Consider the following 56,268-nt stretch of genomic DNA (forward strand, 5'->3'; position numbering starts at 1 on the left):
CGAGCTCGCGGGCCAGCCGCGAGAGGCCGCTCATCATCGGCTGCGTGCGCAGCGCGACCAGCCCGTCGATGCGTTGCCGCCAGGCGGTTTCGTCACCGGACTCCAGTGCGTCCAGTGCTTCCTGCAGGCGCAGGGCGAGGGCATTCTTGTCGACCGTGGTGTCCATCAGGCGCTGGCCGCCAGGCGTTCGAAGATCTTGCCGAGCTTCTCTTCCAGCGTCTGCGCGGTGAACGGCTTGATGATGTAGCCGTTCACGCCGTTCTGGGCCGCTTCGATGATCTGCTCGCGCTTGGCTTCGGCGGTGACCATCAGCACCGGCAGGGTCTTCAGCTTGGCATCGGCACGGATCGCCTTGAGCAGCTCGATGCCGGTCATGACCGGCATGTTCCAGTCGGTGACCACGAAATCGAACGGCTGGCTCTGCAGCAGCGACAGCGCGGCATGCCCGTCCTCGGCTTCGGCGGTGTTGGTGAAGCCCAGATCGCCCAGCAGGTTCTTGACGATGCGACGCATGGTCGAGAAGTCGTCGACGATCAGGATGCGCATGTTCTTGTTCAAAGCAGAGTTCCTTTGTTGTTCATTCCGGGCGGCCGGGGGCAGCTGCCTCGGGGATGTTCATTCTTCGAGGCCGGCGTCGACGGCCTCGAATACCTTCAGCCGGCCGCGCAGGCGCAGCACGGCCTGGCCGTGGATCTGGCAGACCCGCGACTCGCTCACGCCGAGCACCGCGCCGATCTCCTTCAGGTTGAGTTCCTGCTCGTAGTAGAGCGAGAGCACCAGCTGTTCGCGCTCGGGCAGATGGCCGATGGCCTTGCCCAGCTCGCGGCCGAACTCGCTGCGCTCCAGTACCTGCTGCGGGGTCGGGCTACCCTGGGCGACCGTGTCCAGCTCGCCCTGGTCCTCGATGCGCGACTCCAGGCTCAGCACCTGGCCACGCGCGGCGTCTTCCATCAGGCGCAGGTACTCGGGCAGTGGCATCTCCATCGCGGCGGCCACTTCGGTGGCGCTGGCGGCTCGGCCGCTGCTCTGTTCCAGGCGGCGGATGGTGGCCGCAGCATCGCGTGCACGGCGGTGCACCGAGCGCGGCACCCAGTCGCCACGGCGGATCTCGTCGATCATCGAGCCACGGATACGGATCGAGGCATAGGTCTCGAACGAGGCGCCCTGGTCGGCGTCGTAGCTGCGCGACGCCTCGATCAGGCCCATCATGCCCGCCTGGATCAGGTCGTCGACTTCGACGCTGGCCGGCAGGCGCGCGGCCAGATGGTGGGCGATGCGCCGCACCAGGTCCGAGTGCTGGGCGATGACGTCGTTGGCCGCCGAGCGCTGGACTTCCCTGTACTGGGCCGCGCCTTTCATGCCGCCACCCCGCGCTGCTTGAGGATGCGTTCGAGGAAGAACTCGACGCCGCCGCGTGGTTCGGTCGGCGCCTGCCAGCGGGCCGTGCGGCGCGCGATCTCGGTGATCGCCAGTGCGGACGGGCTGGACGGGTAGGCCTTCACCACCGGCTGCTGGCGCTGCACCGACAGGCGCAGCCAGTCATCCTGCGGCACGCAGCCCAGGTAGTTCAGCGAGACATCGGCGAGGAACTTCTCGCAGACGCGGGTCAGCTTCTCGTACAGTACGCGGCCCTCGTTGGGATCGCGCACCATGTTGGCCACCACCTGGACGCGGTCCACGCCACGTTCGCGCGAGAGCACCTTGATCAGCGCGTAGGCGTCGGTGATCGACGCCGGCTCGTCACAGACCACCACCACGGTGTCCTGCGCGGCCTGGCAGAAGGTCAGCACGCCGTCGGTGATGCCTGCGGCGGTGTCCACCACCATGATGTCCAGCTCGCGTTCCAGCTCGGAGAACACGTTGACCAGGCCGACGTGCTCGGCCGGGGCCAGCTCGGCCATGTGCCGGCGGCCGGACGCGGCCGGGACCACCAGCACGCCGTTCGGGCCTTCGACGATGACGTCGTCCAGCGAGCAGCGGCCGGCAACCAGGTCGGCCAGCGTATAGGTGGGGTTCAAGCCCAGGATCACGTCGATGTTGGCCAGGCCGAGGTCGGCGTCCAGCAGCAGCGTGCGCTTGCCCATGCCGGCCAGCGCCACGGCCAGGTTGGCCGACACGTTGGTCTTGCCCACGCCGCCCTTGCCGCCGGTCACGGCGATGGTGCGCACAGGGCCGAGCGGCTCGCTGCGGGTGGCCGACAGCGGGAAGGTCTTGGTCAGCTTGGCGTACTCACGCGACGGCATGGTTCAACTCCGGGTTGCAGGGCATATCGGCCGCTCGGCGCAAATCTTCAAGGCGAAGTACGAGATTGGCCGCACTGGCCCGGTGCAGGTCGTCCGGAACGTCCTGGCCGTCGGTCACCCAGGTGATCGGCAGGGCGTGGTCCACGGCCACCGACAGGGCGTTGCCGAAGCGGCCGGTTTCGTCCAGCTTGCTCAGCACCAGGCCCTGCAGGTTGGCGGCACCGAAGCGGCGGACCACCTCGTCCATGTCGCCGAAGCTGGTGTTGGCCGGCAGCACCAGCAGGGTGCGCACCTGGCGCGCGGCGCGCAGCCACTGCAGCTGGGCGGCCAGCGCGCGGTCGCGCGGGCCCAGTCCGGCGGTGTCGATCAGTACCAGCTTGTAGTCCTTCAGGCGTTCCAGCAGCTGGTCCAGGTCGGTGCCGCTGTTGGCCTCGTGCACGGCGATGCCGAGCTGCCGGCCGTAGCCATACAGCTGCTCGCGGGCGCCGATGCGGGTGGTGTCGGTGGTGACCAGAGCCACGTCACGCGGCGCGTGCTTCTCGGCGAACCGCGAGGCCAGCTTGGCGATGGTGGTGGTCTTGCCGGCGCCGGTCGGGCCCACCAGCGCGATCACGCCGCCTTCCTCCAGCGGGTCGACCGGGGCAATCGGCAGCTTGCGCGAGATCAGCCCCAGCATCAGGCCGCGGCCTCGGTGCGCCTCGGTCTCCAGCGGAATCTGCATGGCGACGTCGCGGGCCAGGCCAGCATCGAAGCCGTACTCGTCCATCAGGTCCAGCGCGGTGGCGCGCACCGGGCAGCCGCGCAGGCGCTCGTCGGTGAAGCGGTTCATTTCGCGCTCGATCACCTGGCGCATGCCGGCCACTTCCTGGCGCAGCTGGCGGATCTCGGCGTCGTCCTGGGCGACCACGGTCAGGACCGGGGCTGGGGCGAGCGTCGGCGTCGGCGCGGCTTCGACGGTGGCATCGGCCAACGCCGGTTCGCTGACGGCGACCTCCGGCTGCGTTTCAGACAGGGCTGCGGTCGGCAGCGGCGGCGGCTGCACCGCCGGCGCCACGCTTTCGTGATGTGCCTGGTGCGGCGGATCGATCTGGAAACGGGCGCGGTTGGCCGGCGCGACGACGGCCGGTGCCGGCGCCGGAGCAACGATGGCCTCGGCGAACGGGGCGAAGATCTGGTCCGGCAGTGCCGGTTCATTGACGGCGGCGCGTGCCAGCGTGGCGGCAAAGCCGGTGCTGCCGCGGGTCGGCACGATCTCGTCGGCGCTGTCGAGGGTGCGGCCGGTAGCGCCCACTGCTGCACGGGCGAGGGCGGCCACCGCCGAGGTGGTGGCGGCAACCGGTTCCGGTGCCGGGGTGCTGCTGCGGCGGCGGGTGACGGCGGCGATCACCGCGTCGGCGGCGGTGCGCGGCTTGGGTGCCGGCGGCGGTGCAACGTCACGGCGCGAGGCTTCCAGCGCACGCTGCACGGCGCTTTCATCATAGTTGGCGGCGGCAACGATCTCGATGCCTTCCTCGATCCGGCGGTTGGACAGGATCACGGCGTCAGGACCATGCTCCTTGCGCACCAGGTTCATGGCCGAGCGCATGTCGGCGGCGACGAATCGTTTGATTTTCATGCTGTGGTCACGAGGCGAAGACGGCGGGGTGGTGGTCGGGGAACTCGGGTGGTCGGTGGTCTGCACGGTGCGGGTTCCCCTTGGTGTCTGTCTGTTGCGTTGGTTCGAAAGTGGTGTCTGTTTTCTGGCGCATCGGCGGGCGGCGTCAGCTGATCGTTCCGACCAGCTTCAGGCGCTTGTCCTCCGGCACCTCGCTGTAGGCCAGGACCGACAGCGACGGAACGCTGTGGCGGACCAGGCGGGCCAGCGCGGCGCGCACCGGGCCAGGTACCAGCACGACCGCGGGCTCGTTGCGGGCTTCCTGCTTGCTGACACATTCGGCCAGGCTCTGGTGCAGTCGCTCAGCGAGTCCGGGTTCCAGCGCGGCGCCGTTGCCCTGCGTGGACTCCTGCAAGACACGTTCCAATTGCGGGTTGAGGGTGAACACCGGCAGCTCCGCCGACATTCCGGCGATCTCCTGCACGATGAAGCGGCCCAGTGCGGTGCGCACCGCGGCGGTCAGCACGGCCGGGTCCTGGCTGCTGGGCGCATGTTCGACCAGTGCCTCGGCGATCTTGCGCAGCTGGCGGATCGGAATGCGCTCGACCAGCAGGTTCTGCAGCACGCGCACCACCGCCGACAGCGGCAGCGCCTTCGGCGTCAGATCTTCGACGAGCTTGGGCGCGCTCTTGGCCAGGTTGGCCAGCAGGTGCTGCACTTCCTCATGGCCGAGCAGCTCGGGTGCGTGTTCGCGGATCAGGTGCGACAGATGGGTGGCGACCACGGTGGCCGGGTCGACCACCGTGTAGCCCAGCGTTTCGGCCTGGGCGCGCTGGTGCGGCTGGATCCAGGTGGCATCCAGGCCGAACGCGGGATCCTTGCCGGCAATGCCCTCCAGTGCGCCGAGCGCGCTGCCCGGATCCAGGGCCAGCTCGCGGTCGGGGTGGATCTCGGCGGTGGCCACCGGCACGCCATGCACCAGCACGCGGTAGCCGTTGGCCGGCAGTTCCAGGTTGTCGCGGATGTGCACCGAGGGAATCAGGAAGCCGACATCCTGGGTCAGCTTGCGGCGCACGCCCTTGATGCGCGCCATCAGTTCACCGCCCTGGTTGCTGTCCACCAGCGGGATCAGCCGGTAGCCGACCTCCAGGCCCAGTGGATCGACCGGGCGCAGCTCGTCCCAGCTCAGTTCGGCGGTCGGTGCCGCGGCGGCCGGGCGGCCGAGTGCATTGAGCGCGGCGGCATCGGTGCCACTGCCTGTCGCATCGGCAGCCGGTGCCTTGGTCTTGCGATACAGCTTCCAGGCGATGAAGCCAAGGATCGAGGCCAGCGTCAGGAAAGCGACGTTGGGCATGCCCGGCACCAGGCCGACCAGGCCGATGATGCCGGCGGTGATCGCCAGCGCGCGGTACTGGCCGAACACCTGCCCGGTCATGGCCTGGGCCATGTCCTGCGAACGCGAGGCGCGGGTGACCAGCATCGCCACCGCGCTGGACACCAGCAGTGCCGGCAGCTGCGCCACCAGGCCGTCACCGATGGAGAGCAGGGTGTAGGTGGCAGCGGCGTCGCCGAACGGCATGCCATGCTGCAGCACGCCCACGGCCAGGCCGCCAAGCATGTTGATGAACAGGATCAGGATGCCGGCGATGGCGTCGCCGCGGATGAACTTGCTGGCACCGTCCATCGCACCGTAGAAGTCGGCTTCCTCGCGGACTTCCTCGCGGCGCAGCTTGGCTTCCTCGCGCGTCAGCAAACCGGCGTTGAGGTCGGCGTCGATCGCCATCTGCTTGCCGGGCATCGCGTCCAGGATGAAGCGCGCGGTCACTTCCGAGACGCGGCCGGCGCCCTTGGTGATGACCACGAAATTGATGATGGTCAGGATCGCGAACACCACGATGCCGACCGCATAGTTGCCGCCGATCACGAATTCACCGAAGGCCGCGATGACCTTGCCCGCAGCGTCGTGGCCGTTCTGGCCGTTGAGCAGGATGACGCGGGTGGAGGCCACGTTCAGCGCCAGCCGCAGCATGGTGGTGATCAACAGCACGATCGGGAAGATGGTGAAGTCCAGCGGGCGCTTCACGTAGACCACCGCCAGCAGCACCATCAGCGAGATGGCGATGTTGAAGGTGAACAGCGCATCGAGCACCGGTGCGGCCAGCGGGACCACGACCATGGCCAGCAGGGCCAGCACGATCAGTGGCGCGCCAAGGCCCTGGCGGATCATTTCCAGGGCGCGTCGAGTGTTGAATCCGGTGGCGGGCTGGGCGCTCACGGGCGGCCTCCCTTGCCGAATTCATCCACCTCGATGTGCGGGGCGTCCGGCATCGGGCCAGTGCGCCAGGCGCGCAGCTGGTAGACGTAGGACAGGACCTGGGCGACGGCCGAATACAGTCTCACGGGGATTTCCTTTCCGAGTTGGCCTTCCCGATACAAGGCGCGTGCCAAAGGCGGGGCAGAGACGATCGCGACCTTGTTGCCGTCGGCCACTTCACGGATGCGCAGGGCGGTCTCGTCCACGCCCAGCGCGACCACGGTGGGGGCGTTCATGGCGCCGCCCTCGTACTTCAGGGCCACCGCGTAGTGGGTGGGGTTGACCACCACCACGTCCGCCGTGGGCACCGCTTCCATCATCCGGCGATTGGCCATCTGCTGCTGCAGCTGGCGGATACGGCCCTTCACCTCGGGGCTGCCCTCGCTTTCCTTCATTTCCCGGCGCAGCTCTTCACGGGTCATCTTCAGCTTGCGCATCCAGTTCCAGCGCTGGTACGGCGCATCGATGGCGGCCAGCACCAGCATCGCGCCGGCGGCGGCCAGCAGCAGGCGCAGGGTGAAGCCGAGGCCGTCGGTGATGGCGGTCTCCAGCGGGTGGTGGATCAGCCCGCGCAGGGTGTCGAAGCCGGACCACACCACCATCCCGGCAGCGACACCGACGAAGGCCACGCGCAGCAGCGATTTGGTGAACTCGGCGATGGCTTCCGGGCCATACAGGCGCTTGAACCCGCTCATCGGGTTCATGCGGTTGATGTCGGGCAGCAACGCCTTCTGCGACCAGCGCAGGCCGCCCATCACCAGCGGGGCGACGAAGCTGGCCAGCAGGCAGACCAGCACCAGCGGCGCGATCACCAGCATGAACTGCAGCAGCAGATCACCGAAGTGGCCGAACAGTTCCTTCGGGTTCTGCCGCAGGCTCTGCTCGGGGCTGAGCGCCTGCTTCATCCAGGCGCTGGCGCCGCGTCCGATCGAGCCGCTCATGGCCATCACCGCCAGCACGCCGGCGCCGAACACGGCGGCGGTGCCCAGTTCGCGCGAGCGCGGCAGGTTGCCCTGTTCACGGGCGTCGCGCAGGCGTTTTTCGGTGGGTTGTTCGGTCTTTTCGCCGGCGGATTCGTTCTCGGACATCACGGGCACTGCGGCAGGGGTTGCCGGGGTGCGTGCAAGAACTGTTCCACGCATGGCATGGATCTACCGACGACCCTCCTGTAGAGCCGAGCCCATGCTCGGCTGCGCTTCGCGCCTGGACCCAACCGCAGCCGAGCATGGGCTCGGCTCTACAGGAGGGTGCCGCAGGAATCGTTCCGTGATGGCAGGTGGTCGCGCTGCCCGGCGCTATCCGGGCGGGTGTTGTTGCGGCGGGCTCTGCGCCAGCTCCACCCGCGGCCGCGGCAGGTCGTGCAGCTGCATGAAGCGCGCCGCGTCGACCGGGCGGCCGAGCAGGTAGCCCTGCAGGAAGTCGCAGCCCAGGCGCTCCAGGTAGGCGCGCTGCGCGGCGGTTTCCACGCCTTCGGCGACGATGTCCATGTCCAGTGCATGGCCCAGCGCCACGATCGCCGAGACGATCACCACGTCCTCCGCACTGTGTTCCAGGTCACGCACGAACGCGTGGTCGATCTTGATCTCCGTGGCGGGCAGCCGCTTCAGGTACAGCAGGCTGGAATAGCCGGTTCCGAAATCATCGATGGAGATGCCCACGCCCAGCGCCGACAGGGCCTGCAGCAGGCGAAGGCTGGTATCGGTATCGCGCATGACCGTGCTTTCGGTGATCTCCAGCACCAGGTGGCGCGGGGCAATGCCATAGCGTTCGATCACTTCACGCACATCCTGCAGCAGGTGTGGCGAACTGAACTGCACCGGCGACAGGTTCACCGACATCGACCAGCCTTCATGCCCGGCGTCGCGCCAGCGCCGCAGTTGCTGGCAGGCCTGGTCCAGTGCCCAGCGACCGATCTCGTTGATCGCGCCGCTGCGTTCGGCCAGGCGGATGAAGCGGTCCGGTGGGATCAGCCCGTGCTCCGGGTGCTTCCAGCGGATCAGCGCTTCGGCACCGGCCACCTTCTGCGTGGCCACGCGGATCTTCGGCTGATAGTGCAGGAACAGCTGCTCGCTGCCGATCGCACGGCGCAGGTCCGCCAGCAGCCGGAACTGCTGCTCGGCACTGTCGTTCATCCAGTCGGCGAACAGCACGAAGGCGTTGCGTCCGGATTCCTTGGCCTGGTACATCGCCGCGTCGGCGAAGGCCATCAACTGGCGCTCGCTGGCAGCGTGGTCGGGGCAGATCGCCACGCCGATGCTGGCAGTCACCTGCAGTTCGTTGTCCGGCAGCAACGGGCCGCTGCCCACCGCCTGCAGGATGCGCCGGGCGAGGGTGGGCAGATCCTCGTCGTGCTCGATGCGCACCACCAGCACGAATTCGTCGCCGCCCAGACGGGCCAGCATATCGTTGGGCCGGAGCAGCTGGCGGGTACGCTCGGCCACCGCCACCAGCAGTGCGTCGCCGGCCTGATGGCCGTAGGCATCATTGACCTGCTTGAATCCGTCCAGGTCCATGAACATTACCGCGAAACGGCTGCCGCCCTGTTCGGCTTCGGCCAGCGCCTGCACGATGCGCCGCTGCAGCAGCAGGCGGTTCGGCAGGCGGGTCAGCGGGTCGTGCAGCGCGGCCTGGGTCAGTTCCTGCTGGGCATCGGTCAACGAGGTGCTCAGCATCGAGTTGCGCAGCCGCAGCAGCTGCGCCTCCACCCGCTGGTCCAGCCACGACACCACCAGCACCACCGCCAGGATCGCAACCGTCAGCACCACCACCAGCATCGCCAGCCACTCGCTCTGCAGGCCATCGCCGACCGCCGCGCCGCAGATGCTGCCTTCCGGGAAACGCGCGGCGGCCATGCCGGTGTAGTGCATGCCGACGATGGCCAGGCCGAGCAGGCCCGCGGCTGCCAACCGGTCACCGACGCGGGTGCGCTGCGCGCGCAGGCGGAACGCAACGTAGAGCGCGGTCCACGACGCGGCCACCGCCACCACCAGGGAGAGCAGCAGCCAGCCCGGGTCGTAGTCGATCCCGGGCTGCATGCGCATCGCTGCCATGCCGACGTAGTGCATGCCGGCAATGCCGGTGCCCATCAGCAGGGCACCGCCGGCCAATCGCGGATGGGGCAAGGTGCGCAGCGAGACCAGCCACAGTGCGAACACCGACGAGGCGATCGCCAGGGCCAGCGAGAGCAGGGTGATGGGCAGGTCGTAGCCCAGTGCAATGGGCAGATCGAACGCCAGCATGCCGATGAAGTGCATCGACCAGATGCCCAGGCCCATGGCGAATCCGCCCCCCAGGCGCCACCACCAGGCGGCTGCCCGGCCCGGGGCGGTGACCGTGCGCCCGGCCATGGCCAGCGCTGTGTACGACGCCATCACGGCGACCAGCAGTGAGATCGCCACCAGCCACGGGTTGTACGTGCCTACCAGCATTCGTCAGTCTCCCGGACCTGCCTGTCGACGGAAACCACGGTGGGGCATGCATGAGGCAGGCCAACGCGAACGGGCGCCGGCCAGGTGCGGCATCCCCCCGGTTGCCGCGCATTCACTCTAACGCGCAGACCCGGGGGGACTTCAAGCGGCAATCCGTGAAATTGCGCCCCTGTAGAGCCGAGCCCATGCTCGGCTGCCACTCCTGCCGAAGGCAGCCGAGCATGGGCTCGGCTCTACAGAAACAAATGCATGGCAAGCAGTAGAACGTGACGACCGGGTCAGCGTGTGACCGCGTCCGCGGCCTGGAAGGCGGCGTCGAACAGGCGCTGTACCGGCGGCCCCATTTCCCCGGCCAGCAGCGCCAGGAGGAACAGGCCCAGCAGCAGCGAGACCGGCAGGCCCAGCTGGATCGGGTTCAGCGCAGGCGCGGCACGCGCCAGGACACCGAAGGCCAGATTCACCGCCAACATCGCCACGGTCAGCGGGATGGCCAGGCTCAGCGCGCCGCGCAGCACGGTCAGCAGGAAGGTCGGGGCGATGCTGAAGAAGGCATGGGGATCCGGCAGCGGGGCGCCAATCGGCAGCGCGCGATAGCTGTCCACCAGCAGCGAGATCAAAGCCAGGTGGCCGTTGGCGGTGAAGAACAGCAGCCCGAACAGCAGGTAGAACCACTGTCCGATCACGCCGGAGGTACCACCGCGCAGCGGATCGCTCATCTGCGCGAAGGCCAGGCCGGTGCCCTGCGCGATCAGTTCGCCGGCCATCGCGCCGGCTTCGAACACCAACCGCAGCATGAAGCCGATGGACACGCCGATGGCCAGTTCACGGGCAATGGTCAGCACCGTAGCCGCGTCGAAGCCGGTCCAGTCCGGTACCGGGGGGAGCAGCGGGGCCAGTGCGATGGCCAGGGTGCCGGCCAGCACCACGCGCACCCGCGATGGCACCGCACGCGTGCCGACCATGGGCATGGCCATGGCCACTGCGCCGATGCGCAGCATGGTCCACAGCACCGTGCCGATCATGCCGAAGGCCTGCAGGCCGTCGGCCGCCATCTGTGTCGCGGCGTCCATCGAAGCGCGTGCCCTAGCCGATCAGGTGTGGGATGCGCTGGAACAGCAGCGTGGTGAATTCAACCAGGTGGCCGATCAGCAGGCTGCCCAGCGCGAACAGCACTGCGGTCAGCGCTGCCGCCTTGGCGACGAAGGCGATGGTCGGTTCGTTGAGCTGGGTCGCGGCCTGCACGACACCGACCACCACGCCCACCACCAGTACGGTGAGCAGCAGCGGGCCGGCCACCCACAATACGGTGATCAGGCCGCCACGCAGTTCAGTCAGGGCAAGTTCGGGAGACATTCGGGTTCCATCTGCTCATGTAGAGTCGAGCCCTGCTCGACTGCGCGTTACGGGGGATATCAGGCCGGATTGAAGCTCGCCGCCAACGTACCCACGGTCAGCACCCAGCCATCGACCAGCACGAACAGCAGGATCTTGAAGGGCGCCGAGACCAGCATCGGCGACAGCATCATCATGCCCATCGACATCAGCACGCTGGCAACGACCAGGTCGATGATCACGAACGGGATGAAGATCAGGAATCCGATCTCGAAGGCGGTCTTCAGTTCACTGGTGACGAACGAAGCGACCAGCACCGGGAACGGGATCGCGTCGGGGCTGGCGTAGGTGCCATGCCCGGCGATGCCGGCAAAGGTCATCAGGTCGGTCTCGCGGATCTGCGCCAGCATGAAGCCGCGCAGTGGCTGCGTGGTCAGCGTCCATGCGGTCTGGAAGTCGATGTCGCCGTTGAGGTAGGGCGCCATGCCCGCGCTCCACGCCTTGTCCCAGGTCGGCATCATCACCATTGCGGTGAGGAACAGGGCCAGGCCCAGCAGCACCTGGTTGGACGGCGTCTGGCCGGTGCCCAGCGCCTGGCGCAGCAGGCCCAGCACGATGATGATGCGGGTGAACGAGGTCAGCACCAGCAGCATCGACGGGATCAGCGTGATCGCGGTCATCAGCAGCAGGGTCTGCAGCGGCAGGCTGACCGGCTGGCCGCCGATCTTGCCGACGTTGACGTCCGGCAGCGGGGTGGCCGGAGCGCCGGGCGCGGCGAACGCCAGTGCCGGCAACAGGCACAGGGCAAGCAACAGCAGCCACGGCATCAGGGTGGCGGGACGGGTACGGGGGACACGCATGTCAGGGATCCTTGCGCAGCCGCTGCTGCAGCAGCTGGGCGAAATTCGGCAGATTCTTGAAGTCCGGCACGCGCACCGGCGCCGGTGGCGGCAGCGGTTCGGGCAGGGTGTGCAGGGTGTTGATGCCGCCGGCGGTGACGCCCAGCAGCAGCTGCTGGCCGTTGACCTCCACCACCACCACGCGTTCCTTGGCACCGACACTCAGGCTGGCCACCACCTTCATGCCTTCGGCCGGGCGGAAGCCGCTGCCGGGCATGCGCTTGAGCAGCCAGCCCAGGCCGATCACCAGTGCCAGTACCGCCAGCAGCGCCAGCACCGCACCGAACAGGCTGGGTGCGGCGGCCGCATGCTGGCCGACCTGCGGGCCGACCGGCGCGGCGGCCTTGCCGACCGCCAGCAGAGTGGAGGCCAGCAGGCTCAACGCAGTCTCCGGATACGCTCGCTGGGGCTGACCACGTCGGTAAGGCGCACGCCGAAGCGGTCATTGATCACTACTACTTCGCCGTGGGCGATCAGGGTGCCATTGACGAACACGTCCAGCGATTCGCCAGCACCGCGCTCCAGTTCCACCACCGACCCCTGGTTGAGCTGCAGCAGGTTGCGGATCGGCAGGCGGGCACGACCGACTTCCAGTGACAGGGTCACCGGCACATCGAGGATCACGTCCAGGTTCAGGTCCGGACCATTCGCCTCATCGGCCTGCAGGCTGCTGAACTGGGCCGGGGTCGGTTCGAGGGCGTCGATATCGTTCATTGCGGGTCTTCCTGGATGACGGGTACGCGCGGGCGGGTGCCCGGCGGATGGGTAGCGGTGATCTTCACGGCGTTCATGCCGTTGGCGATGCCGAACTCGCCGGTGAACACGGGGATGTTCTCCACGCACAGCGGCACCTGCGGGCTCAGCTCGATCGGCAGGATGTCGCCGACCTTCAACTGGGTCAGGTCGCGCAGGGTCATGCGCTTGCTGGCCAGCACGCTGGACAGGGTGACTTCGGCGACGTTGAGCTGCTCACGCAGGGTCTTGCCCCAGCTCTCGTCGCGGTCGTTGCGGTCGCTCTGGATGCCGGCGTCGAGCAGTTCGCGGATCGGTTCCAGCATCGAGTAGGGCAGGGTGACGTGGATGTCGCCGCCGCCACCGTCGAGCTCGACGTGCAGGCGGCACACCACCACGTACTCGCGCGGGGTCACGATGTTGGCGAAATGCGGGTTGATCTCCGAGTTGATGTACTCGAAGTCGACATCCATCACCGGTGCCCACGCTTCGCGCAGATCGGCGAAGGTCTGCTTCAACAGCAGGTGGATCACCCGCATTTCAGTAGCTGTGAACTCGCGGCCCTCGATGCGGGTGGGGTAGCGCCCGTCGCCGCCGAAGAAGTTGTCGACGATGGCGAACACCAGGGTCGGCTCGAACACGATCAGGCCGGTGCCGCGCAGCGGCTTGAAGCGGATCAGGTTCAGGTTGGTCGGTACATACAGCGAGTGCATGTAGTCGTTGAACTTGATCAGTTCGATGCCGCGCACCGACAGTTCGGCCGAGCGGCGGATCAGGTTGAACAGGCCGATCCGCCACAGGCGCGCGAAGCGCTCATGGACCATTTCCAGGGTCGGCATGCGACCGCGGATGATGCGGTCCTGGCTGGCGAAGTCGTACGAGCGCGCTTCGCCTGACGGGGGTTCCGCATCGGTCTCGACCGCGCCACTGTCCACGCCGTGGAGCAGGGCATCGATCTCGTCCTGGGACAGCAGATCATTCATCGGTGGGCCCTTACTGGGTCACGAAGCTGGTGAACAGCAGATCGTCGGCGCCGTTGCTGCCGGTCTCGGCCTTGAGCACCTTCTGCACCTCGGCCAATGAGGCGGCCTGCAGCTTCTGCTTGCCGGCGACATCGGCGATCTGGTCCGGGCTGACCTGCGAGAACAGCATCAGCAGGCGCGCACGGATGGCCGGGGCGTGGGTCTTGATCGCTTCCAGCGCGGCCGGGTCGCGGGTCATCAGCTGGACCTCCAGCTGCAGGTAACGTGGGCCGTCGACCGGGCCATTGAGGTTGACCACGAAGGCCGGATCCAGTGCGAAGTACTGTGCCGGGGCTGGGGTCGCGCTCTTCTTCGGCGCCTGTGCGGTCTTCTCTTCGTGCTTGGACTGGGTGAAGAACCACACGCCGCCACCGGCAGCAGCGGCGGCCAGTACGGCCACCAGCGCGGTGATCAGGATCGGACTACGCGGCTTGGCGGCCTTGTCCTTCTCGGCGGTCTTCTTGGTTTTGTCAGCGGCTGCGGCCACGGGGTGAAGCTCCTGAGGGTTGCTTCACCGGGATATGCAAGGGGTGTGCCGAAGGCCGGGCAGCGGGATGCGACGGAATTCCGTCGGAAACCTGTGCCGGTAGGTGCCAACCTTGGTCGGCACGCCTGTCAGGCGTAAGCGTCCAGCAGTCCGCGCTGGCGGATCAACTGCGCCGACGACACGCTGGCGTCGCCCGGCGTCGGTTCTCCGTCGCCGATGATGCCGCTGCCACCGGGATGGCCCGGCGCATTGCCGCCACCGCCCGGTGCCTGGTGGCCGACATCGGCGTGGGCCAGCTGGAAGCCCTGTTCGCCCAGCAGCTCGCGCAGGCGCGGCAGGCTGCTTTCCAGCGCTTGCCGAACGTCCACGTGCGGGCTGCTGAAGCTGGCATGCACCTTGTCGCCGTTCAACTGCAGGCGCACGTCGACCGGGCCCATGTCGTCCGGGCTCAGGCGGATGTGGGCGTGGCCGATCTTCTGGTCGGCCAGCCAGCCCAGGCGTGCGCCGATGGCCTGGTCGAAGCCATCGTCACCCAGCACGGGCTTCGGCGTCGGTTCGCCATTGAAGATCGCGTTGCCGGTGGCGAGCGCCGCCTTGAGGTCCTGTACGGCGGCCGCTGGCGGTGAGTGCAGCAGGGGTACGCTGGTGCGGTCGCCAAGTGCAGCCACGTCGCTGCCTTCGCCACGCTCGGCGCGCTTGCCGGGCAGGATCATCTCCGGCAGTGGCAGCGCCGTGGCATCGTCCGCGCTGGTCGCCGCCGGTTTGCCGTCAGCCGCCGCTGGGGTTGTGGTAGCCGTCGCCGGCGCGTCTGCAGGCAGTGTCGGGCTCGTGGCGGGGGCAGCAGCAGGCAGCGCGCTACCGTCGCTGGCCAGCGCCGGTGCAGCGGTGGTCGGCAGCGCAGCGGCCGGATCGGCAGGCATCGGCATCGCCAGCACCAGGCCGGCCAGGCCGGGCGGTGGCCACGGGGCGTCCTCGGTCGCGGCGGGCTTGTCCTTTTCGGTGCCGGGTCCAGCCGGGGTCACGGCAACCGGCGGCAGTGACGGCGTTTCAGCAGTTGCCGCTTCGGCGTCCGCGGTGCGTTCACCCGGTGCCTGGCCATTGCTGTCGGCGGTCGATGGTTGGCTCGGCGTGGATGGCATCGGTGTCGTGGCGCTGCCGGCTGGCGTGGGTGCAGACGGTGCGCCGCCCTGCAGCAGCTGGCTGAAGTCCTTTCCGCCTTCGCTGCGCGAGGCGCGTGCGGCACTGTTGCTGGTGGCGGGCGTGGCCGTGTTGGCGCTGCTGGCGAGCGGGGCGGGCATCACGAGCGGCCTCCCTGCTCGGCGCCGTCCTGGTCTTCGGCCTGCACCAGGCGTGCACGCCGTGCGCCAATGTCGTCCATCTCGCGCTGGTCGCGGCGGTCGGTCACCACCTTTTCCTGCGCCCGGTAGCTGGCGGCCAGCTGCTCCAGCACCGCCTTGTCACGGCTGGCCAGGATCAGGCGTGCGCGCTCGGCCTCCACTTTTTCGCGGTTGCCATTGACCGTGGCCTGCTGCTGCTCGACCGCGCTGTCCAGTCGATCGAGGAAGGCGCGGCGGTTGAGCAACTGTGCCGGGCTGGTCGCCGCCATCTGTGCGTTGGCGTACTCCTCGGCATAGCGGCGCAGTTCGTCCAGTCGCGAGAGATGGGTGTCGAGCACGCGCTGGCGTTCGGCCAGGTCGCGGGCGACCGCGTCCTCATGTTCCTGGGCCCGCTTGAGCAGGGGATCGATGCGCTTGGACTGGTTCATGGCTTAACTCTCTTGTTCCACCAGGCGCTGCAGCGCCGCCTGGCTGTGCGGGAGATCTGCGGCCTTGGCAACGTCCTGGCCGAGGAACTCCATGATTTCCGGCCAGCGTTCCAGGGCTTCGTCGGTGGCCGCGTCGTTGCCGCGCTGGTAGGCACCGATCGCGATCAGGTCCCGGTTGGCCGAGTAGGCCGAGACCAGTCGCTTCAACTTGCGGATGCGCAGGCGCCACGGTTCGTCGGCGATTTCCGTGACCACGCGGCTGACTGACGATTCGACGTCGATGGCCGGGTACAGCCCGCTGTCGGCCACGCGGCGCGAGAGCAGGATGTGGCCATCGAGGATCGCGCGCGCGGCATCGGCGATCGGATCCTGCGGATCATCGCCTTCGGTCAGCACCGTGTAGAACGCGGTGATCGAGCCACGGCCCTTGGCGCCATTGCCGGCGCGTTCGACCAGTGCCGGCAGCTTGGCGAACACCGACGGCGGATAGCCGCGGGTGGTCGGCGGCTCGCCGACCGACAGCCCGATCTCGCGCTGCGCCTGGGCGAAGCGGGTCAGCGAGTCCATCAGCAGCAGTACATTCAGGCCCTGGTCGCGGAACCACTCGGCAATGGCGGTGGCGCGGTAGGCACCATGCAGTCGCGCCAGCGGCGGCCGGTCGGCAGGGCTGGCGACCACCACGGCGCGGCGCAGGCCTTCCTCGCCCAGCGTGGTCTCGACGAAATCGCGCACTTCGCGGCCACGTTCACCGATCAGGCCGACCACGATCACGTCGGCGGCGGTGTAGCGGGTCATCATGCCCAGCAGCGTCGACTTGCCGACGCCGGAGCCGGCGAACAGGCCGACGCGCTGGCCGCGGCCGATCGGCAGCAGCGCGTTGATCGCGCGCACGCCCACGTCCAGCGGCTGGGTGATCGGTTCACGCGCCAGCGGATTGATCGACACGCCGGCCATGCCAACATGGCCTTCGGCGCGGATCGGGCCCTTGCCATCCAGCGGCACGCCGTCGCTGTCGATGACGCGGCCGAGCAGGCCTTCGCCCACTTCCACGCCGCCCCGTCGCGCCGATGGCACCACCCGGGCGTTGGGCAGCAGGCCATGCAGTTCGGCGCTGGGCATCAGGTAGGTGCGTTCGCCGGCGAAGCCGACCACTTCGGCGTCGACCCAGCCACCATCGACCACTTCCACCTTGCAGCTGGCACCCAGCGGCGCTTCGCAGCCGACCGCTTCCAGGGTCAGCCCGACCGCACGGCGCAACACGCCCTCGCGGATCAGGCCACGACCATGCGCGGTGTCCACGCGCAGGCCCTCCAGGCGCCGGGCCAGGCGCAGGTTGCGGGCCACGGCCCAGTCTGCCGGCGGCGGAGTGGTTTGTGGTCCGGCACTCATGCCGTCGCTCCGGTCTGGCGGATCACCGCATCCAGCGCACCGCGCAGGCGGGCTTCCAGGGTGCCGTCGATGCGCACGGCTTCGGCGTGCACGCGCAGGTCGCCACGGCTGAGGCTGGTATCCGGTACCAGGCGCTGCGCCGGTGAAAGGTTCAGCAGCGGGGCGAGGGCAGCGATGTCATCCGGGTGCAGCCGCACTTCCACCTCGCGGGTGCTGCCGCCCACGGCGTCGATCGCTTCGCCGACCAGCTGCGCCAGCAGTGCCGGCTCGGCTTCGTAGGCGCGGCCGACCAGTGCGCCGGCAATGCGCACCGCCAGTTCGCCGAGCGCACCGACCACTTCGTTCTCCAGCCGCACCAGCGGCCGGCTGAAGTTGTCCAGGATCCCTTCGATCTGCGCGGCGAGGCGACGTACTTCGGCCTGGCCCTGGCCGTAGCCGTCGGCATGGCCCTGTTCGAACCCTTCCTTCTCGGCGCTGTCCTGGATCGCCTGGATCTCTTCAAGGGTCGGCAGCTGCAGCGGCGGCTCCGGTTCGTGCTCCGGATCCGGCTCGGTGAGTGCGAACGCATCCTCCTGCTCCAGCACCGGTTCGGGCTGGGCCAGCAGGTCCGGGGCAAGCCAGCGCACGACGTTGCTCACAGCATGGCCTCCGCGCTGCCACCGATGGTGACGGTGCCTTCATCGGCCATGCGCTTGACGATGGCCAGGATCTCGCGCTGCGCGCCTTCCACGTCGGACAGGCGCACCGGACCGCGAGCCTCCATGTCTTCGAGCAGGATTTCGGCCGCGCGCTGCGACATGTTGCGGGTGATCTTGTCGCGCACCTTGATGTCGGCACCGCGCAGGGCCAGGCCCAGGCGCTCGCCGCTCACCTCGCGCAGCACCAGCTGCATCTCGCGGTCGTCCAGGTCGACCAGGTCGTCGAACACGAACATCAGGTCCTGGATGCGGTTGCTCAACGGCGCATCGATGCGCGCGATTTCGCCCAGGATCGCCTGGTCCTGGCCACTGTCCATGAAGTTCAGGATGTTGGCTGCGCACTGCACGCCGCCGATGTTGGACGACTTCAGGTTCTGGTTGCCGGCGAACTGGCGCTCCATGATCTCGTTGAGTTCATTGAGCGCGTTCGGCGGAATACCGTCGAGGGTGGCGATGCGCAGCAGCACATCCACGCGGGTACGGTCGGGCAGCAGCTTCAGCGCGTCGGCAGCCTGGTCGGTTTCCAGGTGCGCCATCACGATGGCGATGATCTGCGGGTGCTCGTTGCGCACCAGGTCGGCCACCGCACGCGGGTCCATCCACTTCAGCGCGTCCAGGCCGGTGGTGTTGCGGCCGAGCAGGATGCGGTCGATCAGGTTGCCGGCCTTCTCGCTGCCCAGCGCCTGCACCAGCATGTTGCGGATATAGTCGTCAGAGCCGACGCCCAGCGAGGTCTTCGAGCCCAGTTCCTGGCCGAACTGGTCCATCACCCGTTCCACCTGCTCGCGGGTGATGTCGGTCATGGTGGCCATGGCGATGCCGATCTTCTGCACCTCCTTGGGTTCCATGTGGCGCAGCACTTCGGCCGCATCCAGCTCACCCAGCGAAAGCAGCAGCACGGCCGCGCGCTGTACACCGGTCAGTTGTGCCTCAGTCATTGGCCACCCAGCCCTTGACCACCTGGGCCACGCGCTTGGAGTCGGTCTTCACGGCTTCACGCGCCATCCGCAGTCGTTCCTCATATGAATCCACCGGCAGTGCGAGCGCATCCGGTCCGCCCAGGCTTGCCCGGTCGGTGCCCAGCGCCGGCAGCGGCATGCCATCGTCATCCACCAGCTGCACGTCCGCGGTGTGCGGCTCCAGTGCCTGCGGGTCGTCCTTCCTGTTCTGGCCGGTGATCGCGCGCAGCGCCGGGCGCAGTACGCCGAACAACAACGCCAGCACCACCACCGCGCCGAGGAGCATGCGGCCGGCATCGTGCACCCATGGCAGTTCCCACCAGGCCGGGCCTTCGACCGGCGTGGTGTCACGCACGAACGGGGCATTCATCACCGACACGGTGTCGCCACGCTCGGCGTTGAAGCCGACGGCCTGCTTCACCAGCGCCTCGACGCGGGTCAGTTCCGCGGCCGACAGCGGTTGCGGGCTGACCTTGCCGTTGGCACCGGCGCGCGGCACGTTGTCCACCAGTACCGCCACCGACACGCGCTTGATGCGGCCGGCCGGCTGGCGGGTGTGCTGCAGGGTGCGGTCCAGCTCGTAGTTGCGGGTGGCGTTCTTGCTGCTTTCGGTCGGGGCCTGCGCGGTGGCCGGCGCGGCCTGCTGGCCCGGCGGGCTGTTGCTGGTGGCACCCGGCACGCCCTGCGGACCCGGCGTGCTGGTGGTGTTCTCGCTCATCTGCTCGCTGCGCAGCTTCTGCGGTTCACCGTTGTAGAGCTCACGGGCTTCCTCGGTCACCGAGAAGTCCATGTCCACGCTCACTTCCGGATTGACCCGGCCAGGGCCGGTCATCGGCTCCAGCAGCTCGCGGATGCGCTGGTTGAACGAGGTTTCCTGGCGTCGCACCTGCTCGAACTGCGCGGCGTTGACCGCCGCCTCGCTGTTCGGGTCGGTGATGCTGAGCATGCGCCCGCTCTGGTCGACCACGGTCACCCGTTCCGGCGCCAGGTCCGGAATGCTGGCCGCGACCATGTGCACGATGGCGTCCACCTGGCTGCGTTCCAGCTGCTGGCCGCCACGCAGTTCCAGGGTGACCGAGGCGCTGGCCACGTCACGCTGGCGGGTGAAGGCGCTGGGCTTGGGAATGGCCAGATGCACGCGTGAATCACGTACCGGGCGCAGCGTGTTGATGGTGCGCGACAGTTCTGTTTCCAGCGCGTGCTGGTAGCGCGCGCTTTCCACGAACTGGCTGACGCCGAAGCCCGGATCGCGTTCCATCAGCTCGAAGCCGAGCTTGCCGCTGTCGGTCAGGCCGGAGCCGGCCAGCTTCAGGCGGGCGTCGTGCAGGTTCTTTTCCGGCACGGTGATGCCACCGGTGGCCGGATCGAGCGCGAACGGAATCTGCGCCGCGCGCAGCAGGTCGGTCGCTTCAGCGGTCGCCTTCTGGTCCAGGCCGGTGTACAGCGGGACCATGCCCGGCTTCTGTGACCAGAAGAACACGGACAGGCCTGCCGCCACCGCCACCGCGATCATCGCCATCAGGCCCAGCCGACGGGTGATCTGCAGACTCTGCAGGCGGTCGAACCATTGCCCGGCCTTCTCGGCGTTCAGGCTGTCCTTGGAGAGCGTCAGTGCCATGCGTCAATGTTCCTTACAGCGGCATGTTCATCACGTCCTGGTAGGCCTGGACGAGACGGTTGCGGACTTCCACGGTGGCGCGGAAGGCGATCTGGGACTGCTGTGAGGCGACCATCACCTTGGCCAGGTCGGCGCTGGGGTCGCCCATTTCGAAGGCCTTGGCGAGGGCGCCGGACTTCTGCTGCGCATCGTTGACGCCGGCAATCGCACCACGCAGGGTTTCGGTGAAGCTGGCCGGCTGGGCCTGCGGCGCGTCCAGCACCGTGCCCGGCAGGGCGTTGCTGCGCGGCGCTTCGCCCAGCGGGTTGAGCGCCGGCTGTCCCATCTGGGTCTGATAGGAGCGGATCTGCGAAAGGATCGAAGTGACGGAGTGGGACATCTGCAACGGTTCCAGAAACAGGGATGGGGTTGTCTGCTGGAACCAGTGCAAGTGCCGTGCCGAAACCGGTTTTCGATTCAGTGAAGTGAGGGTTGTGGGTGTGCTGGCAGGGCTGCACCCTGCACCCGCCGACGCGACGTCAACATCAACGTCAAAATCGGGCTATCCGTGGGGTGGCGGGGGTGGTCCGGTTGCGGGGGACGCCGTGAATACGTCCCTGTAGGCTCGGTCGCGCCATCCATGGCGCTCACGCCCCCGCAACCGGACCCACCCCGCCTTCGACAGTTGGCCGCGATCTGTTGGAACCTGCTGCTGATGGTGGGTGCCGACCGTTGGTCGGCACTAATCGGATGGGGTCAGATCCCGTTGCAACGCAACGGGCTCTGACCCCGGTCGTGGCGCCATTTATCCGGCGTCGGTTTTCTGGCCTATGGGTGCAGGGTCCAGCGGCCGGAATTCTGGCGCTGGCGCGGGGCGACGGGGCCGTCGTGCTGGGTGTAGATGAAGCGACCCTGGCGGTCGCTCTGGCAGGTCAGCAGCAGGGTGTAGTGGGCGGGACCGGCCGGGTGGGCCTCGGTCATCTGGATTTCCGCGATATGCGGGGCCAGCCGCTGGTAGCGGTAGCTGCCGCCGATGCGCAAGTCAGTGCCGAGGATGTCCAGCACGTACTGGCTGCCGGCAAAGCTGAGCTGCACCATGCGTCCGGCGTTGGGGTTGTCCGGGGCGTACAGCGGGTCGCTGAGGTTGGTGAACTGGCGCTGGTCCAGCGTTGCGGGCAGGGTGCAGTTGGCGGCAGTGACCAGGGCCGGGTAGAGCAGGCTGGCGAGCAGGGCAAGGCGATGCATGGTGGAACCTCCTTGGGTGTGTCCTTGCCATGCTCCGCACTGCGGCCGTGTTGTCTCTAGGAAAACATGCAAAAGCAATGGGCTCAGATCGCGTTCCGTAGCAAAGGGATGTGAGCCCAGGCGCCAGAAACACCAACGCCCGGGCAAGCCCAGGCGTTCGTGCCCCCTTCATGCTGGCGATGCGTTTCAGCCGGCCAGTTCGGCCTGCTCGCGCTCGATGCCGTACTTGCGCAGCTTTTCCACCAGGGTGGTGCGGCGCAGGCCGAGCAGCTGGGCGGCGTGGGCGACCACGCCCTGGGTGCGTTCCAGTGCTTCGTTGATCAGGCCCAGTTCGATGTTGGCCATGTGGTTGCGCAGGTCCATGCCTTCGTCGGGCAGCGCCGCCGGCGCCGCCGGGCGATTGACGGCGATGCCGTGCTCCAGCGCCGGCTGGTTGCCGCTGCCCGGGGTATGGAACGAGAAGCTGCGCAGGTCCAGGCGTTCTTCGCTGGCGACCGGCTGTGCCGGTGCCGGCGTGGCGGCGGCCAGTGCCGCATCGCCACGGTAACGGGCCGGCAGGTCCTGCACGCGCACCGAACCACCCGGATGCAGCACCGCCAGGCGCTCGACCAGGTTGGTCAGCTCGCGCACGTTGCCCGGCCATTCGTAGCCGGCAAGGGCCTGCAGCGCTTCCGGGGTGAAGCGCACTTCGCCACGGCCGGTGCGGGCCAGCTGCGCGGCGATGGTTTCCACCAGCGCTGGCAGGTCTTCGCGGCGCTCGCGCAGTGCGGGCACTTCGATCGGGAACACGTTGAGGCGGTAGAACAGATCCTCGCGGAACTTGCCCTCGGCGATGCGGGTCTCCAGGTCGCGGTGGGTCGCGGCCACCACGCGCACGTTGCAGCGGATGGTCTGGTTGCCGCCGACGCGCTCGAAGCTGCGTTCCTGCAACACGCGCAGCAGCTTCACCTGCATCGGCAGGCTCATGTCGCCGATTTCGTCGAGCAGCAGGGTGCCGCCCTCGGCCATTTCGAAACGGCCCTTGCGCGCGGTCAGCGCGCCGGTGAAGGCGCCCTTCTCATGGCCGAACAGTTCGCTTTCCAGCAGGTCGGCCGGAATGGCGCCGCAGTTGATCGCCACGAACGGGCCGTCACGGCGCGGCGAGCGCTGGTGGATGGCGCGCGACACCACTTCCTTGCCGGTACCGGATTCGCCCAGCACGAGCACGGTGGTATCGAATGCGGCAACCTGCTCGATCATCGTGCGCAGGGCGGTCACTGCCGGGCCGTTGCCGGTGGGCCCCTGGTCCTGGGCGGCGCCTGCCTGGTGCTCGGCATCCAGGCGCTTGAGGCTGGCGCGGCGCAGCAGGGCTTCCATCTGTGCGTGGCGCAGCGGCGTTTCCAGCGGCCAGATATTCGCTTCATGCAGCCCGTGCTGCCGGGCAAACACTGCAGCATCACCATCGGCCAGCAGCACCGGAGGCGGCAGGCTGCTGCCGCCCAGCCAGTTGTACAGCGCGGTGCTGGCGGGGCTGTCGTCCAGGCTGCCGACGATTACCGCCATCCAGTCGTTCTGGCGCTGCCGGCCCAGGTCGAAGTCGGCCGCGTCGGACACCCAGCGCGGATTGAAGTCCATGAATTCCAGCAGGGCAACGGTACGCTCTGCGCGCACGGCGTCGTTGTCCAGCACCAGGATGCGCGATTCACTCACGACTGTTCCTCCCTGAGGCCTTCCAGGATCGGCATCACTTCCTGGATGTAGGACAGCTTGCTGACAAAGTTGTCGGCACCGGCACGCAGCGCGTGTTCGCGGTGCTCGGCGTCATCGAAGTGGCTGGCGATCACGATGTACGGTGCATCGTCCTGCGACTTGATCAGGCGGGTGGCCTGCAGGCCACCCATCTCCGGCATGGCCAGGTCCATCAGCACCACCTGCGGGCGGAGCGTTTCCGAGCGCTCGATCGCTTCCAGGCCGTTGCCGGCACTGCCGACGATCTGCAGCCAGTCGATCTTGCGGAAATGGCGCATCGCCGCGTTGATGAAGCCCTCGTGGTCATCGACCAGCAGGACCGTGAGCTTGTTCATGTCCAACATCCTTTTCAGCCCACCCGGGCCAGCTGCGGTTGCCTGGCGCTGAGCCGGCGCCGTTCGCGGGCCGGGGCGATATCCAGTTGTTCTCGGTATTTTGCGACGGTTCGGCGGGCAATGTTCACCCCCTGGCGTGACAGCAGGCCGGCAATGGCCTCGTCGGCCAGCGGACGGCCGGCGGGTTCGGCGTCGATCAGGCGGCGGACCATGGCTTTCACCGCCTGGCCGGAGACGCTGGCGCCTTCCAGGCGCACCGCGAAGAAGTGCTTCAGTTCGAAGGTGCCGCGCGGTGTCTGCAGGAACTTGCCGGTGGTGATGCGTGAGACGGTGGACTCGTGCATGCCGATTTCCTCGGCCACTTCCTTCAGGGTCAGCGGCGCCATGGCCTCTTCGCCACGGACCAAGAAGGCGGCCTGGCGCTCGACGATCACCCGCGCGGTGCGCAGCAGGGTGTCGTAGCGCATCGACAGGCCGCGGCTGAACCAGCGCGCCTCCTGCAGCATCTCGCGCAGTGCCGGCGCGGCTTCGCTGGTTTCGGCCAGCGCCTGTTCGTACTGGCTGTTGATCGAGACGCGGCGGCTGGTGGCCGGGTTCAGTGCCACCTTCCACTGCCCATCGGCATGCCAGGCGAGCACGTCCGGTACCACCACCGCATTGCGTTCGGGCAGCAGGCTGTCGCCGGGGCGCGGCTGCAGCGAGAGGATCAGGCGCACCGCCTCGCGCACGTCGTCGATCTCGGCGTCGTGCTGGCGGGCGAGGGCGGGGTAGTCGTGCGCGGCCAGTGCCTCGAGCGCGCCATCGAGGATGCGGGCGGCCAGGTGACGCGCGGGGACCACGCCGTGCAGGCTGCGCAGTTGTGCCTGCAGGCCTTCGCGCAGGTCCTGCGCAGCCATGCCAGCCGGTTCACCGTGCAGCAGCTGCTGGCGGATGGCCTCGACGCCTTCGGCGGCGATGTCGAACTGGGCGCTGGCCAGCAGCTGCAGCTGCGCCAGTGGCGCCTGCAGGTAGCCGGCCTCGTCGCAGTGGTCGAGCCAGAACGCGGCCACCGCCAGTTCGCGGTCGTCCATGTCCAGCGCCAGGCGCTGCAGCACGCGCAGCTGAGGGTCGGTCGACTCACCGGCGGCAATGCGCGCCATGCGGTCGTCGTCGCCGTCCTGCCAGCTGGCGCCGGCCACGTCCCACATCGAAGACTCCGGCAGCTCGTCGAAAGCGGCGGTTTCCAGCGTGGTGGCGCTGACCTCGGTGGCATCAGCGGCAGGCGCTTCGGCCTCTTCGATCTCCAGCAGCGGGTTGGAGTCCAGCAGGCGCTGGATTTCCTGTTCCAGGTGCAGGCCATCGAGCTGCAGCAGCCGGATCGACTGCAGCAGCTGAGGGGTGAGGTGAAGTTGTTGGCCCAGCTGGGTCGAGAGTGCAGCCTTCATCGTGGTTCCCCGGCGCCGCTCCCCGGCGCCTTGTGGAACGCATCTTGCTTTTGATCCGGCGTGGGCGGAATCGGGGGGTTCCTGAGGGGGTTCGTGGTTGTCCCGACAGGATGTAGGGGTTACCCCTACATTGGCTCGGGATATTGACGAAGCGGGCCGCCAAGTCATTGATTCGTCGTGCCGAAGCGGCGGGGTTCGCGACGGCCGGTGTACGGATTCCTGTCAGGGAATGTCGGGGTGACGGGAGTTCGTCGTCAGTGCAGGGCCTTGCCCGCCACTGGCGCTACTCCAGCTCATGCTGGTGGCGCGCGGCCAGCAGCAACAGGTCATTGGCGCGGCGGCAGCCCAACGACTCCATCATGCGTGCGCGATGGGTTTCCACCGTCTTCACGCTGATGCCCAGGTCCGCGGCGATTTCCTTGTTGCTTTCGCCCTTGCCGATGCGGCGCAGGATCTCGCGCTGGCGCGGCGACAGCGCGGCAATGCCGGTAGGCTTCTCGCGGCCCAGCATGGGGGCCAGCATCTTGGCCGAGATCTGGGGACTCAGGAACACCTGGCCGGCATGCGCGGCGCGCAGCGCCAGTTCCAGCTCCTGCGGTGCTGCATCCTTCACCACGAACCCGACCGCGCCACGATCCAGGGCATCGCGCACATGCGCGGCATCGTCGTGCATGGTCATCATCACCACCCGGGTGCCGGGGGCGCGCAGGCGGATGTCGCTGAGCGCTTCCAGGCCGGTGCGGCCCGGCAACGAGAGATCCATCAGCACCACATCCGGCGCATGCTGCAGGGCCAGCTGCAGTGCCTGTTCGGCGTTGCTGGCCTCGGCGACGAGCTGCACGTCGGCAAACCCCTGCAGCAGCCGCGCCAGGCCGGCGCGGACGAGGGTGTGATCGTCGACGATGAGAACTCGCACAGGCACGCAACAGATCCGTGTAGGGGAGTCCACCTTAACTTAGCTGAACGGGCGCGCCAAGGCTTGCCCGCCAAGCGTGATGGTGGCAGCTTTCAGCGCGCCCGACGTGCCTCGGCCACCTGCCGGCGGTGAAGTCGGAACAGGTGCCGCTCCATGGCCATTTCCAGGCCGTCGCCCAGGCGCTGGAAGCGCAGCCACAGGAAGTGGCCGCCGCCGCCGTCGGCTGCCTCGGCGATCACTTCCACCGGCAGGTCGATGTGGTCGGGCAGCCAGTCGCTGGGCTGCAGGCGCACCACGCCGGCCTGGCCGGGGCTGGCACCGCTGCGCGGGCCCAGCTGCAGGCGGATGCCACGGCGCGACCAGCGCACCGGGCGCAGGGGCAGTTCCAGGCCCTGCTGGCGCACCAGGCGGCCGAGCAGCACCATCGCCAGGTCCAGCTTGGCTTCAAGGCGTTGCAGCTGCAGGGTGGCCTCGTTGCGTTCGTCGTGCTCGTCAACACGGCTGTCCTCGACCAGTGCCAGGCTGCGCAGCAGGCCTTCGGCACCGCTGGTGCGTCCGGCCGCGCTGCCCGCCTGGAACTCGGCCGGCAGGGCCAGCTCGCAGCTGAGCGTTTCGTCGAACAGCTCGCTTTCCGCAGGATGGTGCAGCGACGTGGTCGGCAGCTGGGTCATGCCAGCGATTCTGCCTGCAGGTAGGCATGGGCGGCGCGAAGAGAGCGCTGGCCGTCATTCATCAGTGCGGCCGCTGCATCGCGGCGCTGGCGCAGCAGGCCGAGAAGGCTCTGCTGGCGCTCGAACAGGGCGCTCAGCGGCGCGTGGTCCGCAGCGGTCAGCGGCTGGCTGAGCAGGGCATGCAGGGTGCTGTCGTGCCCGTCGAGCAGGCTGTCGGCCTGGTCCAGGGCATCATCGCCCAGTGCCTTCTCGAAGGCATCCAGCTGCGCGTGCAGTTCGGGCAGGCTCATGGCGCCACCGCGGCCGGCCGGCGCTGTTCGTGCGGGATCGCGTTCCAGGCGCTGTCGATCTCGCCCAGCAGCTGCAGCGATTCATCCAGCGCGGCGCGGTCGTTGTGCAGGTTGGCTTCGGTGAGGCGCTGCAGCACGTAATCGTACAGGGCCGACAGGTTGCCGGCGATCTCGCCGCCGGCCTCATGGTCCAGCGAGCCGTTGAGGTGTCCGACGATCGCGCAGACTTCGCCGATCGCCTTGCCCTTGCCGGCCTGGTCGCCGCGCTCGAGGCTGGCCAGGGCGCGACGCACGCGCTCCAGCGCGCCGGCCAGCAGCATCGCCACCAGCTTGTGCGGATCGGCATCGGCGACCGCACTGGTCACTCCCACCTGGCGGTACTGCTCGGCATATTGACGGCTGGAACCGTACATTCGTGATTCTCCTTGCGCGGGGTGCCGTCGGGTGATCGTGGGGATCGGTGCCGGCGGCGCGGCGATGATTGCTGTTGCGTCCGTTATCGGTGCATTGCGCGGCAAACTTGAGTGCCACGCACGCATCGTCAGCGGTTCAACTGTGCCAGCTGCTGCTGCAGCGCCGTGTTGCTCTGCTGCAACTTGCCCATCAGGCTGTCCAGCGCGATGAACTGCTTCTTGTAGCGCTCTTCCACGCTCTTCATCCGCGTGTCGAGATCCTTGCGGCGCTTGTCGATGTTGTCCAGCGTGGTGTTCAGGCCTTTGGTGCGCGCGACGAACGCGCCTTCCTTGCCGACCGTGGTGCTGACATAGCCGTCGACCAGCGTGTACAGCTTGCCGGCACCGCCGGAATCACCGGTGATCGCCTGGCGCATCTTCTCCGGCTGGCTGGCCAGTGCGGCGGCGAACTTGGTGGTGTCCAGGATCAGCGTGCCGTCGGCATTGGGGTAGCCGCGGGTATCCAGACCGATCGCCTTGGCATCGAGCTTGTCACCGGCCAGGTCCTTGAGCACGCTCGACATCACCGAGCGCAGCTGGCTGGTGGCGCCGCGCATCTGCGCATCGCCGGTCAGCGTGGAGGCTTCCTTGGTCTTGGCGTCGTACTTGGTTTCGGTGTTGATCGCCGCCAGTGCGGCGTTGTAGGCCGTTACGAACTCCTGCATCACCTTGGTGGCCGCCGCAGTGTCGGTGCTGATGGTCACCGTGCTGGTGCCCGGCATCTTCAGGTTCAGGGTCAGCCCCGGAACCGCATCGGCCACGGTATTGCTGGCGCTGACGACCTTCACGCCATCGATGGTCAGCTCGGCGTCGGCGGCGGCGGTGTTCTGCTTCAGGCTGTTGACCAGCCCCCCCAGCTTGGCGTCGCTGCCTGCGTACTCGAGCTTGATCGCGTTGGCGGCACCGGTCTTCTCCTGGGCGATCGACAGGTACTGGTTGTCGCCGGAGCTGATCAGGGTGGCCTGCACGCCTTCCTTGCGGCCGGCCGCATCGATCTTGTTGCGGATGGTGGTCAGCGTGTCGCCGTCCTCCACCTCCACGTTCATGGTCTTGGCCTTGTCGCCCACGCCAACGGTCAGCGTCAAGGTTCCGGCAGCAAACGTGTCGGTCTTGGGTACCGAAGTATCGGCGATCAGTTTGTGCGCGGTGGCCAGCGAGGTGACATTGACCACGTGCGTGCCGTTGGAGGCCGCAGCCTTGGTGGTGCCAACGTCATACAGCGCGACCGACGCCGTCAGGATCTCGTCGGTGCCCTTGTCGCCGCCTTTGCTGGCGGTCACCGTGCGCGTGTCGAACGCGGTGGTGGCCTTCAGTGCGGTCAGCGCCGTCTTCAGCTTGTCGAAGGCCGAAGTGATGGTGCCGATCGACGACAGCTGCATCTTGGCCTTGGACTGCTGCAGGTTCAGCGCATTGTCGGCGGGCTTGCGGTCAGCTGCGACCAGCTGGTTGACGATGCTGGAAATATCCAGTCCCGAGCCAATGCCACCGTATCCAAAGTCTGCCACGTCGTTTCTCCTGGTATCCGGGCCCGGCCGTCGTGCGCTGGCCCGTCGTCAACGAAAATAGCGGCCTGCGCCGCTGGGTCTTGAGGACTCGTTGATGCACGTGCCGTGCCACTCGCCTGGCGCAGGTTCTGGCACGCGGGTTGCAGGAGAGCTGGGGCAGGGTGCGGGTGGGTTCACCGCGGGCTGCCGGGAGTCTGCAAAAAGCCCTCCCCCAATGCAGGGGAGGGATCAGGCTACTGACAATCGGGGGGAGACGAAGCCGCCCGGTACGTACAGTCAAAGGTACAGCGCTGAAAGAGAGGTCCGCAGGAGCGGGCGATGCCAAGCCGGTTCGGGACTGATCCCGGGCCGGGCATGGCCCGCGCCTTCGTGCATCGTGGCTTCCCGGTTGCCGCTACCGTCGGTTCGACCCGACGGTAGCGGCGCCTTCTTGCCGTGGATCAGCGCAGCAGGCTGAGCACGCCCTGCGGCACCTGGTTGGCCTGGGCCAGCATGGCCGTACCGGCCTGCTGCAGGATCTGGGTGCGGGTCAGCTCTGCGGTTTCCTTGGCAAAGTCGGTGTCCTTGATGCGGCTGCGCGATGCCGACAGGTTTTCCGACGAGGTCTGCAGGTTGGCCACGACCGAGGTGAAGCGGTTCTGGATCGCACCGAGGTCGGCGCGGGTGCTGTTGATCGCACCCAGGGCCTTGTCGACCACTTCCATCGCCTGCTGTGCACCCTTCACGGTGGACACGTCGATCTTGTCGGCGAACTTGGCGGTCGGCGCGGCACCTGCGGTGAACCCAGCGATGGTGCTGCTGAAGGCCGTGAAAGCACCGGCATTGTTGACGCTGTCCTTGACCGAGGTCAGGGTGAGCGCGCCGGCCGCGTCGGCTTCGGCATAGACGCCGGTCTCGCCGATCTTGGCATTGATCGCGGTTGCGACGGCCTTGCCGGCTGCCGCGGTGTTGGCGGCCGCATCGCCGACGCTCTTCACGGTCATCGCGTCGAAGTTGACGACGGTGCCCTTGCTGTCGGTGATGGTGAACGCGGCAACAGCGGTATCAACGTTGTCGGCACCGGTGACGGCAGCAGTGGCCGTGGCGAACTGGGCACCACCGAGGGCGTTGGCCTTGGCGTCGATGGTCTTGTCGATGGCGATGGCCTGGCCGGCGTTGGCGCCGACCTGGAACAGCTGGCTGGAGAACGAGCCGTCCAGCAGCTTGGTGCCGTTGAAGTCCGACTGCTTGGCGACGCGGTCGATTTCCGAGACCAGCTGGGTCACTTCGGCCTGCAGCGCCTTGCGGTCGCTGGCCGAATTGGTGGCGTTGGCGGCCTGCACCGACAGCTCACGGACGCGCTGCAGGTTGTTGCCGATTTCGGTCAGCGAACCTTCGGCGACCTGGGCCAGCGAGATGCCGTCGTTGGCGTTGCGGATGGCGACGTCGGTACCGCGGATCTGCGTGCCGAAGCGCTCGGAGATCGCCAGGCCGGCGGCGTCGTCCTTGGCGCTGTTGATGCGCGAGCCGGAAGACAGGCGCTGGATGGTGGTGGCCAGCGAGCTGCCGCTGGTGCTCAGGTTGCGCTGAGCATTCAGGGACATGGTGTTGGTGTTGATGACTTGTGCCATGGTGCTTTTCCTTTGGCGAAGGTGGAACGTGTTTCAGAAGCCGGGCGGCGGTTCAGATGCCACCCGGCGGTCGATCAGGGAGCGGATCAGCGCAGCAGGCTGAGCACGCCCTGCGGCACCTGGTTGGCCTGGGCCAGCATGGCCGTACCGGCCTGCTGCAGGATCTGCGTGCGGGTCAGCTCTGCGGTTTCCTTGGCGAAGTCGGTGTCCTTGATGCGGCTACGCGAAGCCGACAGGTTCTCCGACGAGGTCTGCAGGTTGGCCACCACCGAGGTGAAGCGGTTCTGCACGGCGCCCAGGTCGGCACGAGTGCTGTTGATCGCACTCAGGGCCTTGTCGACCACTTCCATCGCCTGCTGTGCGCCCTTGACCGTGCTGACGTCCAGGTCGCTGGCGAACTTGGACGCCGGTGCGGCGGTCGCCAGCGTGGCGGTGAAGGTCGGTGCGGTAGCGCCGGTCCAGGTGCCCACCGAAGCGGTGATGGCCTTGAACGAGCCATCGGCGTTGACGCTGTCCTTGACCGAGGTCAGGGTGACGCCAGCGGTGCCGTTCACTTCGGCGTAGACACCGGTCTCACCGATCTTGGCGTTGATGGCAGTCACCAGCGCCTCGCGGGAGGCCTTGCCGGTGGCAGCGGCGTCGGCACCCTGCTTGACATCGACGTCGGCGATGGTGACGCCATTGATCTGCAGGCCAGTGACCTTGAAGTCGGCGTTGGTGCCCGGGTCGGCCAGGGCCAGCGAGTTGGTGTCGAACTTGGCGCCGCCCAAGGCGTTGGCCTTGGCATCGATGGTCTTGTCGATGGCGATGGCCTGGCCGGCGTTGGCACCGACCTGGAACAGCTGGCTGGAGAACGAACCGTCCAGCAGCTTGGTGCCGTTGAAGTCCGACTGCTTGGCGACGCGGTCGATTTCCGAGACCAGCTGGGTCACTTCGGCCTGCAGCGCCTTGCGGTCGCTGGCCGAGTTGGTGGCGTTGGCGGCCTGCACCGACAGCTCGCGGACGCGCTGCAGGTTGTTGCCGATTTCGGTCAGCGAACCTTCGGCAACCTGGGCCAGCGAGATGCCGTCGTTGGCATTGCGGATGGCGACGTCGGTACCGCGGATCTGCGTGCCGAAGCGCTCGGAGATCGCCAGGCCGGCGGCGTCGTCCTTGGCGCTGTTGATGCGCGAACCGGAGGACAGGCGCTGGATGGTGGTAGCCAGCGAGCTGCCGCTGGTGCTCAGGTTACGCTGAGCATTCAACGACATCGTATTGGTGTTGATGACTTGTGCCATGAGGAGAGGTCCTTGAGCGGTTGCACGTGAGTTGGGTCAGACGCCCCCGACGTGCCCCGGGGGCGGCTCATGTCAGCGCTGCAACAGGCTGAGCACGTTCTGCGGTACCTGGTTGGCCTGGGCCAGCATGGCCGTACCGGCCTGCTGCAGGATCTGGGTGCGGGTCAGTTCGGCGGTTTCCTTGGCGAAGTCGGTATCGCGGATGCGGCTGCGCGATGCGGACAGGTTCTCCGAGGAGGTCTGCAGGTTGGCGACCACCGAGGTGAAGCGGTTCTGGATCGCGCCGAGGTCGGCGCGGACGCTGTTGACCGATTCCAGGGCCTTGTCGACGATCGACATCGCCTTCTGTGCGCCTTCGGCGGTGGTGACGTTCAGGTCCTTGACGAAGCTGGCCGCTGCACCGGTCAGGGTGCCGCCGTCGGTGCTGGTCTCGGTCAGGCCCAGGCCGGCAATGGTCGCGGCGGTGACGCCGGCCGGCGGGGTTGCTGCGCTGACGCCCAAGGCGAAGGTCTGGCCATCCTTGACCGAAGCCAGGCTGATGACGCCGGCATTGACCGAGGCCACCACGCCGGTTTCACCCAGCTTGTTGTTGATCGCCGCAGCGGTGGCCGAGGTGATCGACTCGCCGGCCTTCACGGTGAAGTCGCTGATGGTGACCGTGGTGGCGGTGCCGCCCGGCGGGGTGACCGAGACCTGCAGGCCGGAGTAGGTGGTGTCGGCCGTGGCCTTGTCCACCGCCAGCGCAGTGCCGGTGTAGCCGTTGGCGAAGGTGGCAGCCCCCAGCGAATCGGCCTTGGCGTTGACCACGCTGTTGATGGCGATGGCCTGGCCGGCGTTGGCGCCCACCTGGAACAGCTGGCTGGTGAAGCTGCCGTCCAGCAGCTTGGTGCCGTTGAAGTCGGCCTGCTTGGCCACACGATCGATTTCCGAGACCAGCTGGGTCACTTCAGCCTGCAGGGCCTTGCGGTCGCTGGCCGAGTTGGTGGCGTTGGAGGCCTGCACGCCCAGTTCGCGGATGCGCTGCAGGTTGTTGCCGACTTCGTTCAGCGAACCTTCGGCGACCTGGGCCAGCGAGATGCCGTCGTTGGCATTGCGGATGGCCACGTCCAGGCCACGGATCTGGGTGGTGAAGCGCTCGCTGATGGCCAGGCCGGCCGCGTCGTCCTTCGCGCTGTTGATGCGCAGGCCGGACGAGAGGCGCTGGATGGTGGTGGCGAGCGAGCTGCCGCTGGTGCTCAGGTTGCGCTGAGCGTTGAGCGACATCGTATTGGTGTTGATTACCTGTGCCATGGGGTCGTCTCCTCTTATATGGAACCCGTTGGTGAATGAAACGAAGCGCCGCCTGTTTTTTTGTGTGGCTGTGTGCTTCGCCGTTGCCAAATGAATAACGGCGCTTTGTCAACAACCTTTAGCCGTGAATTCCGCTGAAGCCGGAATTCGTTGCCTGAAGCTGTTTTCCCGGGGTTTTCAGCCCTGTTGCCAGGATGGAAGCGACCCCGGGAGGGGCGGTCGGGCAGGGCCTGACCAGCGCTGATGAAGGTATCGGCGGGGTGCGACCCGGCTTGATGGGCAATCACGGAAAATCGGCCGGAGATGGCCAGAGGGCCGCGTGGCGGCGGGCAGGCCCGCAAACGAAAAAGGCCGCGATGCAGGGCATCGCGGCCTTTCAGGGGTGACGCAGGAGAGGCGTCAGCGCAGCTTGTTGAACAGCGACATCGACTGCATCTGCGAGAAGATCGTCTGCGCCGCCTGCAGTGCGGTGCTCTGCAGCTGGTACTGGCTCAGTGCATCGGCGTAGTCCAGGTCGCGCATCTGCGACAGCGTGGTCTTCAGGGTCACGCCATTGGCCTCGCGCATCTCCGCCGCGTTGTCCAGCGCCTTCAGCTGCGCGCCTCCCGCAGCGCGCGAATCGATCATCCGCTCCGAGGCGCGCGCCACGTCGCGCAGTGCGCTCTGCAGCTGATTCTGCTGCGCAGTCATCTGCGCGGTGGTACCGGTGTCGGCACCCAGCGCGGCGACCAGGTTGTCCATGGTGGCGAAGATGTCGCGGCTGCTGGCGGCCTGTACGCTGAAGCTGTCGCCCGCTGCGGGTGCGCCGGTGATGCGCAGGCGTACACCGTTCACTTCCAGATCGTCGCCAGCCTTGTAGGTGCCGGTGCCGGTCACGTTGCCCGCACCATCCACCACCTCGTACTGGGTGCCGGTGGTGAAGCGCACGCTGAAGCCCTGGCCGTTCCAGCTGTCGCTGCCGTCGCGGGTGATGTTGGTCAGCACGCCGTTGCCGGTGTTGCCGGCCGCGGCGCTGCCGTCAACGAAGCCGTCGCCGGTAGGGATGCGCATGAAGATCTCGCTGCCGGGCAGGGCGTCGCGCACATAGGTATCGGGGCCGACTTCAACCTGGCGCTGGGTCTGGTCGCCGCGATAGACGACCTTGCCGTTGATCTTGGCAAACGGCGGGTCACCGTCGTTGGTGCCACCGAACACATAGCGGCCGGTACCATCGTCGGCGTTGGCCAGCGACAGCAGGCCATCGCGGATCTGGTTGACTTCGGTGATCAGCGTCTTCTTGTCCGCCGCGCTCAGCGCCGGATTGCTGGCCTGGATGGTCAGATCGTTGACGCGCGCCATCAGGTCGTTGACCTGCGCCAGGGTGTTTTCCTGCACGCCCAGGCGGTTCTGCACATTGCCGGCGTTGAGCTTCATGCGGTCCAGTGCGGCCAGGCTGCGGTCAAGGCCGACTGCAGTGCCGGCGGCAACCGGATCGTCCTTGGCGCTGACGATCTTGCTGCCAGTAGCGATCTGCTGCTCCAGGTGGCTGAGCTTGGCCTGCTTGGCCATCATCAGCGACACCGACTGGTTGAACATCATGCTGGTGGAGATGCGGCTGCTCATCGGCGGACGGCTCCCAGGATGGTCTGGAACATGCTGTCGGCGGTGGAGATCAGCTGCGAGGCGGCCTGGTAGGCCTGCTGCAGGCGCAGCATGTCGGCGGCCTCTTCGTCCAGGTTCACGCCGGAGACCTCGTCGCGGGCTTCCTGTGCCTTGTCATTGATCACCAACTGCGCATCGAGCGAGTACTCGGCCGAGCGGGCGGCGGCGCCGACCTGGGTGGTCAGGCCACCCAGTGCACCGTTCAGTGTCACTGTTCCGGCGTTGAAGGCCTTCGTGCTTTCCACCTTGGCCAACCTGGAGGCGTTGCTGTTGTCCGACGAACCGGCCGGGGTCGGGGTGATGTTGAAGGTATCGCCCACCTTCGGCGCACCGTCCAGTACGAAGCTCCAGCCGTTGGCACTGATGGTCTGGCCAGGCGTATAGGTCTGAGGCGGGCCACCGTCGATGGTGTAGGTGGTCGCCGAGGTGAACACGATCGCCGACGGATTGCGCAGGTTCGCGTTGGCCGAATCGGTGACGGTGACGCCGCTCAGCTTGCCGGTACCGGTGTTGGCGGTGGCGGCTGCGCCCTTGACTGCGGCGGCCGCGGCAATGCGCGACGGATCGGTGATGGCCATCTCCAGGCTGCCGGCCACGCCAGCGGTGGGCTGCAGCAGGAAGCGGTCATTGGCTGCCGGGGTGCCGCCGACGACCAGGTTCACGCCGTTGATCACCAGCGGATCGGCGGCGGTGCCGGTACCGGTCAGGGGAATGCTGGCGCCGGTGTCGGCGCGGCTGGCCTTCCAGGTGGTGCCATCGAACTGCAGCACCACGTTCTGCGCGTCCAGTTTGCCCAGGTCGCCATAGGTGGCGCTGAGGCTGGCGGTTCCGGTATTGCTGTTGTTGCCGGTCACGCGCGGGCTGCCGATGGTGAAGAAGTCCCCGCCCATCTGGCCATACAGATCCACACCCTGGTGGTGGACCTGGTTGAAGCTCTCGGCCAGACCCACCGCCAGCTTGCCCAGTTCGGCCTGCGCAGGCGTCAGCACGGTGTCGCGGAATTCCAGCAGGCCCCCGATCTGGCCACCGACCGCTTTCGGGTCGAGACGGATGGTGTTGCCCTGGGTCTCCAGTGCCAACTGCAGGCGCTCGGGCTGGTACGGATCGGCCACGGTGGTGACCTTGGTCGCCGTGGTGCCCACCACCAGCGCGTTGCCGCCGGCAGTGTAGACATTCATGATGCCGCCGTCCTGGATCACCGCGGTGCCACCGGTGTAGCCGATCAGCTGGGTGATCAGCTGATCGCGGCGGTCGAGCAGGTCCGGTGCAGCCGAGGCGATGTTGGTTCCGATGGCACCGTTGATCTGCGCGATCTCCTGCGCAAGGCGGTTGACCTCGGTCGCACCGGCCAGCAGGCCGTTGTTGACCTCGCTGTTGAGATTGTTCAGGTGCGTGTTGAGCTGCACGAAGCGGTTGGCCAGCGCCTTGCCACCGTCGAGCATGTTCTGGCGGTCGGCGGTGCCGGCCGCGTTGGACGACAGGCCACTGACCGAGTCGAAGAAGTTCGACCAGACGCCGGCCACGTTGGTGGCAGCATCGGAGAACAGCGCGTTGACCCGGTCGGCCATGCCCGAAAGCTGCTTCAGGCGCGCCAGCTCACCGCTGCTGTCGAGCAGGCGCGAGATCGCCAGCTGGTCGGCCGTGCGACGGATGTCAGTGATGCGGGTGCCGTTGCCGACCGTGCCGTAGCCATAGTTCTGTGGATCGGCGGTGGCGAAGTTGACCTTCTGCCGGCTGTAGCCGGGTGTATTGAGGTTGGCCACGTTGTGGCTGGTGGTCGCCAACGCTCGCTGGAAGGCGAGCAGGGCACCGGTACCGGTGGAAAGTACGCTGGACATGGTGTTCCTCAACGACGAGTGATACCCAGCGCCGCGGTCGCGGTGCTGGCGAAGGTCTGGCCAAGGCGCGAGCCGGCGTCGGCCACGGCGGCTACGGCGCGCTCGATGGTCGGGCCGCCGGCGATCGCAGCGATCTTGGCGGCGTAGCGCGGATCGGTGGCGTAACCGGCGCGCTGGAGGCCACGGGCGAAGCCCTGCACGTCGGTGCCGGCCTGCAGGGCCTGCTGGTAGCGCGGGCTTGTCTTCAGCAGGCGCACGTAGTCGGCAAAGCTCTCGGCCGCTGAACCGTAGGCGCGGAAGCTGGCGGTTTCGTTGCGGCGCACGCCATCGACATATTCATGGGTGCCGGCCGTGGCGCGCTGGCCGGTCCAGCCAGTGGCCTTGATGCCGAACAGGTTGTGCGAGGTGCTGCCATCGGCATGCTTGATGTGGCGCTTGCCCCAGCCGGTCTCCAGCGCGGCCTGGGCGACCAGGGCGCGGGCATCCACGCCCAGTTCCCTGGCCGCGCTCTGTGCGTGCTGCCAGATACTGGCGACAAAGCCCTCCGGGGTATGCTCGCCGAGCTGGGCGACGGCGGTGCGCGTGGCCAGGGCATCGGCCGGGCTCACGGCCGTGCCGCGATTGCTGGCCGTCGCCGTCCACTGGTCGCTGTTGGCGGCCCAGTCCTCGCCCTGCAGGCTGCCGATGTACGGATCCTCGGTGCCCAGCGAGCGGTGCAGCCCGCTGCTCTCACGGCCGGCGATCAGGTCCAGTGCCTGTTCCATCGGTGCCAGCGCGGCCTGCGCACCGTGCTGTGCGCCTGCGGCCATCTGCTGCAGCATGCGCACGGCCTGGCTGCCATCTTCCAGGGGCAGCGACAGTGCCGGCCTGGCCGGCGCGTTGAGCTGGTAAGCGCGGCTGGCCTTGGCCGGATCCACGCGGGTATCCAGTGCCGGACCTTCGGCGGCCTGGCCGGACAGCTGGCGGGTGATCATGCCCGAAAGGCCAAGGCCCTTGCCGCGGGTCATCGCCTCGGCAATCTTCTGGTCGTACATGTCGCGGAACATCTTGTTCTCGCCGGGAAACAGCGAGTCGCCGAAGCTGGCATCGCGCATGCTCTTGACCAGCATCTGTGCGAACTGGCCTTCCAGCTGGCGAGCGACCTTGTCGATCTTCGCCGGATCGTTCTGCTGCGCCGGGTGCAGGTCGAATGCGGGATTGATGCGCATGTCAGATCACCTCGAGCTCGGCACTCAGTGCGCCGGCCTGCTTCAGGGCTTCCAGGATCGCGATCAGGTCGCCCGGTGCCGCACCCACGGCGTTCACCGCATGCACGATCTCGTCCAGGGTGGTGCCGCCGCTGAACTTGAACATGCGGCTGCCGTCGTTGGTGGCAGTGATGGTGGATTGCGGGCTGGCCACGGTACGGCCGCCCGACAGCGCATTGGGCTGGCTGACGTTGGTGTTCTCCTGGATCGTCACCGTCAGCGAACCATGCGAAATCGCCGCAGGGCCGACGCGCACCTGCTGGCCGATGACCACGGTGCCGGTGCGTGAATTGACCACCACCTTGGCCGGGGCGCTGCCCGGGGTCAGTTCCAGGTTCTCGATGCGCGCCAGCAGGCCGATGCGTGCGCCCGGATCGGTCGGTGCGGTGACGGCGACGGTCACGCCATCGATCGCGCGTGCCGCACCTTCGCCGAACGCGTTGTTGAGCGCGGCGACCATGCGCGAGACCGTGGTGAAATCGTTGTTGTGCAGGTTCAGGGTGATGTCGCCGCCGTTGGCCAGCGGATCGGGCAGGGCACGCTCCACGGTGGCGCCGTTGGGAATACGGCCGACGCTGGGCACGTTCACCGATACACGGGAACCGTCCTTGCCCTGCGCGCCAAAGCCACCCACGATCAGATTGCCCTGGGCGATGGCATAGATCTGGCCATCGGCGCCGCGCAGCGGGGCCATCAGCAGCGAACCGCCGCGCAGCGACACCGCGTTGCCGATCGAAGACACCGTGATGTCGATCGGCTGGCCCGGCTTGGCGAACGGCGGCAGTTCGGCGTGGATCGCCACGGCGGCCACGTTCTTCAGCTGCGGGTTGACGTTGGGCGGCACGTTCACGCCCAGCTCGCCGAGCAGGTTTTTCAGGCTCTGCACGGTGAAGGGCGCCTGGCTGGTACGGTCGCCGCTGCCATCCAGGCCGACCACCAGGCCATAGCCCACCAGCGCATTGCCGCGCACGCCGCCGACCTGGGCGAGGTCCTTGATGCGCTCGGCGCTGGCCGGGGCGGCGACGACCAGCAGCATCAGCGACGCGATCAACGCCACGCGTTGCTGCCAGAAGGTAGAGAAGGAGAAGTTCATGGCCATACTCAGAACGGCGTCAGGCCGGAATTGAAGAAGCGGCTCAGCCAGCCCATCGCGTTGGACTGCGCGACCGGTCCGCGGCCGCCGTAGACGATGCGGGCCTCGGCCACGCGGCTGGAGGGAATGGTGTTGTCCTGGCTGATGTCGCCCGGGCGCACGATGCCCTGCACCTGCACCAGTTCATCGCCCTGGTTCAGCCGCAGGTTCTTCTGCCCCTGCACCACCAGGTTGCCGTTGGGCAGGCGCTGGATCACGGTGACCGTAACGCTGCCCTGCAGGCGGTTGCTCTGCGCGCTGTTGCCCTTGCCGGTGAAGTCACGCGCGCCCTTGGCGGTGGCACTGAGGATGTCCTTGCCGCCCAGGGTGACCGGTGCGCCGAGGATGGACGGCGTGCCCAGGCTCAGGTTGGATTCCTTGTTGGTGGCCGTGTTGGCGCTGGTCTGCGCGGTGGTGTTTTCCAGCAGGGTGATCGTCAGCAGGTCGCCGACATCGCGTGCGCGGCGGTCCGAATACAGCTGCAGGGTCGGGCCAGCGGCGTAGATCGCACCGGCGGTGGGCGCGGCCTGCGGCGGCATGATCGGCTGGATCGGTGCCATCGCCGGATAGGGGCGCACGTCGCCCGCGATCACGCAGCCACCGAGCAGGGCGACCACAGTGCAGGCGAGGGCAGTACGGGCGAGGTTGGAAATGGGCGACATGGCGGTTTCCCGGTTGGGCCGGTCAGATCTTGTTGTTGAGATAGCCGAGCATCGAGTCGGTGGTGGAGATCGCCTTGGCATTCATTTCGTAGGCGCGCTGGGTTTCGATCATCGACACCAGCTCTTCCACCACATTGACGTTGCTGCCTTCCAGCGCACCCTGCACCACGGTGCCGAGACCGTTCAGGCCGGGATTGCCGTTCTGGGCCGGGCCCGAGGCCGTGGTCTCCAGGAACAGGTTCTCGCCGCGCGCCTGCAGGCCGGCCGGATTGACGAAGTCGGTCAGGGTCAGCGCACCGACTTCCACCGACGCGGCGTTATCGGCCATCTTTACGCTGATGGTGCCGTCGCTGCCGATGGTGACCGACTGCGCGCCCTCGGGAATCTGGATGCCCGGCTGCACCGGGTAGCCGCTGTTGGTAACCAGCTCGCTGTCCTGGTTGATCTTGAACGAGCCATCACGGGTGTAGGCCGAGCTGCCGTCGGGCATCTGCACTTCGAAGAAGCCGCGTCCGTTGACCATCACGTCCAGTGCGCGGCCGGTCTGCTGCTGGCCACCCTGCTCGAAGTTCTTGGCGGTGGCGACCACGCGCACGCCGGTACCCAGCTGCAGGCCGGTCGGCAGCTGCGTCTGCGCCGACGAAGAGCCGCCCGGCTGGCGCACCTGCTGGTACAGCAGGTCCTCGAAGCTGGCGCGGTCCTGCTTGAAGCCGGTGGTGTTGGTGTTGGCGAGATTGTTGGAAACCACCGACATGCGCATCTGCTGCGCATCCAGTCCGGTTTTCGCGATCCACAATGCCTGGTTCATCTTCGGAGTCCTGTCTGGGTGAAGCCGGCCGCGCAATGCGGCCCTTGGTAGCGGGTGTGCAAGCGGTGTGCCAGCGCCGTGCCCGGGCGGCGCCGGAAATCCGTCAGCTGCCCAGGCGGAGCAGGCTGTTGGCGCTGCGCGCGTTGTCGTCGCCGTGCTTGATCACCTGCACCTGCATTTCGTACTGGCGCTGCAGCTGGATCATCTGCACCAGCGCACCGGCAGCATCGACGTTGCTGCCTTCCAGTTGCCCGCTGTGCACGGCGGTGCCCTGTGCCGGTGCGAACGGCTGGCGCGGGTCGGTGTTGCGGAACAGGCCATCCAGGCCGCGCTCGAGTCGCTCGTCCGGCGCCTGCACCACCTTGATCCGGCCGATCTGCGCCATCGTCTGCGGGCCTTCGCCCTGCGGGATGATCGAGATCGTGCCGTCGGCGCCGATCTCCATCGCCTGGTAGGGCGGAATGGCGATCGGGTTGTTGTTGTCATCCAGCACCGTGCGGCCGCCAGAGGTCACCAGCTGGCCGTTCGGCGTCACCGACAGGGCTGCGCCGCGCGTATACGCTTCGCTGCCATCGCTCGCCTGCACCGCCAGCCAGGTGCCGCTCTGCAGTGCAAGGTCCAGTGGTTTGCCGGTGATGTGCTGCGCGCCGGGCCGGCGGTTGAAGCCGGCGTCGACGTGCAGCGCATCCACCCGCGAGGCAAAGCCCGGACCCTTGATCGGGAAGGCTTCGGTGTTGGCCAGCGCTTCCTTGAAGCCAGGAGTATCCGAGTTGGCGAGGTTGTGGCTGAGCGTTCCCTGCGCCTGCAGGGAGGCGCGGGCACCGGTCATCGCCACGTAAAGGGCTTTATCCATGCGGGGAGTTCCGTGACAGGGTCAGCAGCTCATCAACGGATGTTGATGACGGTCTGGGTGATCTGGTCCTGCGTGGTGATCATCTGCGCGTTGGCCTGGAAGTTGCGCTGCGCGGTGATCATGTTGACCAGCTGCTCGGTGAGATCGACGGTGGACGCTTCCAGCGAGCCGGCCTGGATCTTGCCGAGATTGGAGGTGTCCGGCATGCCGGTGCGCGGCGTGCCCGACTCGAAGGTCTCCACCCACAGGTTGTTGCCCTTCGATTCCAGTCCCTGGGTGTTGTTGAAGGTGGTCAGTGCGACCTGGCCCAGGGGCTTGTCGTCACCGTTGGAGTAGCGCGCATAGACCACGCCCGACTCGGACACAGTGATTTCGTTGAGCTTGCCGGCCGCGTAGCCGTCCTGCTGGGTGTTGCGCAGGGCGAACTTCTCGCCGTACTGGGTCGAACCGCTGATGTCCAGCGTCATGTTCAGCTGGCCAGCGCCCGTGGTCGGGGTGAAGGTGCCGAGGCCAACCTTGCCGTTGGCCGGGGCGGTCAGCTTGCCGCTGTTGTCGAAGGTGACCGCGGTCGGGGTGCCAGCGGGCTGGCCATCGACATAGTTGTGCACGGTCCATTCGTTGGGGTTGGCGCCCTTCACGAAGTACGAGACCTGGATATGGCTCACGCCCAGCGAGTCGTACACGGTGATGCCGCCGCTGGAGTGGTTGTAGCTGTTGGAGTCGGTCGGGTCGAACGTGGCCACGGTCGGCTGCTTGGCGTTGGCCGGCAGGGTGAAGCCCACCTTCACTTCGCTGGTCTGCTTCGGCGGGCTGTCGGTGGTCAACAGCTGCAGGTCGACCAGGCGGCCGGCGTCGAAGTTGGTGCCATCGGCATTCGGCGCGAACACCTGCAGGCGCGCGCCCTGCGGATTGACCACGTAGCCGGCCGAATCGGTCTGGAAGTTGCCGGCACGCGAATACACACGCGAACCGTTCATGTTCATGGTGAAGAAGCCCTCACCGGAAATGGCCATGTCCAGGCTGCGCCCGGTCTGCTCGTTGTGGCCCTGGATGAACTGCTGGGCGACGTTGGAGACGCGCACGCCCGAGCCGGTCTGGTTCTTCGACAGGCCATAGCTGGTGGAGGCGAACAGATCGGCGAACTCGGCGCGCGACTGCTTGAAGCCGGTGGTGTTGACGTTGGCGACGTTGTTGGCGGTGACGCTCAGGTCGGTGTTGGCGGCATTGATGCCGGACAGCGAGACATTGAAGCCCATGGGATGCTCCTGGTTGATGCGGGATGTGCGGCTCAGCTGACGCGGAGCACGTAGTCGATCGGGGCCGTGCCCAGGCCCTTGAGGTTCAGGTACAGGCCGTCGGACCCGACGGTCACGCTTTCCACCGGCGCCTGCACATAGGTGGACAGCTTGGTGCTCTTGCCGGCGGTATCGACATGGTTGGCAACGATGGAATACTTGCCCGGTTCCATGCGCTTGCCGTTGGCGTCCTTGCCGTCCCACTGGAAAGCGGTTTCGCCTGCCGCCTTGGCTTCCACGCTCAGCGAGGTGACCTTGGCGCCGGTGGCATCGGTGATATCCACGGTGATGATGCCGGCCGACGGCGCGGCCACCGTGCCCTCGACGCTGTCTTCCTTCTCCAGCACCAGCTTTTCCGATGGCACCAGCACCTGGTGGCCGACCAGCGCCGCGCCACGCAGCACCTGGTCGCTGGCCATCGATTCCTGGAAGCCCTTCACCGTCTTGTTCAGATCGGTGATGCCCTGCACGGTGGACATCTGCGCCATCTGCGCGACCATCTGCGTGTTGTCCATCGGCTTCAGTGGATCCTGGTGCTGCAGCTGCTCGGTCATCAGGCGCAGGAAGTCGGCCTGGTCGAGCGTGTTCTTCTTTTTCGTGGCGTTGCTGTTGGGGGCGTTCAGGCCCAGCGCGGAATAGACGTCCTGGCTGGTCTGGTTGTTGACGGCGGTGGTCATGGCGGTATCCGGTGCTGCGGGCCTCAGCGGCCCATGGTCAAGGTGGCCAGGGCCAGTTCCTTGGCGGTGGTCAACATCTCCACGCCGGCCTGGTAATTGCGCGAGGTCGAGATCAGGTTGACCATCTGCGCCACCGGATCGACGTCGGGCTGGTAGATGTAGCCATCGGCGTCTGCCAGCGGGTGGCCCGGCTCGTAGCGCTTGATCGGCGCCGCTTCGCTCTGGGTGATCTCCTTCACCTTCACCGAGGTGATGTTGGGATCGTTCTTGCTGGTGACGGCCTGGAAGATCGGCTCCAGCGGCTTGTACACGGCGTCGGCAGACCCGGCCACGGTGTCGGCGTTGGAGAGATTGGAGGCGATGGTGCTCATGCGCACCGACTGCGCCTGCAGCGCGGAGCCGGCGATATCGAAGATCGGCAGGTTGCTCATGGCTTATTGCCCCGTGATCGCGGTCAGCATGGAACGCACCTTGCTCTCGACGAAGCTGAGCGAGGCGCGGTACTCGAGCGCGGCTCGGCCATAGGCGGCACGCTCGGCATCGGGATCGACGGTGTTGCCGTCCAGGCTGGGCTGCACGCCCTCGCGCGCGATCTGGAACGGGTTCAGGCCACTACTGATTTCGTAGTGCTGCTCATGGGTGGTGGCCATCAGGCCGTTGGCATCCTGCCCCTGGGCATGGCGCAGGGCGGCATCGAAGTCCAGGTCCTGGGCCTTGTAGCCGGGGGTGTCGGCATTGCCGAGGTTGCTGGCGATCAGCTTCATCCGCTGTTCGCGCAACGGCATGGCCTGGGCGTGGACGCCCAGGTAGTCGGTAATCAGGTTGCGCACGGTGCACTCCCACGGGAACGTTGCCCGGGAAGCTGCAAGGGGTGTGCCAAAGCACGGTGCGTCTTGGTAGAGCCGAGCCATGCTCGGCTGCCTTTCGTTCAGGCGCCGCACAAGCCGAGCATGGGCTCGGCTCTACAGGATAGGGCCCTACGCCGCCATCGCCACCTTGCGCAGGCGGTCCAGCACGAAGTCAGCCAGCTCGTGCGGCGAGTACTTGGCGACGAACGCGTTGGCGCCGACACGCTCGACCATGGCGTTGTTGAAGACACCCGACAGCGAGGTGTGCAGCAGCACGTAGAGGCCGGCCAGGCCCGGATGGCGCCGGATTTCCGTCGTCAGCGTGTACCCGTCCATGGCCGGCATCTCGATGTCGGAGATGACCATGGCATAGCGTTCGGCTGGGTTTTCGCCCGAGGCGTGGATCTGCAACAGGTGGTCGAGAGCCTGCTTGCCATCGGAAAGCAGGGTGGCACCCACGCCCAGCTGATCCAGCACGCTGCGGATCTGCTGGCGGGCCACGCGCGAGTCGTCCACCACCAGCACCTGCAGCTGGGGGCCATCGGCGGGCATTGCCATCGCCGGATCGAGTACGGCGTCACCGCGGACCTGGGCGATATCGGCCAGCACGCTTTCAACGTCGATCACCTGGATCAGCTCCCCCTGGAAGCGGGTGACCGCGGTCAGGTAGCTCGACTCGGCGCCAAGCTCCGGTGGCGGGTGGATGTCTTCCACCGCGATGTTGACGATGCGCTCGACGCCGCTGACCAGGAACCCCTGGATCGAGCGGTTGAATTCGGTGACGACCAGGTAACCCGGCGAGGTATCGGCATCGGGCTCACGTTCCGGGTGGCCGATGGCCAGGCCCAGGTCCAGCACCGGCACCGAGCGGCCGCGCACGTCGGCCACGCCGGCGAACTGGCTGGGCAGGCCGGGCACCTGGAACAGCTCCGGGCGCCGCAGGACTTCCTGCACCTTGAAGACATTGACGCCAAAAAGCTGACGTCCGCCGAGACGGAACAGCAGCAGCGCCAGGCGGTTGTGGCCGGCCAGTCGGGTCCGCTGGTCGATCCGGTTGAGCAGGTCATGGGACATGGCTGCTGTATCGGCGCGTTGGGCGCCAAACTTGAGGGTGCTCTGTCACCTGCGCGCTCCACACCGCAATTGTGGTGTCGCGCCATGTTCGACCGAGGCAGCTCTGCCCCTCTGGCACACGCCTTGCACGCACCTGGGCCAGCTCTTGCCGATTGAAGGAGGCGCCATGCGCCGGGTCACATCTCTATTCGCCATCGCGCTGGCACTGGCCTCGCCGTGGGCGGCTGCCGCCGACTGGCAGCCGGTGGCGAGCATCCGCGCGGCGGCCTTGTCGACGCTGCCGGCGGGCAGCGAGGGCGAGGCCCAGGTGGCCGATGCGCTGCGCCTGCCGAAATGTGGCAGCGCGTTGCAGGTGCAACCCACCGCCAACACCACGGTGGAGGTCAGCTGTCCGGATGCGGGCGGCTGGCGCCTGTTCGTGCCGGTAAAGGTGCGGCGCAACCAGACCGTACTGGTGCTCAACCGCGGAATCGGCACTGGAGAAACCCTCACTGCCGCCGATATCACCACTGCCCAGCGTGACGCTGCGCGGATTGCCGGCGCGGTGCTGTCCGATCCCAATGCAGCGATCGGCCGCGTCGCCCGCCGTCCGCTGCAGGCCGGAGCCCTGCTGTCGAACAACGATCTGGTGGTGCAGCGTCTCATCAAGCGAGGAGACAATGTGGCCCTGGTGTCGCGTCGCGGCTCGGTCGAGGTCCGCATTGCCGGCCGTGCGATGGGTGATGCCGGTGAGAACGAACGGGTCTCGGTCGAGAACCTGTCCTCGCGGCGGATCGTGCAAGGCACGGTCGATGCCGCAGGTGACGTAATCGTGGCGCGTTGAATTACCGCAAAATATCCCTAAAGATCGCGGCCCTGCGGCCGTTATCCCTTGTGAACGGCAACTCCAGGACACCCCATGAGCCAGAAAATCGACGGCAACCTGCAGGTCCCCCAGGCACTGCGCAGCGTGACGACCCCGGCCAACAAGCCCGGTGTCAGCACCGATGCGGCGGCGCGCCCGGTCGAGGCGGCCGACAGCCTGCGCCTGACCGGCGAGGCCACCAATCTGCAGGCCATCGAGCGCGAGCTGACCACCGCCCCGGCGATCGACGCCCAGCGCGTGGCCGCCGTGCGCGAGTCGCTGCAGAACGGCACCTACAAGATCAATCCGGACGCGATCGCATCGCGCATGCTCGATCTGGACCAGCAGCTGCACGGATGACTGCGGCGATGAGCGAGCCGCTGCAGCGTCTCGCCCAGGCCCTGGACGTTGAACGCCAGGCCCTGGTCGAGCACGACGTGCACGCCCTGATCCGGGCTACCGGCGCCAAGCTGGAAGCGTTGCGTGCGCTGGAAGGCGCGCCGCCGGTGGGCGAGGGCGAACAGCTGCAGGAACTGGCCGAGCGCAACCGGGCCAACGGCGTGCTGCTGTCGCGCCGCCGCCGCGAGGTGAACTGGGCGCTGCGCCAGCTCGGCCGCACCGAAGACGCCTCGGCCTACGATGCCAAGGGCCAGTCGCACACGGTCAGCATCGGCAGGCCCCTCGCCGTCGCCTGAGGCGACGGCGGTCGCATAACCTCTCCCGGCGGGCTGAAGCCCGCTGCATGACCGCGTATATTGGGCGCCTGTTCGAACGTCCCGAGTCGCCGTGTCCGCTGCCAACGCCCTGGTTACCGCCCCCCTTCCGCCGCAGCCGGTGCTGCAGGCCCTGCTTGAGCGCCTGCGCGAAGGCCTGCTGCTGTTCACCGATGACGGGCGGGTGGCCCTGGCCAATCCGGCCGCACAGAACCTGCTGGCCAGTGGCGAGTACGGCGGGTTGCCGCCGCCGCAGCGCCTGCGCGAACTGCTGCCGCCCGATGCCCTGGAACAGGCTCGCCAGCATGGTCACTGGAATGGCAGCCTGCCGCTGGGCGAGGGTGTGGTCATCGCCCATCTGTACCACCATGGTCCGGTCGGCCAGGGGCATTTCCTCGCCCTGTTCCGCCACATCGAAGGGCAGGAAGACTACGAACGCGAGCTGCAGCAGCGCCATGCCGAACTGCGCCAGGCCTACCTGCGCCTCAATGGCACCCAGGAAAAGCTGCTGCAGTCGGAGAAGATGGCGTCGATCGGCCAGCTGGCCGCCGGCGTCGCGCACGAGATCAACAACCCGATCGGTTACGTGCACTCCAACCTGGGCAGCCTGCAGGAATACCTGCGCAGCCTGTTCACCGTGATCGAAGCCTACGAGCGCGCCCTGCGCGCGCCGGACCCGAAAGCGCTGATCCCGGAAATCGATGATATCCGTGACCGCCTGGATATCGATTTCATCAGCCGCGACCTGCCGCAGCTGATGGCGGAATCGCGCGAAGGCATCGAGCGGGTCACCCGCATCGTGCGCGACCTGAAGGATTTCTCGTATTCCGGCCGCGACGAGTCGTGGAAGCTGGTCGACCTGCACGCGGGCCTGGAATCGACCATCAACATCATCTGGAACGAACTCAAGTACAAGGTCACCCTGGTGCGCGAGTTCGGCCAGTTGCCCCTGGTGGAGTGCCTGCCATCGGAGTTGAACCAGGTCTACATGAACCTGCTGCTCAACGCCGGCCATGCCATCGCCGAGCGCGGCACGATCACGGTGCGTACCGGCGTTGATGGCGATCACGTTTGGGTTGAGTTCGAAGATACCGGCGGTGGCATCTCGCCGGAACTGCGCCAGCGCATCTTCGATCCGTTCTTCACCACCAAGCCGGTGGGCAGTGGCACCGGCCTGGGCCTGTCGATCTCCTACAGCATCATCAACAAGCACCACGGCCGCATCGACCTGGACAGCACGCCCGGCGTGGGTTCGCGCTTCCGCGTGGTGCTGCCGGTCAAGCAGCCGCGCTGACCGCTTCTGGTAGTGCCGGCCGCTGGCCGGCAACCTCATTGAACCCGATATCCAGAGCAGCCGGCCAGCGGTCGGCTCTATCAGAGGGGATGGTTACCGTAATGGGCGATCCTCGCCGCCATCTCCGCTCTCCACCGGCGCCGGGCCGGCATTGCTGCGGCGCTGTTCCTCGTACGTGCGGAACGCCTGGTGGATGTGCTTGCGCAGTTCGTCGTCGTTCCACGGCTTGGTCAGGAAGCGATAGATCGCGCCGCGGTTGATCGCATCGGTCACCGTGTTCAGATCGGTGTAGCCCGACAGCACCAGGCGGATCGTATCCGGGTACAGCATCTTCACCCGGCCCAGGAACTCGGTGCCGCTCATGTCGCTCATGCGCTGGTCGGACAGGATCACCTGCACGTCATTGATCGCCAGCAGGTCGAACGCATCGCGCACGTTGCCGGCGGCCAGGATGCGGTAGCCGTCGCGGCGGAACAGGCGCACCAGCGAGCGCAGCACGTTCTCCTCGTCATCCAGCAGCAGCAGCGTCCGGTCCGGGCGCGTCTCGGCGAAGGCTTCCGGACGCAGGTAGCGGCGGCGCAGGGTCATGCCGGCGGCATCGGCCGACATCGGTTCGCCGAACAGGTAGCCCTGGAACACGTCGCAGTCGTTGCGGCGCAGGAAGCCCAGCTGCGCCTGCGATTCCACGCCGTTGGCGATCACGGTCATGCCCAGCTGGTGGCCCATGGCGATGATCGCGCGGGCGATGGCCGCTTCACGATTGCCGGCCGGCGCGCTCTTGATGAAACTGCGGTCGATCTTCAGCTTGTCGACCGGGTAGCGCACCAGCGCGCTGAGGCTGGAGTCGCCGGTACCGAAGTTGTCCAGGCTCAGGCTGATGCCTTCGTTGCGCAGGTTGGCCAGCGTTTCATGGACGAAATTGACGTTGTTGGTCAGCGCGCTCTCGTTGATCTCCAGCGTCAGCATGTGCGCCGGCACGCCCGCGGCCTGCAGCAGGGACATCACCTCGGCGAAGAAGTTCGGCCGCAGCAGCTGCAGGGTGGACACGTTCACTGCGATGGTGAAGTCATCGAAGCCCTGGTCGCGCCACAGCCGCGCCTGCTTCAAGGCGCCTTCCAGCACCCAGGTGCCGATCTGCACGATGATGCCCAGGCGTTCGGCGGTGCGCATGAAGCGCTCCGGCACCAGCATGCCCAGGGTCGGCGACTGCCAACGCAGCAGCGCTTCCATGCCCACCACGTGGCCGTCGCGCGCGCTTACCAGCGGCTGGTAGCGCAGCTTCAGCTCGCCATTGGGAATGGCATCGACGATCTGGCGCGCGATGATGCTCTCGCTGTGCGCACTCGGCGGGGTGTCCACCGCATGGATGCGCACGGCATTGCCGCCTTCGCGGGCGGCCTGGTACAGCGCATCCTCGGCATGATCGAGCAGGCGCGAGGTGCTGCTGGCATGTTCCGGGCACAGGCTCACGCCCAGCTTGCCGGTCATGAACAACGTGTACGGCAGCACCGACAGCGGCAGCTCCATCTGCTGGCGGATCTCCTCGGCGAAATCCTCCGGCAATGGCAGATCCGCGGTACGCGGCACCGCGATCAGGAACTCGTCGCTGCCATGCCGCCACAGCTTGCCGCGCCCGCGCAGGTAAGACTGCAGGCGCTGTGCCACCAGCACCAGCGCCTGGTCGCCCACTTCGGCACTCATGTTTTCGTTGACCGATGCGAAATGGTCGATGTCCACGTGCATCAGCATCAGCGCGATGCCGCCTGAGGCTGCCTCGGCAACCATTGCCTGCAGCTCGGGGTTGCCGGCGCCAAGGCGGTCGGGAGCGTCATCGATGCTGACCGGGGGCAGGTTGGGATTCCACATGGCTCAGTATTCCGGTGAATCGACGGCGGCCCTGCTGGCCGCCTGGTAGGGGAGGTGGACATCGACCAGGGTGCCTTCGCCATGCGCGGATTCAATCCGCACGTGGCCACCGACGCTCTGCGCGCGCTCGCGCATCACGATCAGGCCCAGGCCGCGCGGGCCGTCCGGATCGAAGCCTTCGCCGTCATCGCGGATCTGCAGGTGCAGGCCGCGCTGGCCGACATCGCGCAGCTGCAGCAGGACCTGGCTGGCGCGCGCATGGCGCAGCGCATTGGTCAGGCTTTCCTGTGCGATGCGGAAGCAGGCCTGTTCGATGCTGTTGTCGGGGCGATGCGGCAACGGCTCGATCTCGGCCAGCAGCTCCACCGGCGAGGAGCGGAACAGAACCCGCGCCTGCCAGCTGAGCGCTGCCTCCAGGCCCAGTGCATCCAGCTGCGGGGGGCGCAGCAGGGTGGAGATGTCGCGCAGTTTGGCCACGGTGGTGTCGGCCAGGCTGACGATCTGCGCCAGATCCTGCCCACGCCGCTGCGGATCGTCCTCTTCCAGCGCCGCGTGCGCCGACAGCTTGATCGCGGTGATGGCCTGGCCGATGTCATCGTGCAGGTCGCGCGAAATCGCACGACGCTCGTCCTCCTGCAGCGAGAACAGCCGCCCGGCCATCGCCTGCAGTTCGCGGTTGCTGGTTTCCAGCGCGCTGCGGATGCGTTCGGAATCACTGAGGTCGCGCACGATCAGCAGCTTGCAGTCGCGGCCACCGTAGCGCACGTCGCCCACCGCCAGGCCGGCATGGAAGCTGCGGCCGTCGCCGCGCTGCATGGCCACCACGCTGCTATGGCCCGGTCCCAGGTGTGGCTGGCCGGCACGCAGCTGGCTGCGCACCCGCGGCAGGTCTGCGGCAGCGACCAGCGCCGACAAGGGCTCGCCCAGCAGGGTATGGCTGCCGTAGCCGAACAGGCCGGCGGCCCAGGCGTTGGCGTACAGCACATGCTCGTCGGAGAGGATCACCACGCCGTCGGGCAGTACCCGCACCAGCTCGCGGAACTGCTCCTCGCGCTCGCGCAGCAGGCGCCGCGACTGCTCGCGTTCGGTCACGTCCTGCAGCGTGCCCAGCACGCGGTTGCGGCCAGCTTCATCAAGACCACTGGCGGCGCGCAGGTGCACCATCAGCGCGCGCCCATCCATCGACAGCAGCGGTAGCAGCACGTCCACCTGTACCGGCTCGCCGGAGCACAACTCGGCCAGCAGCTGCTCGGTCTGGGTAGCGGTGGCCGGGTCGGCCGGCACCAGCAGTTCGTCGAAGCGGTGCCAGCGGCGGGCTTCGGGCGGGCGGCGGCCGAGCAGGCGATAGACCTGGTTGGAATAGCGGCCCAGCCCGGTGGACGGGTCCAGCTCCCAGGCACCGATGCGGGCCAGCTCGTGGGCCTCTTCCACCCGTGCCAGCGCCTGGTCGCGACGCAGCTGGGCCAGATCCTCTGCGGTGCGGTCGATGGCGATCAGCAGGCGCGCATTGTGGCCGTCGTAACTGATCGCGTTGGAGCGCAGTTCCATGTGCCGCAGCGCGCCATCGCGCAGCTGCAGCTGCGCGCGCAGGATGCACAGCTCTTCGGGCGTCTCGCGGATCGCCTCCAGCTTGGCCTGCAGCGCCTGGCCCTCGCCGGGTGGCCACAAGGCGTCGATGGTCTGTTCCAGCAGCTCATCGCGCTCCCAGCCGAAAGCGGTGCAGGCGGCTGGGTTGGCATCGAGGATCGCCAATGTGTCCAGGTCATAGACGAGGATCGGGCCGGGGTTGCCCTCGAACATCTGCCGCAGGCGCAGCTCCGAGGCCTGCTGGCGGGCGTGGGTATGCAGCACGTGCTCGGCCAGCGGGCGCAGCAGCAGGTACAGCAGGCCCGCGCTGGCCAAGGCGAAGAACGAGCCCTTCAGGCCCTGCCACAGGGCCGCCTGCTGCGGATCGGGCACCAGCGCCTGCACCACGCTGTCGGTGGAGATCATCCAGGCCAGCGCCATCACCAGGTAGCTCAACACCACCCGCCGCCGGTCACGGCTCAGCGCCTGCGCCATCCGCGGGTCGGGAACTGGGGCGTTGCCGGTCGGTTCTGCGGGCATGGACGGGGCGGGTGAAAGGGGCGCCGGTCATCTTACCCCGCAGCGTGCCGTCACCACTCAATTATCCGCCGCAGGCGCCGTTAACCACTGCGTGCCCCGCTGACGGGCGTGTCATCCGGAGCAAGATCGCGTGGACCAAGGGATCATCGCCAGCCTGCTGCAGCACCCGCTTGCGTCGGCGCTGGTCATCGTCGACCGTACCGGGCGCCCGCTGGCGGCCAATCCGGCCGCGCGCGAGCATGGCCTGCCGGCTACCGTGGCTGCCTATGCGCCGATGCTGGAAGATCTGCGCCTGATGGCCGCCGATGGGGGCATCGTGCCCTGCACGCTGCCGGGCGGCCCGCGCGGCCACTACGACGGTCACCTGCGCGCCGTTCATGACGGTGCTGGCAACCTGCTGGCGTTCACCCTGAGCATTCCCGAGCCGGTGCCGGTCGACGGGGGTGGGCGCTGGGAACTGGCACTGGACAGCGCCGGCCACAGCCTGTGGGACTGGGACATCCCCAGTGACCGGGTGGCGCGCACGCCAGCGCTGGGCGACGAAACGGCCACTGAACTGCTGTCGCGCGTGCACAGCGAGGACATTGACCAGGTGCGCGCCGCGCTCGACCAGCACCTGCGCGGGTGCAGCGAGCAGTACAGTGCACAGTTCCGCTTCCGCCAGGCCGATGGCCAGTGGCGTTGGGTGCTGGATCGCGGCCGCGTGGTCGCGCGCACCGCCGATGGCCAGCCGCTGCGCATGGTCGGCACGCATACCGATATCGAGCAGCAGAAGCAGCTCGAATCGCTGCTGCAGGAACAGCAGCTGCACCTGAGCGAGGCCCAGCGCATCGCCAGCATGGGCAGCTGGTCGTTCGACCCCAACAGCGGGCACTTCTGGTGGTCGCCGGAGCTGCGCTCGCTGCTGGCGCTGGAGCACGGCGCCGTGCCTGGCCAGCGGCGCTGGCTGAAGCAGCTGCATCCGCGCTCGCGCGGCGCGTTGCGTGCGGCATGGCGGCGGCTGTGGCGCGATGGTCGTGCCGCCAATCTCGAGCTGGAGCTGACCCGCGGCCATGAGCCATCACAGCACCTGCGGCTGTGGATGCAGCCGCTGCTGGACATGGACGGGCAGCCCAAGCGCCTGCTGGGGCAGGTGCAGAACATCACCGAGCAGCACCAGACCGATGCGTTGATCCGCTGGCGCACGGAACTGCTCAACCGCGTTTCCGCGCTGGGCCGCATCGGTGGCTGCGAGATCGAGGTGCAGACCCGGAGCATGCAATGGACCGAGGAGTGCTATCGCATCCACGGCCTGCGCAAGGAACCGATCACCCTCGACCAGGCGATGGCGCTGTACACCGAAGACTCGCGCGATGCGTTCGAGGCGGCGCTGGCCCGCATCGCCAACGGCGGCCTGCCTGAGCAGCTGGACCTGTGCTTCTACCGCCAGTCCGGCCTGCGTGTCTGGGTGCAGGTGCTGATCGAGCTGGATCGTCGTGACGGACTGCCGCCGCGCTTCGTCGTCCTGTTCCGGGACATCACCCGCGAGCGCGAGGCCAACGAGCGCATCGAACTGCTGGCCCACTACGATCTGCTGACCGGCCTGCCCAATCGCGTGCTGCTCGGTGAACAGACTGCCGAGGCCATCGAGGAGGCGCGTGATCGCGGCACCTCGTTGGCGATGCTGTTCATCGACCTGGACGGCTTCAAGACCATCAACGACAGCTTCGGCCACGCCACGGGTGATGCGCTGCTGAAGGCTGCCGCCACCCGCCTGCACCAGAACCTGCGCAACAACGATCTGTTTGGCCGTTTCAGCGGCGACGAGTTCATCGTCGTACTGCGCGACCTGGCTGAGCCTGAGGATGCGGGACATGTCGCCCGCAAGCTGATTGCCTCGCTGGCCGAGCCGTTGCGCCGCGGGGAAACCACGTTGAAGGTCGGTGCCAGCGTCGGCATCGCGATGCTGGGCGATGCGCAGACCGATTTCGATTCACTGCTGCGCGCCGCCGACGCCGCCATGTACGCGGCCAAGGAAGCCGGACGCAACACCTACCAGTACTACAGCCAGGATGCCCTGGCCCGCATCCAGCGCAGGCTGGAGCTTGAGCACGCGCTGCACGGTGCGATCGAGCGCGAGGAGTTCAGCCTGGCCTATCAGCCGCTGCTGCACGCCCACCAGGGCGAGCCGCCGGCAATCGAAGCACTGCTGCGCTGGCATCGCCCCGGCATCGGCTATTGCAGCCCGGCCGAGTTCATTCCCATCGCCGAGAAATGCGGCGAGATCGTGCGCATCGGCGACTGGGTACTGAACGAAGCTTGCCGTCAGGCAACCGCCTGGGACCGGGCAGGACTGCATTTCGACCGCATCGCGGTCAACGTGTCGGCGGTGCAGCTGCGTGATCGCGGCTTCGCCGAGCGCGTGATCGACATCTGCCATGCCCACGGCTGGCCGCCGCAGCGGCTGGAGCTGGAACTGACCGAATCGGCGCTGATCCGTGACACCGACATCCTGCGCCACTGCTTCGACGTGCTCGAACGGCACGGCGTGCCGCTGGCGGTGGACGACTTCGGTACCGGCTTCTCCAACCTCAACTACCTCAACCGCTTCCCGGTGGGTCGCCTGAAGATCGACCGCAGCTTCGTGCAGGGCATGCTGCATGATTCGGGCACGGCCGAAGTGACCCAGGCCATCGTGCACCTGGGCCATGCGCTGGGCATGAAGGTGGTGGCCGAGGGCGTGGAAACGCACCAGGAAGAGGACATGCTGCGCCGCCAGGGCTGCGACGAGATCCAGGGCTACCTGTACTCGCGCCCGCTCAGCCCGCGTGACCTGGCGCAATGGCTGCGCCAGCAGCACCCGGCGCCGATGCGCACCGACGCCAGCAGCGAAGCGGTGCTGGTGCGCTGACAGTCTGCGCTGGCGAGCACGTGCTCTGGTAGGTGCCGACCTTGGTCGGCACGAATGCCTGCACATGCGACCCTCCACGCATGGCATGGATCTACCTCGGAAACTCCGCCTTCAACTGCATGCGCAGCGCTTCGACAATGGCCGCATAGCGCCGCTTCTGGACCAGATAGCTGGCCAGGAACAGCGGCAGCACCAGCAGCATCGGCGCAATCAACGGGCGCATCGCCACCAGTGGCAACAGCAGCAGCGACAGGATCGCCACGAACCAGCTGCACAGGCCGATCACCCGTACCTCGTGCCGCCGTGCGTTGAGCACGATGCGTCCACGCATCACCGGGAAGTAGCGCAGGCCGAAGCTCGGCGCGAAGCTCTCGCGGAACGCCATGCTGCCATCGGGCAGCGCATGGAAGGCCAGTCGCAGCCACTTGTCCTGCGGCAGGTCACGCTCCAGGCTGCCCAGCGAGAGCCGGGCCTGCATGGCCGATGATGCCGCGATGCGTTCGTTGAACAGGGCGATGCCCCAGCTGAAATAGCCGGTCACCCAGGCCATCAGAAGGACGGTCTCGATCAGGAGCACTGCGATCAGGGCGATGGCCATCGGTCTTCCATGAACGGGACCGGGGCATCATGCCATGCGGGACGGTCCATCCACGCATGGCGTGGATCTACTTCAGGGCTTCGCCATCCAGCCCGAGATCCCAGGCCAGGCCCAGCAGCGCCTCGTCCGCCCGCGATGGGGCCGGGCGCGCGTCCGCCAGCTGCTGCAGTTCGCGGATCTCTTCGCGGGCGACCTCTTCCAGCTGTTGCAGCTGCTCACGCACGCTCGCGTTGCGCGGGCGCTCGGTGTCGGTGAGGGAGGGCAGGGCGCGGATCAGGGTCATGGTGCGCTTACAGGATGCATCCAGCGGCGGGTCACAGGCAAAGGCCCCGGACGAACCGGGGCCTTGCGGGCTGCCAGCGAGGGCAGCGGACATCAGGATCAGAACAGCTCGACGGTGCCGGCGCCCATGCTCTGCTGGGCGACGGGCTTGTGCGGCGGGCGTTCCCATTCGCTGCGCAGCTCGCGCAGGCGGTTGCCGGTGCGCTGCAGGGCGCTGGCAATCTCTTCGTCGAACACGCCGCCATTGCGGTGCAGGAGCTCTTGCAGGGCCACCGCTTCGCGGTTGATCGCGGTCAGGCGGTCCAGGTGGGTGTGCACGCCGCCCAGCGCCTGGGTGGCGATGTCTTCGAACTGCAGGGCGCGCACGGCTTCGGCCACGCTGCCATCGATCGCACGGG

56 protein-coding genes (2 of these 56 cut by a window edge) are annotated in these 56,268 nt (G+C 67.5%); 5 read left to right on the forward strand and 51 right to left on the reverse strand.

The genetic code is table 11. The features are described 5' to 3' along the window. From ACZ75I_RS09190 to ACZ75I_RS09415, 46 genes are all read right to left on the reverse strand, one after another. Nucleotides 1–166: the beginning of a protein phosphatase CheZ gene (locus tag ACZ75I_RS09190; protein WP_032129220.1), read on the reverse strand. Its footprint begins 440 nt before the window's first position; 166 of the gene's 606 nt are visible here — the first part of the coding sequence; its start codon is at nt 164–166; its stop codon lies beyond the left edge, outside the window. After that, nucleotides 166–558, reverse strand: a complete 393-nt coding sequence (gene cheY / locus ACZ75I_RS09195) for a chemotaxis response regulator CheY (RefSeq protein WP_005413247.1) — start codon at nt 556–558, stop codon at nt 166–168. Before cheY ends, ACZ75I_RS09190 begins: the two co-directional genes overlap by 1 nt. Before the next feature lie 57 nt (nt 559–615). Further along, nucleotides 616–1,359 (reverse strand): RNA polymerase sigma factor FliA, encoded by a 744-nt coding sequence (locus ACZ75I_RS09200; RefSeq protein WP_472959005.1) that lies wholly within the window; start codon nt 1,357–1,359, stop codon nt 616–618. Beyond that, the gene (locus ACZ75I_RS09205) at nt 1,356–2,243 is read right to left on the reverse strand and encodes a MinD/ParA family ATP-binding protein (RefSeq protein WP_072166952.1); all 888 of its coding nucleotides are present in this window, start codon (nt 2,241–2,243) and stop codon (nt 1,356–1,358) included. The genes ACZ75I_RS09200 and ACZ75I_RS09205 overlap by 4 nt, the downstream gene beginning before the upstream one ends. Next, nucleotides 2,230–3,858, reverse strand: a complete 1,629-nt coding sequence (gene flhF / locus ACZ75I_RS09210; protein ID WP_138951071.1) for a flagellar biosynthesis protein FlhF — start codon at nt 3,856–3,858, stop codon at nt 2,230–2,232. Before flhF ends, ACZ75I_RS09205 begins: the two co-directional genes overlap by 14 nt. Before the next feature lie 145 nt (nt 3,859–4,003). After that, entirely contained in the window at nt 4,004–6,112 is a 2,109-nt protein-coding gene (flhA, locus tag ACZ75I_RS09215) for a flagellar biosynthesis protein FlhA (protein ID WP_429000305.1), read from the reverse strand. Further along, nucleotides 6,109–7,239: a flagellar biosynthesis protein FlhB gene (gene flhB / locus ACZ75I_RS09220; protein ID WP_472959006.1), complete on the reverse strand. Its 1,131-nt coding sequence runs from the start codon at nt 7,237–7,239 to the stop codon at nt 6,109–6,111. Before flhB ends, flhA begins: the two co-directional genes overlap by 4 nt. 207 nt (nt 7,240–7,446) lie before the next feature. Then, on the reverse strand, nt 7,447–9,579 hold the full coding sequence (locus tag ACZ75I_RS09225) for a putative bifunctional diguanylate cyclase/phosphodiesterase (RefSeq protein WP_472959007.1): 2,133 nt from the start codon (nt 9,577–9,579) through the stop codon (nt 7,447–7,449). A gap of 278 nt (nt 9,580–9,857) precedes the next feature. Then, on the reverse strand, nt 9,858–10,649 hold the full coding sequence (gene fliR / locus ACZ75I_RS09230) for a flagellar biosynthetic protein FliR (RefSeq protein WP_049412889.1): 792 nt from the start codon (nt 10,647–10,649) through the stop codon (nt 9,858–9,860). A gap of 13 nt (nt 10,650–10,662) precedes the next feature. After that, nucleotides 10,663–10,932 (reverse strand): flagellar biosynthetic protein FliQ, encoded by a 270-nt coding sequence (locus ACZ75I_RS09235; RefSeq protein ID WP_005413254.1) that lies wholly within the window; start codon nt 10,930–10,932, stop codon nt 10,663–10,665. 59 nt (nt 10,933–10,991) lie between these two features. Further along, on the reverse strand, nt 10,992–11,771 hold the full coding sequence (gene fliP / locus ACZ75I_RS09240) for a flagellar type III secretion system pore protein FliP (protein WP_180870867.1): 780 nt from the start codon (nt 11,769–11,771) through the stop codon (nt 10,992–10,994). Nucleotide 11,772: 1 nt separating this feature from the next. Further along, the gene (gene fliO, locus ACZ75I_RS09245; protein ID WP_176556944.1) at nt 11,773–12,171 is read right to left on the reverse strand and encodes a flagellar biosynthetic protein FliO; all 399 of its coding nucleotides are present in this window, start codon (nt 12,169–12,171) and stop codon (nt 11,773–11,775) included. A 17-nt stretch (nt 12,172–12,188) separates the two neighbouring features. Further along, nucleotides 12,189–12,524, reverse strand: a complete 336-nt coding sequence (gene fliN, locus ACZ75I_RS09250; protein WP_005409543.1) for a flagellar motor switch protein FliN — start codon at nt 12,522–12,524, stop codon at nt 12,189–12,191. Beyond that, nucleotides 12,521–13,525, reverse strand: a complete 1,005-nt coding sequence (gene fliM, locus ACZ75I_RS09255) for a flagellar motor switch protein FliM (RefSeq protein WP_005416434.1) — start codon at nt 13,523–13,525, stop codon at nt 12,521–12,523. The genes fliN and fliM overlap by 4 nt, the downstream gene beginning before the upstream one ends. Before the next feature lie 10 nt (nt 13,526–13,535). Further along, nucleotides 13,536–14,051: a flagellar basal body-associated FliL family protein gene (locus ACZ75I_RS09260; RefSeq protein ID WP_005416435.1), complete on the reverse strand. Its 516-nt coding sequence runs from the start codon at nt 14,049–14,051 to the stop codon at nt 13,536–13,538. 128 nt (nt 14,052–14,179) lie between these two features. Further along, the gene (locus ACZ75I_RS09265) at nt 14,180–15,349 is read right to left on the reverse strand and encodes a flagellar hook-length control protein FliK (protein ID WP_180870865.1); all 1,170 of its coding nucleotides are present in this window, start codon (nt 15,347–15,349) and stop codon (nt 14,180–14,182) included. Further along, complete coding sequence (gene fliJ, locus ACZ75I_RS09270; protein WP_005416437.1) at nt 15,349–15,816, reverse strand: flagellar export protein FliJ; 468 nt, start codon at nt 15,814–15,816, stop codon at nt 15,349–15,351. The genes ACZ75I_RS09265 and fliJ overlap by 1 nt, the downstream gene beginning before the upstream one ends. A 3-nt stretch (nt 15,817–15,819) precedes the next feature. Further along, complete coding sequence (locus tag ACZ75I_RS09275; protein ID WP_111200872.1) at nt 15,820–17,205, reverse strand: FliI/YscN family ATPase; 1,386 nt, start codon at nt 17,203–17,205, stop codon at nt 15,820–15,822. Further along, nucleotides 17,202–17,843, reverse strand: a complete 642-nt coding sequence (locus ACZ75I_RS09280; protein ID WP_472959008.1) for a FliH/SctL family protein — start codon at nt 17,841–17,843, stop codon at nt 17,202–17,204. The genes ACZ75I_RS09275 and ACZ75I_RS09280 overlap by 4 nt, the downstream gene beginning before the upstream one ends. Further along, the gene (gene fliG, locus ACZ75I_RS09285) at nt 17,840–18,826 is read right to left on the reverse strand and encodes a flagellar motor switch protein FliG (protein WP_024958226.1); all 987 of its coding nucleotides are present in this window, start codon (nt 18,824–18,826) and stop codon (nt 17,840–17,842) included. Before fliG ends, ACZ75I_RS09280 begins: the two co-directional genes overlap by 4 nt. A 7-nt stretch (nt 18,827–18,833) precedes the next feature. Further along, nucleotides 18,834–20,480 (reverse strand): flagellar basal-body MS-ring/collar protein FliF, encoded by a 1,647-nt coding sequence (gene fliF / locus ACZ75I_RS09290; RefSeq protein WP_061478713.1) that lies wholly within the window; start codon nt 20,478–20,480, stop codon nt 18,834–18,836. 13 nt (nt 20,481–20,493) lie between these two features. Continuing rightward, nucleotides 20,494–20,859, reverse strand: a complete 366-nt coding sequence (fliE, locus tag ACZ75I_RS09295; protein ID WP_061478712.1) for a flagellar hook-basal body complex protein FliE — start codon at nt 20,857–20,859, stop codon at nt 20,494–20,496. A 428-nt stretch (nt 20,860–21,287) separates the two neighbouring features. Then, entirely contained in the window at nt 21,288–21,704 is a 417-nt protein-coding gene (locus ACZ75I_RS09300) for a hypothetical protein (RefSeq protein ID WP_472959009.1), read from the reverse strand. 186 nt (nt 21,705–21,890) lie between these two features. After that, nucleotides 21,891–23,393, reverse strand: coding sequence for a sigma-54 dependent transcriptional regulator (locus ACZ75I_RS09305; protein ID WP_134969353.1), 1,503 nt, complete (start codon nt 23,391–23,393; stop codon nt 21,891–21,893). Further along, nucleotides 23,390–23,767, reverse strand: a complete 378-nt coding sequence (locus ACZ75I_RS09310) for a response regulator (RefSeq protein WP_005409556.1) — start codon at nt 23,765–23,767, stop codon at nt 23,390–23,392. The genes ACZ75I_RS09305 and ACZ75I_RS09310 overlap by 4 nt, the downstream gene beginning before the upstream one ends. 14 nt (nt 23,768–23,781) lie before the next feature. Next, nucleotides 23,782–25,191 carry an RNA polymerase factor sigma-54 gene (gene rpoN / locus ACZ75I_RS09315; protein ID WP_180868018.1) on the reverse strand — a complete coding sequence of 470 codons (1,410 nt, stop codon included), beginning with the start codon at nt 25,189–25,191 and terminating at the stop codon, nt 23,782–23,784. A gap of 283 nt (nt 25,192–25,474) precedes the next feature. After that, the gene (locus ACZ75I_RS09320) at nt 25,475–26,107 is read right to left on the reverse strand and encodes a response regulator (RefSeq protein ID WP_005413261.1); all 633 of its coding nucleotides are present in this window, start codon (nt 26,105–26,107) and stop codon (nt 25,475–25,477) included. 92 nt (nt 26,108–26,199) lie between these two features. After that, entirely contained in the window at nt 26,200–26,778 is a 579-nt protein-coding gene (locus tag ACZ75I_RS09325; protein ID WP_061478708.1) for a PilZ domain-containing protein, read from the reverse strand. Beyond that, nucleotides 26,775–27,068 (reverse strand): hypothetical protein, encoded by a 294-nt coding sequence (locus ACZ75I_RS09330; RefSeq protein ID WP_005416446.1) that lies wholly within the window; start codon nt 27,066–27,068, stop codon nt 26,775–26,777. Before ACZ75I_RS09330 ends, ACZ75I_RS09325 begins: the two co-directional genes overlap by 4 nt. Then, the gene (gene fliS, locus ACZ75I_RS09335; RefSeq protein ID WP_005416447.1) at nt 27,065–27,481 is read right to left on the reverse strand and encodes a flagellar export chaperone FliS; all 417 of its coding nucleotides are present in this window, start codon (nt 27,479–27,481) and stop codon (nt 27,065–27,067) included. The genes ACZ75I_RS09330 and fliS overlap by 4 nt, the downstream gene beginning before the upstream one ends. A 128-nt stretch (nt 27,482–27,609) precedes the next feature. Beyond that, nucleotides 27,610–29,025, reverse strand: a complete 1,416-nt coding sequence (gene fliD / locus ACZ75I_RS09340) for a flagellar filament capping protein FliD (protein WP_061478707.1) — start codon at nt 29,023–29,025, stop codon at nt 27,610–27,612. Nucleotides 29,026–29,465: 440 nt separating this feature from the next. Then, nucleotides 29,466–30,635: a flagellin gene (locus ACZ75I_RS09345; protein WP_061478706.1), complete on the reverse strand. Its 1,170-nt coding sequence runs from the start codon at nt 30,633–30,635 to the stop codon at nt 29,466–29,468. A gap of 86 nt (nt 30,636–30,721) precedes the next feature. Beyond that, nucleotides 30,722–31,912: a flagellin gene (locus ACZ75I_RS09350; RefSeq protein ID WP_134968531.1), complete on the reverse strand. Its 1,191-nt coding sequence runs from the start codon at nt 31,910–31,912 to the stop codon at nt 30,722–30,724. A 72-nt stretch (nt 31,913–31,984) separates the two neighbouring features. Beyond that, the gene (locus tag ACZ75I_RS09355; protein ID WP_061478704.1) at nt 31,985–33,202 is read right to left on the reverse strand and encodes a flagellin; all 1,218 of its coding nucleotides are present in this window, start codon (nt 33,200–33,202) and stop codon (nt 31,985–31,987) included. Between the two features lie 399 nt (nt 33,203–33,601). After that, nucleotides 33,602–34,804, reverse strand: coding sequence for a flagellar hook-associated protein FlgL (gene flgL / locus ACZ75I_RS09360; RefSeq protein ID WP_053496687.1), 1,203 nt, complete (start codon nt 34,802–34,804; stop codon nt 33,602–33,604). Next, the gene (gene flgK / locus ACZ75I_RS09365; RefSeq protein WP_061478701.1) at nt 34,801–36,681 is read right to left on the reverse strand and encodes a flagellar hook-associated protein FlgK; all 1,881 of its coding nucleotides are present in this window, start codon (nt 36,679–36,681) and stop codon (nt 34,801–34,803) included. The genes flgL and flgK overlap by 4 nt, the downstream gene beginning before the upstream one ends. A gap of 8 nt (nt 36,682–36,689) precedes the next feature. After that, the gene (gene flgJ / locus ACZ75I_RS09370; protein WP_472959010.1) at nt 36,690–37,889 is read right to left on the reverse strand and encodes a flagellar assembly peptidoglycan hydrolase FlgJ; all 1,200 of its coding nucleotides are present in this window, start codon (nt 37,887–37,889) and stop codon (nt 36,690–36,692) included. Nucleotide 37,890: 1 nt separating this feature from the next. Then, complete coding sequence (locus ACZ75I_RS09375) at nt 37,891–39,021, reverse strand: flagellar basal body P-ring protein FlgI (protein WP_154350736.1); 1,131 nt, start codon at nt 39,019–39,021, stop codon at nt 37,891–37,893. Between the two features lie 8 nt (nt 39,022–39,029). Beyond that, nucleotides 39,030–39,722: a flagellar basal body L-ring protein FlgH gene (gene flgH / locus ACZ75I_RS09380; protein ID WP_005416456.1), complete on the reverse strand. Its 693-nt coding sequence runs from the start codon at nt 39,720–39,722 to the stop codon at nt 39,030–39,032. A 22-nt stretch (nt 39,723–39,744) separates the two neighbouring features. After that, entirely contained in the window at nt 39,745–40,530 is a 786-nt protein-coding gene (gene flgG, locus ACZ75I_RS09385; protein WP_005416457.1) for a flagellar basal-body rod protein FlgG, read from the reverse strand. 103 nt (nt 40,531–40,633) lie between these two features. Next, nucleotides 40,634–41,383: a flagellar basal body rod protein FlgF gene (locus ACZ75I_RS09390; RefSeq protein ID WP_049412405.1), complete on the reverse strand. Its 750-nt coding sequence runs from the start codon at nt 41,381–41,383 to the stop codon at nt 40,634–40,636. 32 nt (nt 41,384–41,415) lie between these two features. Next, a complete protein-coding gene (gene flgE, locus ACZ75I_RS09395) occupies nt 41,416–42,639 on the reverse strand; it encodes a flagellar hook protein FlgE (protein ID WP_005416459.1) in 1,224 nt (407 codons plus the stop codon). Between the two features lie 32 nt (nt 42,640–42,671). After that, on the reverse strand, nt 42,672–43,355 hold the full coding sequence (locus ACZ75I_RS09400; protein ID WP_180867996.1) for a flagellar hook assembly protein FlgD: 684 nt from the start codon (nt 43,353–43,355) through the stop codon (nt 42,672–42,674). Between the two features lie 23 nt (nt 43,356–43,378). Then, entirely contained in the window at nt 43,379–43,786 is a 408-nt protein-coding gene (gene flgC, locus ACZ75I_RS09405; RefSeq protein WP_005416461.1) for a flagellar basal body rod protein FlgC, read from the reverse strand. 3 nt (nt 43,787–43,789) lie between these two features. Further along, complete coding sequence (gene flgB, locus ACZ75I_RS09410) at nt 43,790–44,185, reverse strand: flagellar basal body rod protein FlgB (protein ID WP_005409576.1); 396 nt, start codon at nt 44,183–44,185, stop codon at nt 43,790–43,792. A gap of 147 nt (nt 44,186–44,332) precedes the next feature. Then, nucleotides 44,333–45,277: a chemotaxis protein gene (locus tag ACZ75I_RS09415; protein WP_019659622.1), complete on the reverse strand. Its 945-nt coding sequence runs from the start codon at nt 45,275–45,277 to the stop codon at nt 44,333–44,335. Nucleotides 45,278–45,443: 166 nt separating this feature from the next. Here ACZ75I_RS09415 and flgA point away from each other — a divergent pair, with 166 nt between their 5' ends. The 4 genes from flgA to ACZ75I_RS09435 all read left to right on the forward strand — a co-directional run bounded on the left by flgA (nt 45,444) and on the right by ACZ75I_RS09435 (nt 48,128). Further along, on the forward strand, nt 45,444–46,100 hold the full coding sequence (gene flgA, locus ACZ75I_RS09420; RefSeq protein ID WP_061478698.1) for a flagellar basal body P-ring formation chaperone FlgA: 657 nt from the start codon (nt 45,444–45,446) through the stop codon (nt 46,098–46,100). A gap of 75 nt (nt 46,101–46,175) precedes the next feature. Further along, nucleotides 46,176–46,481 (forward strand): flagellar biosynthesis anti-sigma factor FlgM, encoded by a 306-nt coding sequence (gene flgM / locus ACZ75I_RS09425; RefSeq protein WP_005409579.1) that lies wholly within the window; start codon nt 46,176–46,178, stop codon nt 46,479–46,481. Then, complete coding sequence (locus ACZ75I_RS09430) at nt 46,478–46,816, forward strand: FlgN family protein (RefSeq protein ID WP_014037132.1); 339 nt, start codon at nt 46,478–46,480, stop codon at nt 46,814–46,816. Before flgM ends, ACZ75I_RS09430 begins: the two co-directional genes overlap by 4 nt. A gap of 91 nt (nt 46,817–46,907) precedes the next feature. Then, on the forward strand, nt 46,908–48,128 hold the full coding sequence (locus ACZ75I_RS09435; RefSeq protein WP_472959011.1) for an ATP-binding protein: 1,221 nt from the start codon (nt 46,908–46,910) through the stop codon (nt 48,126–48,128). A gap of 93 nt (nt 48,129–48,221) precedes the next feature. On the opposite strand, the gene ACZ75I_RS09440 is transcribed toward ACZ75I_RS09435, so the two are convergent. Both ACZ75I_RS09440 and ACZ75I_RS09445 read right to left on the reverse strand, forming a co-directional pair. Continuing rightward, nucleotides 48,222–49,994, reverse strand: coding sequence for an EAL domain-containing protein (locus ACZ75I_RS09440; protein ID WP_005416466.1), 1,773 nt, complete (start codon nt 49,992–49,994; stop codon nt 48,222–48,224). A 3-nt stretch (nt 49,995–49,997) separates the two neighbouring features. Further along, on the reverse strand, nt 49,998–52,100 hold the full coding sequence (locus ACZ75I_RS09445) for a sensor histidine kinase (protein ID WP_180867994.1): 2,103 nt from the start codon (nt 52,098–52,100) through the stop codon (nt 49,998–50,000). A gap of 130 nt (nt 52,101–52,230) precedes the next feature. On the opposite strand from ACZ75I_RS09445, the gene ACZ75I_RS09450 reads away from it, so the two are divergent. Further along, a complete protein-coding gene (locus tag ACZ75I_RS09450; protein WP_180867991.1) occupies nt 52,231–54,990 on the forward strand; it encodes an EAL domain-containing protein in 2,760 nt (919 codons plus the stop codon). Between the two features lie 91 nt (nt 54,991–55,081). Here the strand turns inward: ACZ75I_RS09450 and ACZ75I_RS09455 are convergent, their stop codons facing one another. The 3 genes from ACZ75I_RS09455 to ACZ75I_RS09465 all read right to left on the reverse strand — a co-directional run. Then, nucleotides 55,082–55,588 carry a hypothetical protein gene (locus ACZ75I_RS09455; RefSeq protein ID WP_180867989.1) on the reverse strand — a complete coding sequence of 169 codons (507 nt, stop codon included), beginning with the start codon at nt 55,586–55,588 and terminating at the stop codon, nt 55,082–55,084. 67 nt (nt 55,589–55,655) lie between these two features. Continuing rightward, entirely contained in the window at nt 55,656–55,871 is a 216-nt protein-coding gene (locus ACZ75I_RS09460) for a hypothetical protein (RefSeq protein ID WP_005409586.1), read from the reverse strand. 98 nt (nt 55,872–55,969) lie between these two features. Further along, nucleotides 55,970–56,268, reverse strand: partial view of a methyl-accepting chemotaxis protein gene (locus ACZ75I_RS09465; protein WP_014647075.1) — the end only. The gene runs 892 nt beyond the window's last position; 299 of the gene's 1,191 nt are visible here — the last part of the coding sequence; the start codon falls outside the window, past its right edge; its stop codon occupies nt 55,970–55,972.

Source organism: Stenotrophomonas sp. X (assembly GCF_055721025.1).

What these genes read in the sequence shown, in the direction of transcription:
- fliR (WP_049412889.1), bottom strand. Translation starts at nt 10,649, where the DNA reads ATGGACGCCGCGACACAGATGGCGGCCGACGGCCTGCAGGCCTTCGGC.
- flgC (WP_005416461.1), bottom strand. Translation starts at nt 43,786, where the DNA reads ATGAGCAACCTGCCGATCTTCGATATCGCCGGCTCCGCGCTGCAGGCG.
- flhF (WP_138951071.1), bottom strand. Translation starts at nt 3,858, where the DNA reads ATGAAAATCAAACGATTCGTCGCCGCCGACATGCGCTCGGCCATGAAC.
- ACZ75I_RS09300 (WP_472959009.1), bottom strand. Translation starts at nt 21,704, where the DNA reads ATGCATCGCCTTGCCCTGCTCGCCAGCCTGCTCTACCCGGCCCTGGTC.
- fliE (WP_061478712.1), bottom strand. Translation starts at nt 20,859, where the DNA reads ATGTCCCACTCCGTCACTTCGATCCTTTCGCAGATCCGCTCCTATCAG.
- flgE (WP_005416459.1), bottom strand. Translation starts at nt 42,639, where the DNA reads ATGGGCTTCAATGTCTCGCTGTCCGGCATCAATGCCGCCAACACCGAC.
- ACZ75I_RS09440 (WP_005416466.1), bottom strand. Translation starts at nt 49,994, where the DNA reads ATGTGGAATCCCAACCTGCCCCCGGTCAGCATCGATGACGCTCCCGAC.
- ACZ75I_RS09430 (WP_014037132.1), top strand. Translation starts at nt 46,478, where the DNA reads ATGACTGCGGCGATGAGCGAGCCGCTGCAGCGTCTCGCCCAGGCCCTG.
- flgA (WP_061478698.1), top strand. Translation starts at nt 45,444, where the DNA reads ATGCGCCGGGTCACATCTCTATTCGCCATCGCGCTGGCACTGGCCTCG.
- ACZ75I_RS09375 (WP_154350736.1), bottom strand. Translation starts at nt 39,021, where the DNA reads ATGAACTTCTCCTTCTCTACCTTCTGGCAGCAACGCGTGGCGTTGATC.
- fliF (WP_061478713.1), bottom strand. Translation starts at nt 20,480, where the DNA reads ATGGCACTGACGCTCTCCAAGGACAGCCTGAACGCCGAGAAGGCCGGG.
- fliP (WP_180870867.1), bottom strand. Translation starts at nt 11,771, where the DNA reads ATGCGTGTCCCCCGTACCCGTCCCGCCACCCTGATGCCGTGGCTGCTG.
- rpoN (WP_180868018.1), bottom strand. Translation starts at nt 25,191, where the DNA reads ATGAAGGCTGCACTCTCGACCCAGCTGGGCCAACAACTTCACCTCACC.
- ACZ75I_RS09235 (WP_005413254.1), bottom strand. Translation starts at nt 10,932, where the DNA reads ATGTCTCCCGAACTTGCCCTGACTGAACTGCGTGGCGGCCTGATCACC.
- ACZ75I_RS09200 (WP_472959005.1), bottom strand. Translation starts at nt 1,359, where the DNA reads ATGAAAGGCGCGGCCCAGTACAGGGAAGTCCAGCGCTCGGCGGCCAAC.
- flhB (WP_472959006.1), bottom strand. Translation starts at nt 7,239, where the DNA reads ATGTCCGAGAACGAATCCGCCGGCGAAAAGACCGAACAACCCACCGAA.
- ACZ75I_RS09325 (WP_061478708.1), bottom strand. Translation starts at nt 26,778, where the DNA reads ATGACCCAGCTGCCGACCACGTCGCTGCACCATCCTGCGGAAAGCGAG.
- flgG (WP_005416457.1), bottom strand. Translation starts at nt 40,530, where the DNA reads ATGAACCAGGCATTGTGGATCGCGAAAACCGGACTGGATGCGCAGCAG.
- ACZ75I_RS09225 (WP_472959007.1), bottom strand. Translation starts at nt 9,579, where the DNA reads ATGCTGGTAGGCACGTACAACCCGTGGCTGGTGGCGATCTCACTGCTG.
- fliJ (WP_005416437.1), bottom strand. Translation starts at nt 15,816, where the DNA reads ATGAACCAGTCCAAGCGCATCGATCCCCTGCTCAAGCGGGCCCAGGAA.
- ACZ75I_RS09350 (WP_134968531.1), bottom strand. Translation starts at nt 31,912, where the DNA reads ATGGCACAAGTCATCAACACCAATACGATGTCGTTGAATGCTCAGCGT.
- ACZ75I_RS09265 (WP_180870865.1), bottom strand. Translation starts at nt 15,349, where the DNA reads ATGCCCGCCCCGCTCGCCAGCAGCGCCAACACGGCCACGCCCGCCACC.
- ACZ75I_RS09400 (WP_180867996.1), bottom strand. Translation starts at nt 43,355, where the DNA reads ATGACCACCGCCGTCAACAACCAGACCAGCCAGGACGTCTATTCCGCG.
- fliN (WP_005409543.1), bottom strand. Translation starts at nt 12,524, where the DNA reads ATGAACGATATCGACGCCCTCGAACCGACCCCGGCCCAGTTCAGCAGC.
- flgM (WP_005409579.1), top strand. Translation starts at nt 46,176, where the DNA reads ATGAGCCAGAAAATCGACGGCAACCTGCAGGTCCCCCAGGCACTGCGC.
- ACZ75I_RS09455 (WP_180867989.1), bottom strand. Translation starts at nt 55,588, where the DNA reads ATGGCCATCGCCCTGATCGCAGTGCTCCTGATCGAGACCGTCCTTCTG.
- ACZ75I_RS09310 (WP_005409556.1), bottom strand. Translation starts at nt 23,767, where the DNA reads ATGAACAAGCTCACGGTCCTGCTGGTCGATGACCACGAGGGCTTCATC.
- flgK (WP_061478701.1), bottom strand. Translation starts at nt 36,681, where the DNA reads ATGTCCAGCGTACTTTCCACCGGTACCGGTGCCCTGCTCGCCTTCCAG.
- fliS (WP_005416447.1), bottom strand. Translation starts at nt 27,481, where the DNA reads ATGTACGGTTCCAGCCGTCAATATGCCGAGCAGTACCGCCAGGTGGGA.
- flgH (WP_005416456.1), bottom strand. Translation starts at nt 39,722, where the DNA reads ATGTCGCCCATTTCCAACCTCGCCCGTACTGCCCTCGCCTGCACTGTG.
- fliM (WP_005416434.1), bottom strand. Translation starts at nt 13,525, where the DNA reads ATGAATGATCTGCTGTCCCAGGACGAGATCGATGCCCTGCTCCACGGC.
- ACZ75I_RS09415 (WP_019659622.1), bottom strand. Translation starts at nt 45,277, where the DNA reads ATGTCCCATGACCTGCTCAACCGGATCGACCAGCGGACCCGACTGGCC.
- flgL (WP_053496687.1), bottom strand. Translation starts at nt 34,804, where the DNA reads ATGAGCAGCCGCATCTCCACCAGCATGATGTTCAACCAGTCGGTGTCG.
- ACZ75I_RS09390 (WP_049412405.1), bottom strand. Translation starts at nt 41,383, where the DNA reads ATGGATAAAGCCCTTTACGTGGCGATGACCGGTGCCCGCGCCTCCCTG.
- flgJ (WP_472959010.1), bottom strand. Translation starts at nt 37,889, where the DNA reads ATGCGCATCAATCCCGCATTCGACCTGCACCCGGCGCAGCAGAACGAT.
- ACZ75I_RS09330 (WP_005416446.1), bottom strand. Translation starts at nt 27,068, where the DNA reads ATGAGCCTGCCCGAACTGCACGCGCAGCTGGATGCCTTCGAGAAGGCA.
- ACZ75I_RS09355 (WP_061478704.1), bottom strand. Translation starts at nt 33,202, where the DNA reads ATGGCACAGGTAATCAACACCAATACGATGTCGCTCAACGCTCAGCGC.
- ACZ75I_RS09445 (WP_180867994.1), bottom strand. Translation starts at nt 52,100, where the DNA reads ATGCCCGCAGAACCGACCGGCAACGCCCCAGTTCCCGACCCGCGGATG.
- ACZ75I_RS09345 (WP_061478706.1), bottom strand. Translation starts at nt 30,635, where the DNA reads ATGGCACAAGTCATCAACACCAACACCATGTCCCTGAATGCTCAGCGC.
- ACZ75I_RS09205 (WP_072166952.1), bottom strand. Translation starts at nt 2,243, where the DNA reads ATGCCGTCGCGTGAGTACGCCAAGCTGACCAAGACCTTCCCGCTGTCG.
- ACZ75I_RS09275 (WP_111200872.1), bottom strand. Translation starts at nt 17,205, where the DNA reads ATGAGTGCCGGACCACAAACCACTCCGCCGCCGGCAGACTGGGCCGTG.
- ACZ75I_RS09460 (WP_005409586.1), bottom strand. Translation starts at nt 55,871, where the DNA reads ATGACCCTGATCCGCGCCCTGCCCTCCCTCACCGACACCGAGCGCCCG.